The organism is Paraburkholderia rhizosphaerae (assembly GCF_004366595.1).
Classification (GTDB): Bacteria; Pseudomonadota; Gammaproteobacteria; order Burkholderiales; family Burkholderiaceae; genus Paraburkholderia; species Paraburkholderia rhizosphaerae.
In genome coordinates, this window is sequence record NZ_SORE01000017.1 from 57,672 (window position 1) to 113,851 (window position 56,180).

The 56,180-nt window shown below is 62.6% G+C and carries 58 protein-coding genes and 1 pseudogene (2 of these 59 cut by a window edge); 27 read left to right on the forward strand and 32 right to left on the reverse strand.

The window, feature by feature from the left end; genetic code table 11:
- The 3 genes from BX592_RS21425 to BX592_RS21435 all read left to right on the forward strand — a co-directional run.
- On the forward strand, positions 1-1,026 hold the 3' portion of the coding sequence (locus tag BX592_RS21425) for a sugar ABC transporter permease (RefSeq protein WP_134194253.1). 234 nt of this gene lie to the left of the window's left edge; 1,026 of the gene's 1,260 nt are visible here — the last part of the coding sequence; its start codon lies off the left edge, out of view; it ends in the stop codon at positions 1,024-1,026.
- Between the two features lie 24 nt (positions 1,027-1,050).
- Complete coding sequence (locus tag BX592_RS21430) at positions 1,051-1,782, forward strand: SDR family oxidoreductase (RefSeq protein ID WP_134194255.1); 732 nt, start codon at positions 1,051-1,053, stop codon at positions 1,780-1,782.
- Between the two features lie 91 nt (positions 1,783-1,873).
- Positions 1,874-3,508, forward strand: coding sequence for an FGGY-family carbohydrate kinase (locus tag BX592_RS21435; RefSeq protein ID WP_134194257.1), 1,635 nt, complete (start codon positions 1,874-1,876; stop codon positions 3,506-3,508).
- Between the two features lie 26 nt (positions 3,509-3,534).
- Here the strand turns inward: BX592_RS21435 and BX592_RS21440 are convergent, their stop codons facing one another.
- Complete coding sequence (locus BX592_RS21440; RefSeq protein ID WP_134194259.1) at positions 3,535-4,002, reverse strand: hypothetical protein; 468 nt, start codon at positions 4,000-4,002, stop codon at positions 3,535-3,537.
- Between the two features lie 475 nt (positions 4,003-4,477).
- On the opposite strand from BX592_RS21440, the gene BX592_RS21445 reads away from it, so the two are divergent.
- Positions 4,478-4,789: a hypothetical protein gene (locus BX592_RS21445; RefSeq protein ID WP_134194261.1), complete on the forward strand. Its 312-nt coding sequence runs from the start codon at positions 4,478-4,480 to the stop codon at positions 4,787-4,789.
- Between the two features lie 45 nt (positions 4,790-4,834).
- On the forward strand, positions 4,835-5,110 hold the full coding sequence (locus tag BX592_RS21450) for a hypothetical protein (protein ID WP_134194263.1): 276 nt from the start codon (positions 4,835-4,837) through the stop codon (positions 5,108-5,110).
- Between the two features lie 385 nt (positions 5,111-5,495).
- Here BX592_RS21450 and BX592_RS21455 read toward each other — a convergent pair whose 3' ends face one another.
- The 6 genes and pseudogenes from BX592_RS21455 to BX592_RS34195 all read right to left on the reverse strand — a co-directional run.
- On the reverse strand, positions 5,496-5,699 hold the full coding sequence (locus BX592_RS21455; RefSeq protein ID WP_134194265.1) for a hypothetical protein: 204 nt from the start codon (positions 5,697-5,699) through the stop codon (positions 5,496-5,498).
- Positions 5,700-5,701: 2 nt separating this feature from the next.
- On the reverse strand, positions 5,702-6,163 hold the full coding sequence (locus tag BX592_RS21460) for a type VI secretion system amidase immunity protein Tai4 (RefSeq protein ID WP_243849656.1): 462 nt from the start codon (positions 6,161-6,163) through the stop codon (positions 5,702-5,704).
- A complete protein-coding gene (locus BX592_RS21465; protein ID WP_134194269.1) occupies positions 6,160-6,660 on the reverse strand; it encodes a type VI secretion system amidase effector protein Tae4 in 501 nt (166 codons plus the stop codon). Before BX592_RS21465 ends, BX592_RS21460 begins: the two co-directional genes overlap by 4 nt.
- Complete coding sequence (locus BX592_RS21470) at positions 6,657-6,857, reverse strand: hypothetical protein (RefSeq protein ID WP_134194271.1); 201 nt, start codon at positions 6,855-6,857, stop codon at positions 6,657-6,659. The genes BX592_RS21465 and BX592_RS21470 overlap by 4 nt, the downstream gene beginning before the upstream one ends.
- The gene (locus tag BX592_RS21475) at positions 6,854-6,964 is read right to left on the reverse strand and encodes a hypothetical protein (protein WP_446687002.1); all 111 of its coding nucleotides are present in this window, start codon (positions 6,962-6,964) and stop codon (positions 6,854-6,856) included. The genes BX592_RS21470 and BX592_RS21475 overlap by 4 nt, the downstream gene beginning before the upstream one ends.
- 7 nt (positions 6,965-6,971) lie before the next feature.
- A pseudogene (locus BX592_RS34195) lies at positions 6,972-7,139 on the reverse strand (nucleotidyltransferase family protein); the annotation flags it as partial.
- Positions 7,140-7,168: 29 nt separating this feature from the next.
- On the opposite strand from BX592_RS34195, the gene BX592_RS35370 reads away from it, so the two are divergent.
- Positions 7,169-7,462, forward strand: coding sequence for a hypothetical protein (locus tag BX592_RS35370; protein ID WP_446687001.1), 294 nt, complete (start codon positions 7,169-7,171; stop codon positions 7,460-7,462).
- 81 nt (positions 7,463-7,543) lie between these two features.
- The gene (locus BX592_RS35375; RefSeq protein ID WP_446687000.1) at positions 7,544-7,780 is read left to right on the forward strand and encodes a hypothetical protein; all 237 of its coding nucleotides are present in this window, start codon (positions 7,544-7,546) and stop codon (positions 7,778-7,780) included.
- A gap of 647 nt (positions 7,781-8,427) precedes the next feature.
- On the opposite strand, the gene BX592_RS21485 is transcribed toward BX592_RS35375, so the two are convergent.
- Together BX592_RS21485 and BX592_RS34530 are read right to left on the reverse strand one after the other, a co-directional pair.
- Positions 8,428-9,000 (reverse strand): DUF488 domain-containing protein, encoded by a 573-nt coding sequence (locus tag BX592_RS21485; RefSeq protein ID WP_134194273.1) that lies wholly within the window; start codon positions 8,998-9,000, stop codon positions 8,428-8,430.
- A 22-nt stretch (positions 9,001-9,022) separates the two neighbouring features.
- Positions 9,023-9,493: a hypothetical protein gene (locus BX592_RS34530; RefSeq protein ID WP_243849657.1), complete on the reverse strand. Its 471-nt coding sequence runs from the start codon at positions 9,491-9,493 to the stop codon at positions 9,023-9,025.
- A gap of 17 nt (positions 9,494-9,510) precedes the next feature.
- Here BX592_RS34530 and BX592_RS21495 point away from each other — a divergent pair, with 17 nt between their 5' ends.
- The gene (locus BX592_RS21495; RefSeq protein WP_134194275.1) at positions 9,511-9,753 is read left to right on the forward strand and encodes a DUF2795 domain-containing protein; all 243 of its coding nucleotides are present in this window, start codon (positions 9,511-9,513) and stop codon (positions 9,751-9,753) included.
- A gap of 145 nt (positions 9,754-9,898) precedes the next feature.
- A complete protein-coding gene (locus BX592_RS21500; protein ID WP_134194277.1) occupies positions 9,899-10,111 on the forward strand; it encodes a hypothetical protein in 213 nt (70 codons plus the stop codon).
- Between the two features lie 27 nt (positions 10,112-10,138).
- Here BX592_RS21500 and BX592_RS21505 read toward each other — a convergent pair whose 3' ends face one another.
- Entirely contained in the window at positions 10,139-10,996 is an 858-nt protein-coding gene (locus BX592_RS21505) for an SDR family oxidoreductase (protein WP_134194279.1), read from the reverse strand.
- A gap of 179 nt (positions 10,997-11,175) precedes the next feature.
- Entirely contained in the window at positions 11,176-11,670 is a 495-nt protein-coding gene (locus BX592_RS21510; RefSeq protein ID WP_134194281.1) for a YciE/YciF ferroxidase family protein, read from the reverse strand.
- 287 nt (positions 11,671-11,957) lie between these two features.
- Between BX592_RS21510 and BX592_RS21515 the strand changes: the two genes are divergently transcribed.
- On the forward strand, positions 11,958-13,127 hold the full coding sequence (locus tag BX592_RS21515) for a zinc-dependent alcohol dehydrogenase (protein ID WP_134194283.1): 1,170 nt from the start codon (positions 11,958-11,960) through the stop codon (positions 13,125-13,127).
- Positions 13,128-13,167: 40 nt separating this feature from the next.
- Here BX592_RS21515 and BX592_RS21520 read toward each other — a convergent pair whose 3' ends face one another.
- The 3 genes from BX592_RS21520 to BX592_RS21530 form a co-directional block, all read right to left on the reverse strand.
- Positions 13,168-15,471, reverse strand: a complete 2,304-nt coding sequence (locus BX592_RS21520; protein WP_134194285.1) for an FdhF/YdeP family oxidoreductase — start codon at positions 15,469-15,471, stop codon at positions 13,168-13,170.
- A gap of 46 nt (positions 15,472-15,517) precedes the next feature.
- Positions 15,518-16,045 carry a CinA family protein gene (locus tag BX592_RS21525; protein ID WP_134194287.1) on the reverse strand — a complete coding sequence of 176 codons (528 nt, stop codon included), beginning with the start codon at positions 16,043-16,045 and terminating at the stop codon, positions 15,518-15,520.
- 69 nt (positions 16,046-16,114) lie between these two features.
- Positions 16,115-18,463: a hybrid sensor histidine kinase/response regulator gene (locus BX592_RS21530; RefSeq protein ID WP_134194289.1), complete on the reverse strand. Its 2,349-nt coding sequence runs from the start codon at positions 18,461-18,463 to the stop codon at positions 16,115-16,117.
- Between the two features lie 234 nt (positions 18,464-18,697).
- Between BX592_RS21530 and BX592_RS21535 the strand changes: the two genes are divergently transcribed.
- The 4 genes from BX592_RS21535 to BX592_RS21550 all read left to right on the forward strand — a co-directional run bounded on the left by BX592_RS21535 (position 18,698) and on the right by BX592_RS21550 (position 20,237).
- Complete coding sequence (locus BX592_RS21535) at positions 18,698-18,958, forward strand: hypothetical protein (protein ID WP_134194291.1); 261 nt, start codon at positions 18,698-18,700, stop codon at positions 18,956-18,958.
- Between the two features lie 266 nt (positions 18,959-19,224).
- Positions 19,225-19,515 (forward strand): CsbD family protein, encoded by a 291-nt coding sequence (locus tag BX592_RS21540; protein ID WP_134194293.1) that lies wholly within the window; start codon positions 19,225-19,227, stop codon positions 19,513-19,515.
- Between the two features lie 54 nt (positions 19,516-19,569).
- Entirely contained in the window at positions 19,570-19,944 is a 375-nt protein-coding gene (locus BX592_RS21545) for a phage holin family protein (protein ID WP_134194295.1), read from the forward strand.
- On the forward strand, positions 19,941-20,237 hold the full coding sequence (locus BX592_RS21550) for a hypothetical protein (RefSeq protein ID WP_134194297.1): 297 nt from the start codon (positions 19,941-19,943) through the stop codon (positions 20,235-20,237). The genes BX592_RS21545 and BX592_RS21550 overlap by 4 nt, the downstream gene beginning before the upstream one ends.
- A gap of 21 nt (positions 20,238-20,258) precedes the next feature.
- Here BX592_RS21550 and BX592_RS21555 read toward each other — a convergent pair whose 3' ends face one another.
- Positions 20,259-20,462 carry a cold-shock protein gene (locus BX592_RS21555; protein ID WP_134194299.1) on the reverse strand — a complete coding sequence of 68 codons (204 nt, stop codon included), beginning with the start codon at positions 20,460-20,462 and terminating at the stop codon, positions 20,259-20,261.
- Between the two features lie 138 nt (positions 20,463-20,600).
- On the opposite strand from BX592_RS21555, the gene BX592_RS21560 reads away from it, so the two are divergent.
- The gene (locus tag BX592_RS21560) at positions 20,601-21,350 is read left to right on the forward strand and encodes a response regulator (protein WP_166676416.1); all 750 of its coding nucleotides are present in this window, start codon (positions 20,601-20,603) and stop codon (positions 21,348-21,350) included.
- Between the two features lie 44 nt (positions 21,351-21,394).
- On the opposite strand, the gene BX592_RS21565 is transcribed toward BX592_RS21560, so the two are convergent.
- From BX592_RS21565 to BX592_RS21575, 3 genes are all read right to left on the reverse strand, one after another.
- The gene (locus BX592_RS21565) at positions 21,395-21,631 is read right to left on the reverse strand and encodes a hypothetical protein (protein ID WP_134194303.1); all 237 of its coding nucleotides are present in this window, start codon (positions 21,629-21,631) and stop codon (positions 21,395-21,397) included.
- Between the two features lie 64 nt (positions 21,632-21,695).
- Positions 21,696-21,962 carry a hypothetical protein gene (locus BX592_RS21570; RefSeq protein WP_134194305.1) on the reverse strand — a complete coding sequence of 89 codons (267 nt, stop codon included), beginning with the start codon at positions 21,960-21,962 and terminating at the stop codon, positions 21,696-21,698.
- A gap of 304 nt (positions 21,963-22,266) precedes the next feature.
- Positions 22,267-22,572: a hypothetical protein gene (locus BX592_RS21575; protein WP_208327943.1), complete on the reverse strand. Its 306-nt coding sequence runs from the start codon at positions 22,570-22,572 to the stop codon at positions 22,267-22,269.
- Between the two features lie 301 nt (positions 22,573-22,873).
- On the opposite strand from BX592_RS21575, the gene BX592_RS21580 reads away from it, so the two are divergent.
- The 5 genes from BX592_RS21580 to BX592_RS21600 all read left to right on the forward strand — a co-directional run bounded on the left by BX592_RS21580 (position 22,874) and on the right by BX592_RS21600 (position 27,312).
- Positions 22,874-23,503, forward strand: coding sequence for a ParB-like protein (locus BX592_RS21580; RefSeq protein ID WP_134194306.1), 630 nt, complete (start codon positions 22,874-22,876; stop codon positions 23,501-23,503).
- A gap of 82 nt (positions 23,504-23,585) precedes the next feature.
- Positions 23,586-24,263, forward strand: coding sequence for a hypothetical protein (locus BX592_RS21585; protein WP_134194308.1), 678 nt, complete (start codon positions 23,586-23,588; stop codon positions 24,261-24,263).
- Positions 24,264-24,377: 114 nt separating this feature from the next.
- Positions 24,378-25,259, forward strand: a complete 882-nt coding sequence (locus BX592_RS21590) for a manganese catalase family protein (protein WP_134194310.1) — start codon at positions 24,378-24,380, stop codon at positions 25,257-25,259.
- A gap of 384 nt (positions 25,260-25,643) precedes the next feature.
- A complete protein-coding gene (locus BX592_RS21595) occupies positions 25,644-25,841 on the forward strand; it encodes a hypothetical protein (RefSeq protein WP_134194312.1) in 198 nt (65 codons plus the stop codon).
- 382 nt (positions 25,842-26,223) lie between these two features.
- Positions 26,224-27,312: a DNA topoisomerase IB gene (locus tag BX592_RS21600; RefSeq protein ID WP_134194314.1), complete on the forward strand. Its 1,089-nt coding sequence runs from the start codon at positions 26,224-26,226 to the stop codon at positions 27,310-27,312.
- 51 nt (positions 27,313-27,363) lie between these two features.
- On the opposite strand, the gene BX592_RS21605 is transcribed toward BX592_RS21600, so the two are convergent.
- The gene (locus tag BX592_RS21605; RefSeq protein WP_134194316.1) at positions 27,364-28,272 is read right to left on the reverse strand and encodes a YihY/virulence factor BrkB family protein; all 909 of its coding nucleotides are present in this window, start codon (positions 28,270-28,272) and stop codon (positions 27,364-27,366) included.
- A gap of 245 nt (positions 28,273-28,517) precedes the next feature.
- On the opposite strand from BX592_RS21605, the gene phaP reads away from it, so the two are divergent.
- Together phaP and BX592_RS21615 are read left to right on the forward strand one after the other, a co-directional pair.
- On the forward strand, positions 28,518-29,015 hold the full coding sequence (gene phaP / locus BX592_RS21610) for a TIGR01841 family phasin (protein ID WP_166676417.1): 498 nt from the start codon (positions 28,518-28,520) through the stop codon (positions 29,013-29,015).
- A gap of 131 nt (positions 29,016-29,146) precedes the next feature.
- The gene (locus tag BX592_RS21615) at positions 29,147-29,728 is read left to right on the forward strand and encodes a hemerythrin domain-containing protein (RefSeq protein WP_134194320.1); all 582 of its coding nucleotides are present in this window, start codon (positions 29,147-29,149) and stop codon (positions 29,726-29,728) included.
- A 20-nt stretch (positions 29,729-29,748) separates the two neighbouring features.
- Here BX592_RS21615 and BX592_RS21620 read toward each other — a convergent pair whose 3' ends face one another.
- The 5 genes from BX592_RS21620 to coxB are packed head-to-tail and all read right to left on the reverse strand — an operon-like array spanning position 29,749 to position 36,032.
- A complete protein-coding gene (locus BX592_RS21620; RefSeq protein WP_377681527.1) occupies positions 29,749-31,107 on the reverse strand; it encodes a c-type cytochrome in 1,359 nt (452 codons plus the stop codon).
- Positions 31,107-32,063, reverse strand: coding sequence for a cytochrome c oxidase assembly protein (locus tag BX592_RS21625; RefSeq protein WP_134194324.1), 957 nt, complete (start codon positions 32,061-32,063; stop codon positions 31,107-31,109). The genes BX592_RS21620 and BX592_RS21625 overlap by 1 nt, the downstream gene beginning before the upstream one ends.
- The gene (locus BX592_RS21630; RefSeq protein ID WP_134194326.1) at positions 32,060-32,389 is read right to left on the reverse strand and encodes a hypothetical protein; all 330 of its coding nucleotides are present in this window, start codon (positions 32,387-32,389) and stop codon (positions 32,060-32,062) included. Before BX592_RS21630 ends, BX592_RS21625 begins: the two co-directional genes overlap by 4 nt.
- A gap of 14 nt (positions 32,390-32,403) precedes the next feature.
- Positions 32,404-35,037, reverse strand: coding sequence for a cytochrome c oxidase subunit I (ctaD, locus tag BX592_RS21635; RefSeq protein ID WP_134194328.1), 2,634 nt, complete (start codon positions 35,035-35,037; stop codon positions 32,404-32,406).
- Entirely contained in the window at positions 35,034-36,032 is a 999-nt protein-coding gene (gene coxB, locus BX592_RS21640) for a cytochrome c oxidase subunit II (RefSeq protein WP_134194468.1), read from the reverse strand. Before coxB ends, ctaD begins: the two co-directional genes overlap by 4 nt.
- Positions 36,033-36,383: 351 nt before the next feature.
- On the opposite strand from coxB, the gene BX592_RS21645 reads away from it, so the two are divergent.
- Positions 36,384-38,780 (forward strand): membrane-bound PQQ-dependent dehydrogenase, glucose/quinate/shikimate family, encoded by a 2,397-nt coding sequence (locus BX592_RS21645; protein WP_134194330.1) that lies wholly within the window; start codon positions 36,384-36,386, stop codon positions 38,778-38,780.
- A gap of 75 nt (positions 38,781-38,855) precedes the next feature.
- Here BX592_RS21645 and BX592_RS21650 read toward each other — a convergent pair whose 3' ends face one another.
- Entirely contained in the window at positions 38,856-39,119 is a 264-nt protein-coding gene (locus BX592_RS21650) for a hypothetical protein (protein ID WP_134194332.1), read from the reverse strand.
- 378 nt (positions 39,120-39,497) lie between these two features.
- Between BX592_RS21650 and BX592_RS21655 the strand changes: the two genes are divergently transcribed.
- The gene (locus tag BX592_RS21655) at positions 39,498-39,743 is read left to right on the forward strand and encodes a hypothetical protein (protein ID WP_134194338.1); all 246 of its coding nucleotides are present in this window, start codon (positions 39,498-39,500) and stop codon (positions 39,741-39,743) included.
- A gap of 197 nt (positions 39,744-39,940) precedes the next feature.
- Here the strand turns inward: BX592_RS21655 and BX592_RS21660 are convergent, their stop codons facing one another.
- The 3 genes from BX592_RS21660 to BX592_RS21670 all read right to left on the reverse strand — a co-directional run bounded on the left by BX592_RS21660 (position 39,941) and on the right by BX592_RS21670 (position 42,443).
- On the reverse strand, positions 39,941-40,588 hold the full coding sequence (locus BX592_RS21660; RefSeq protein WP_134194340.1) for a hypothetical protein: 648 nt from the start codon (positions 40,586-40,588) through the stop codon (positions 39,941-39,943).
- 200 nt (positions 40,589-40,788) lie between these two features.
- Positions 40,789-41,433: a recombinase family protein gene (locus tag BX592_RS21665; RefSeq protein WP_134194342.1), complete on the reverse strand. Its 645-nt coding sequence runs from the start codon at positions 41,431-41,433 to the stop codon at positions 40,789-40,791.
- Positions 41,430-42,443 carry a chemotaxis protein CheB gene (locus BX592_RS21670; protein ID WP_134194344.1) on the reverse strand — a complete coding sequence of 338 codons (1,014 nt, stop codon included), beginning with the start codon at positions 42,441-42,443 and terminating at the stop codon, positions 41,430-41,432. The genes BX592_RS21665 and BX592_RS21670 overlap by 4 nt, the downstream gene beginning before the upstream one ends.
- A 194-nt stretch (positions 42,444-42,637) precedes the next feature.
- Here BX592_RS21670 and BX592_RS21675 point away from each other — a divergent pair, with 194 nt between their 5' ends.
- Complete coding sequence (locus BX592_RS21675) at positions 42,638-46,744, forward strand: CheR family methyltransferase (RefSeq protein ID WP_134194346.1); 4,107 nt, start codon at positions 42,638-42,640, stop codon at positions 46,742-46,744.
- A 55-nt stretch (positions 46,745-46,799) separates the two neighbouring features.
- Here BX592_RS21675 and BX592_RS21680 read toward each other — a convergent pair whose 3' ends face one another.
- Both BX592_RS21680 and BX592_RS21685 read right to left on the reverse strand, forming a co-directional pair.
- On the reverse strand, positions 46,800-50,969 hold the full coding sequence (locus tag BX592_RS21680) for a chemotaxis protein CheB (protein WP_134194348.1): 4,170 nt from the start codon (positions 50,967-50,969) through the stop codon (positions 46,800-46,802).
- A 254-nt stretch (positions 50,970-51,223) separates the two neighbouring features.
- Positions 51,224-52,204, reverse strand: coding sequence for an NADP-dependent oxidoreductase (locus BX592_RS21685; RefSeq protein ID WP_208327944.1), 981 nt, complete (start codon positions 52,202-52,204; stop codon positions 51,224-51,226).
- A gap of 210 nt (positions 52,205-52,414) precedes the next feature.
- Here BX592_RS21685 and BX592_RS21690 point away from each other — a divergent pair, with 210 nt between their 5' ends.
- Positions 52,415-52,648: a DUF2795 domain-containing protein gene (locus BX592_RS21690; protein WP_134194350.1), complete on the forward strand. Its 234-nt coding sequence runs from the start codon at positions 52,415-52,417 to the stop codon at positions 52,646-52,648.
- Between the two features lie 38 nt (positions 52,649-52,686).
- Here BX592_RS21690 and BX592_RS21695 read toward each other — a convergent pair whose 3' ends face one another.
- On the reverse strand, positions 52,687-53,895 hold the full coding sequence (locus BX592_RS21695; protein ID WP_134194352.1) for a zinc-dependent alcohol dehydrogenase: 1,209 nt from the start codon (positions 53,893-53,895) through the stop codon (positions 52,687-52,689).
- Positions 53,896-54,092: 197 nt separating this feature from the next.
- Between BX592_RS21695 and BX592_RS21700 the strand changes: the two genes are divergently transcribed.
- Positions 54,093-55,043, forward strand: a complete 951-nt coding sequence (locus BX592_RS21700) for a glycosyltransferase family 2 protein (RefSeq protein ID WP_134194354.1) — start codon at positions 54,093-54,095, stop codon at positions 55,041-55,043.
- 26 nt (positions 55,044-55,069) lie between these two features.
- On the opposite strand, the gene BX592_RS21705 is transcribed toward BX592_RS21700, so the two are convergent.
- A protein-coding gene (locus BX592_RS21705; RefSeq protein ID WP_134194356.1) for an ATP-binding cassette domain-containing protein crosses the window boundary here: on the reverse strand, positions 55,070-56,180 show its 3' end. 1,601 nt of this gene lie beyond the right edge of the window; the window shows 1,111 of its 2,712 coding nt (coding positions 1,602-2,712); the start codon falls outside the window, past its right edge; its stop codon occupies positions 55,070-55,072.

The window sequence follows — 56,180 nt, forward strand, 5'->3', positions numbered from 1 at the left end:
GACTGCTCGACGGTCGGCGTGATTTCGCTGGGCATCGTCTGCGTGCTGCTGGTCGGCGAAATCGACCTGTCGGTCGGCTCGATGAGCGGCTTCGCATCGGCGCTGGTCGGCACGCTATGGGTGAATGAAGGCTGGCCGGTGCTGCCGGCCATCGTGGTCGCGATCGCGGTGGGCGCGGTCATCGGCGCGATCTACGCGCTGCTGCTCAACCGCCTCGGCATGCCGAGCTTCGTATCGACGCTCGCTGGACTGCTCGCGATTCTCGGCATGCAACTGTATGTGCTGGGCACCAGCGGTTCGATCAACCTGCCATACGGGTCGACGATGGTGAACTTCGGGCAGCTGATGATCATCCCCGCGCTGGTCTCGCACATCCTCGCGCTGTTGCCCGGTGCGGCGATTCTGCTGATCGGCCTGCGCACACGCGAACGCCGCCGCGCCGCGCGTCTGTCCGCGCCTTCGGTGACCAGCCTGCTGATGCGCAGCGCGGCAATCACCGTGTTTCTCGAGATCGTGGTCGCCTATCTGAACCAGGGCCGCGGCGTGCCGCTGATGTTCGGTGTGTTCCTCGGTCTCGCGGTCGCGATGGACTATGCGCTGACGCGCACCCGCTGGGGCCGCTCGATGAACGCGGTCGGCGGCAACCGGGAAGCGGCGCGACGCGCCGGCATCAAGGTCGGCGCGATCTATACGAGCGCATTCGTGCTGTGCGCGAGTCTTGCCGCGCTGGGCGGCGTGCTGACCGCCGCGCGGCTCGCATCGGCCAGCCAGCAGGCCGGCTCCGGCGACGTGAACCTGAATGCGATCGCGGCGGCGGTGATCGGCGGCACGAGCCTGTTCGGCGGCCGCGGCAGCGCATATTCCGCGGTGCTCGGCATTATCGTGATCCAGTCGATCGCAAGCGGCCTGACGCTGCTGAATCTGTCGTCGTCGCTGCGCTTCATGATCACCGGCGCGGTGCTCGCGATCGCGGTCATCGTCGACTCGCTGGCGCGGCAGTCCCGGGTCTCGCATGGTCGCGCGTAATTCAAGCCAACAACGGAGTCGTCAATGTCAGAATCGATCAAAGGAAAAGTGGCCGCCATTACGGGGGCGGCGTCGGGCATCGGCTTCGCGTGTGCGCGCGCGCTGGTCGCACAGGGCGCGAAGGTCGTGCTGGTCGACCGTGCGCAAGACCGGCTCGAGAAATGCTGCGCGGAACTCGGGCCGAACGCACTGCCGTTGCAGCTTGATCTGCTAAAGCCATCGGACATTTCCACATTGATGCTGCCAAAAATTCTCGCGCTCGCCGGCCGCCTCGATATCTTTCATGCGAACGCCGGTGCATATATTGGCGGCGACGTGGTGAACGGCAATCCGGACGACTGGGACCGTATGCTGAATCTGAACATCAACGCCGCGTTCCGTTCGGTGCAGGCGGTGCTGCCGCATATGGTCGCGCAGAAGACCGGCGACATCGTGTTCACCAGTTCGATCGCGGGTATCGTGCCGGTGGTATGGGAGCCGATCTACACCGCGTCGAAATTCGCAGTGCAGGCGTTCGTTCACACGACGCGGCGCCAGGTGGCAAAACACGGCGTGCGGGTCGGCGCAGTGGCGCCCGGCCCGGTTGTCACCGCATTGCTCGACGACTGGCCAAAGGCAAAGATGGACGAAGCGCTCGCGTCGGGCAGCCTGATGCAGCCCGAGGAAGTCGCCGACGCCGTGCTGTTCATGTTGACGCGGTCGCGCAATGTGACGATCCGCGACATTGTGATTCTGCCCAATAGCGTCGATCTCTAATCGCTCAAGTGCAGCCGGCGCGGAGGTCCTGTTCAGATCGCTCGCGAACCGCTTGCAAACACCCTCTATCTTTTTCGACCCGTAGCGAGCTATGACTTCAGCCAACGAGACTATCCGCGCGACGCCCGGCGCGCGCTATGTGATCGGCGTCGACGTGGGCACCGGCAGTGCGCGCGCCGGCCTCTTCGATGCGGCCGGCGTGATGGTCGCGTCGGCGAAGCACGACATCACGGTTTTCCATGAAAGCGGCGCGATCGTTGAGCAGTCGAGCGGCGAAATCTGGAGCGCGATCTGTCATTCGGTGAAGGAAGCGCTGGCGCTGGCCGCGATACCGCCTGAACAGATCGCAGGCATCGGGTTCGACGCGACCTGCTCGCTCGTCGTGCTGGGCGCTGGCGGACAACCGCTACCGGTCGGTCCGTCCGAAAAGGCCGAACGCGACATCATCGTGTGGATGGATCACCGCGCGGTCGAACAGGCGCAACGGATCAACGATACCGGTCACGATGTGCTGAAGTTCGTCGGCGGCAAGATCTCGCCCGAAATGGAGACGCCGAAACTGCTCTGGCTGCTGGAGAATCGCCCTGAAGTGTTCGCGGCAGCGTGGCAGTTTTTCGATCTGGCCGACTTTTTGACCTGGCGCGCGTCCGGCGATCTGGCGCGGTCGACCTGCACAGTCACCTGCAAATGGACCTATCTCGCGCACGAGCGGCGCTGGGACGAAAGCTACTTCCGCACCGTCGGCCTGTCCGTGCTCGCCGATGAAAGCTTTGCGCGCATTGGCCGGCGGATCGTCGAGCCGGGCACGCCGCTGGGCAACGGGCTGACCGCGAACGCGGCCGCCGAACTCGGTTTGCGCGCGGGAACACCGGTCGCTTCCGGCGTAATCGATGCGCACGCCGGCGGGATCGGCACGGTCGGCGCCGAAGGCAACCCGGAATCGTGTCTCGCTTACGTGTTTGGTACGTCGTCGTGCACGATGACGACCACGCGCGAGCCGGTGTTCGTACCCGGCGTATGGGGACCGTATTACTCGGCGATGGTGCCCGAAGCGTGGCTCAATGAAGGCGGACAATCGGTGGCCGGCGCGGCCATCGAACGACTGCTTACGATGCACCCGGAGACCCCACGTGCGGAAATCAACGCGGAGCGCTCCGGCGAGTCGTTACCGGCGATGCTTGCCAGGCTCGCCGCACAGCGATCAAGTAGCCTGTCAGACGCGGTAAAGCTCGCTGAAGGCTTGCATGTAGTTCCGGAGTTCCTCGGCAATCGCGCGCCGTTTGCCGATCCGCATGCGCGAGCGGTGATCGCGGGCGTCGGGATGGAAACCGGCCTGGAGAGTCTGATCGCGCTGTACATTGCCGGTGTTTGTAGCATCGGTTATGGGCTGCGGCAGATCATCGAGACGCAGGCTCAAGCCGGCGCGCCGATCGAGCAGGTGGTGATTAGCGGCGGCGCTGGACGGCTCGATCTGGTTCGTCAACTGCTTGCCGACGCCACCGGTAAGCCGGTGCTCGCGACTCAGGCGCAAGAGCCGGTGCTGCTGGGTGCGGCGATGCTGGGCAGTGTCGCGGGCGGGCTGTTCGGCGATGTGCGCTCGGCGATGACCGGGATGTCGCGCATCAGCAAGACGTATGCACCGGCCACGGGCGACATCGCGGCGTTGCATGATGCGCGGTATCGCGCGTTTACGAAGCTACAGCGTGTCGCGAAAGAAATCCGTTAGTTTGTCGCGACGATAAGGCTTCCCGCTTATTGCCCCGTCACATGCGAGTTCAAGAACGCGACGTAGCCGTTCTGCGTCTTGATGATCTTCTCCGCGCATTCGTCATAGTCCGAACCTTTCTCATCGTTGGCGCCGTACATCGCGCGGCATTGCGCGAACAGCGTCAAGGTTGCGCCGCCGCTCGTTCCTTTGGCGACACGCGTTGCCGAGAAAGCCACGTCGCCTGAACTGGACGGCACGTCGGTGTCGATCGCGAATGCGTCGGCGCGCGTGATGGATGTGTTCGAATGCAGTTCGATATACCGCTTGGTTTGCACCCACGCGGCATCGCACTGCGCAGTGCCGCTGCAATCGACCGCGGCGTTGCGCTGCGCGGTGACGAGGTCGGCTTCGTGACGCGCGTAGCGCGCGGCCTGCGCTTCCTTGTCGGTGGAGCAGGCGGTGAGTGCAAGCGAAACGACAGCGACAAGCGCCAGGGCAGCATTCTTTTTCACGGGTCGGGTCTCGGGCTCGGGTTGAGCGGGATTATAGCTGTGCGCTTCGAGTGGTCGACGATTGCGGCGGCGAAGGGATCCAAGTGCAATGGTGGATACGGCGAGGTGAAGCGTAGGCAACGTAAAAATGCCGCTGGATTATCCAAAGGGATTTTGCGTTGGACATCGTAGCCGTCGTACGACGAACCTAGCTTGCACGGTTGATCCTGGCTCAGATGGGTCGCCCTATACTTCGGATACCGTCATGATTTTGACGGTTCGGGCTTGGCAGCCTGATAGCGTCGAGACCAGCACGCCTGTATATGCGGGCCGTGCATTGCCTCTGTACGTTCATTGACAATGGGCGGGCCGTGGCAGGGAGACCTTCGGGGTCTGCCGGTTTGGTCTCGGCGCCGGTCTGCCAACCCTGTCATCGTGCCCGCTCACCGACTTCTTCGGTTAGTCGCGGGCTTACTCTGACAGAGGAGGACGCACAGTGACCAACACACCTCAAGCAGTCTTGTTTTCGAAACAGCACAGAAAGCGCTATGCGCATCTTGAGCGGTTTAGCCTCACCGCCGTTACCCATGCCGTTCGAACCAGCAATCAACTGAAGCAAATTAGCGCGATGTTGAGTGCCATTGCGCGCGACGCCGCGTCGCCGGACGAACGGAAAGCATTGCTCCAGGGAGTGACGACGCTAGCGCAAAGCTACGCGTCCGACGCGCGTATGGACATGGAGCACATGTCGATTGCCCAGATGAGGTACACGCCGCGCTGGAAAGCGTTCAAGAAGCGCGGGCGGTAAGGTTGAAATGGCTTGTCGGTGAAGTGAAGGGAGAAGGAACGAATCATGAGCACAAAAGCAAGCATCAAATGGCGCGACAAAACGGCGGATCAGCCCGGATTTCATCGTTATCACGATGTACTCGAAGAGCTTTTCGGTGGTGAGGACGAAACGGCGATTTATCTGCAGCTCGATGGCGTGCAGCTGCAACTTGAGACTATATGCGACGGCCATGTTTCCGTGACCATGGAGCTGCCACGGGAGACCGCACGCGTGCTCGGACTTCTTTCCGATGCAGCCGTCGAGAGTGGAAATATAGGTAGTCTGCGGCGGTCGAAGTAGCTTCAACCTGGAGTTACCGCAGCGTGTGAGACCTGAGGTCGCACAACGCAGACTCGCTATCGAGGCGGATCGCGAATTCCGTTTTCCGCCTCGGTCGTCGTGAGACGGCAAAAGTCTCAGATAACGCGTCCCGGGATATTGAAGGCAAGTAGACAACCTGAAGGTACATAGCGGTGAGCAAAATCGACGCCCCCACCAAACCCAGCTTAATGTCTGGGTTTGGCGTTATTAGAAACGATCTCCTAACCTGATGTAATGTACAACAGCGAATGCGGAGAAGACTAAACCCATAAACAATCCACTAATCACAACAAACGTTACGTCCTTTATTCCCCAAGGATCGCTACCACCATAGACTGCAATCGCCATTAAAACGGAAGTCGCCTTAATTGCGGCGAAACACAGCAATGACAGCGTAAACGCCAGAATTACTACAAGCAACAGCCTGATCATTTATTTTGCCCAAACTGATTCTTAACTCCATTACTGGCTCGATGCGCCTCGTACCGTCGTACTCGGTGGGAAATTCGGCTTCTTCGGCGATCCGTGCACATGCGCTGGCCAGTGCCTCAATGCTGTAAGCGCTCATATTCACTTCGGCTTTGCTGGTGGCGGATTGTCCTGACGGTAAGTCCGCTTGGGATTGATGACCATGCGCTTGGTAAGCACGTCCAATTCCTTGCTGTGGTACATGTCCAGGCACTTCAGGAAGTCGAATCGGACCCCCTTCATTTCGGATTCGACCAGTGGATTGTGATAGTCGCGTGCCAAATAAACGTCCACTAGAGACTTGATCGCGTCCGGGCTCTTTTCCAAGTCGTAGTAAGTCCAGTCCCGCAACGCGCTGACACTGCTGCCGGCATCAATGGCCGCATTCTTGTCGTTCGTATAAGCGTTCGCTATGCAGGTTGCCAGAACCATGTCCTTGTAATTCTGAGCATAGGTACGTGTTCCGGCCTGAGGAGACGAATGCCGATCGTCTGCTGCACTGCCAACTAGAGGCAAGAGCGTGAGGGCCAAAGCAGCCAGAATACGGAGCCCAATCTTCTTCACGGCAAACTCCAGAAGTTGGCACGGTCGGTTCGGTAGTTCACGCCGGGCTCGTTGAAATAGCAGTGGTCATAGCAGTCGCTGCCGTTGAACAACGTTGCATGGCCGCGCGCGTCAGACCAACCCGAAATTTCAAACAGGATCAAGCCTTTCTTTCCGATGAGAGATCCACCACCCGACGGTGGATACTCCACGATTTCGGGTTGCCCCCATCGCAGTTTCAGGAAGGCTATGAGGTTATCGACGCGGAAGAAATACTGCCGCTTGTCGGCGCCGGATACGGTCTGACCAGGAATGCCTGGAATAAGCAGGCCAGACTGATTCAGGATATAGCTCATGCGGACTGCGCAAGTATTGCCCCACTTCTGTTTTGGATCGGGATTGTTGATGTTTTTCTCAACGTAGCCACCAATTACCTTCGCCACCTTGGCCGCTGAGTTCGCAGGGTCATAGATTCGCATGGAAGCCACCCAGGCGGCAGTAAAAGACGGTCGAGTCATTTGTCATCCTTGTTCTTGGAGCTCAGAAAAATGGTCGTGGTGCAGTTGCCGATGATCGTTTCGGCCACGGTCGTTTTGCCTGCCAGTTCGGTCATCATCTGGTTCATCAGCGCTGACTTGCCAGAACGCGGCTCATGGTTCGCTGGGTTGATCACGAAGGAAGCGCCGATCATTGGCGGCTCGTTGTCGTCAGTCATGGTTCCATCCCATAGTCGTTGCGGTCTTCGTCGTCGGCATCCTGACGTACTGCGGGCAGTTGCTTGAGCAATTCCGGTTGCGCCGTCTGCACGGTGTCCCACACCATATCGAGGTTAATGTCGAAGTAGCCGTGGGCGATGCGGCTGCGCCTCCGCGAGCACCTTGGCCCGGAACTTCGGCGGCAGGTCGCCGGGTGTCAGCAGATCGACGTGGAGGCCGAGAAACGATTCCAGCTCGACTTGCAGACCACCCAGGTCGAGCAGCGTCGCACCAGGCAGCGCCCGACAGGTCGAGGTCGCCGCGGCTCGCCGTGAGCGCTAGCGCGTCGTTCGCCGTGGTATGGCTACCGGCAAGGTTCAGCGCGGTGCCGGCAATCGCGATCTCGCCGCCGCCTGAATTGCGCCCGGTTGCCGTGACTGCGCCGCTCGCGGATACGGAAAGGTTGCCGCGATCGGCAATCGTGCCATCGCCGTTCACACCCGCGCCGAGCGTGCCCGACGAAGCGACGCTCCCCGCGCTGATGCTCGCGTCGTGCTGTGCCGCGAGCACGCCGCTGTGGATCAGCGCACCTGACGTGCGCGCACTGACATTCTGCTGCGCGTAAATCGTCCCGCTGCTATCGATGCCCTCGCGTGCATTCAGCGCAACGTTGCCGCTGGCCACGCTCTGACCTGCCAGCAGCAGCTTGCCTTCGGAGGTCGGCACGAGGTCACCGGCCTGCGCGGCCAGCACACCGCGGCTCGACACGCCCACACCGTTCTCATTGCCGACCAGCACGATGCGGCTCGCGTACATGCTGCCCAGATTGCTGACGTCGATTGAGACGCCAGGCACCGCGCCAACGCCCGCGATTGGCGTCGCATCGAGCGTGTCATGGCCGATCGCGTTCGCACCCGCCACGACGTTCAGGTTCTTTGCGTAGATCGCTGCATTGACCTGCGTCGGGATCACTGTCGGAGCGTTCGGACCTGCCGGAACAATCGCTTCAGGCGTCTGCGCGAAGGCCGATGACGGCGCGCCGCCGAACAGCACAAGCGTGGCGAAGGTGATCTCTTCTCTCAGCCGGCTGTCCAGCAGCCGGTATTTGTTCTTGTTCATCGATTTCGTTCTGGAATGCTAATTTGTGACGCCACGTAAACTAGCTTCAGAAGACAGGTCGCGTCGCGCCCGCCTGACCTGTGGTGAACCAGATACAACGGTTTCTGTTAAATCGGAGTTTTCCTATCGAGCGCGCGCATCAGACGCAGTAGCTCGTTCGCGCGAAGATTTTTCGCCGTCGCGATCTGCGACAGCGAGACGTGCCAGAACCGCTCCGATATCCAGATCACGCACGCGGCGACGATCGACAGCGCACCCGCGGCGCAAAGGTCTGAACGACCTGAAAAAGCTGCAAAAGCGCTTTGGGGCGCTGAATGATGTGGTCGCCAGTCGCGAACTGCTGTGCAGCCACCGGAACTCGCTTCCGCAGCCGGCATCGCGACGCTTCGCGATTGAGCTCGAGAAAGAACAGAAGCGTCGCCTCAAGTCAGCCGCAAAACTGCTGTGATCAGCAAACCTTGGTTGCCGCGATCAATCTGAATTTGCGCCGCCGGACCGCGTCTTAGTTCGCGCTGAAGGAGAGTCGCCATCCGGATACGCGACTGTGCCGTCCGGCTGCGGACATGCACCGGGCGTGAGCGTCGCGGCGCCGATCTCGTCGGCATCGATGATATGCACCACCGTCTCGCCACGCGCGATCAGGTAATCGGTAATGATCCTGCGGTGACAGCGCCACCATAGCGTCTCGGCGCACATGATCGCGCAATGGCCGTCGCGGCCCAGTTCGAGCAGCTGCGAAAAGCCCGCGGCAAACTCGCTACCCATCGCGTAGTCCGCGTAGTTATGGAACGACTGGTTTTTCCAGAACGCGTTTGTTGCGGGAGAAACATCTTTGCGCCGGCTGCGCCGCCCGCCGAGTTCGGCAATATGCAGGTATCCGATTGACGGGGCGATCGCGTCCGGTAGCGTGTCGATATTGAACTGCGGGTTCGTACCGGAACGGGGAATTCGACGGACGTCCGCGAGCCTGACGATCTGCGCGCTGTGCAGCAGCGACAGAAATCCGTCCAGGGTCCGGTTCGAATGGCCGATCGTAAAGAACATGCGAACATGCGCGCGAATGCGCCTACCGCGCGTCCGCCAGTTGCGCTCCGTCGGTCGGCCGAAGCGACGCCATCGCGCGCAACAACGAAAGGCCTACCGGTGTAAGCGCCGGCATTGCAATGCCATTTACCGTCTGTTCAAGCGCAATCAGTTGCTGCTCCAGCAGCGTCTGAAGTTCGCCGCGGTCGAGATCGGTCAGTTCGGGCGCATTCCTGATGAGCAACAAAGTTGCGAACTCGTGAGCACTTAACATTTGCGCCTCCCGTTGTTGCATCACCTGGCTAAACGTTTCGAATTTAAATGCGGCGCCTATGAATGTTAAGCGCATCGCGATGTCCGTAACGCCCTCTTTGCGTACGATCCTGAAAATCGGGGCTTTCCGAAGGTTTCCGCTACCTGTCAAGGCGATCGCCAATGGGCAAGGCGCTGCCGCCGTGCGAGCGACCGGGGTGGGGAACAAGCCATGCTCAGGTCCGATGGCCAACTTCGGCATCGTCCCGGGAGCACACCATGTCATCGAACCCATCGAACCCATCGAACCCATCGAACACGAAGAACCCGCAAATCCGCAAGTTCATCGATGTGCAAAAGGCACTGAAGGGCGCGTCCTACCCCGCGCGCAAGCAGTCGTTACTGGAAACGGCAAAACGCAATGATGCCGATGAAGAGGTGATGGAGGCGCTGGCCGCGCTTGACGACAGCGAGTTCGAAAGTCCCGCTGCGATTTCGAAGGCGGTCGGCAACGAAGAGTAGACACAGGCGCCGCTGTCCGCGCAGCTGTCGCGGCGTTTACGAGCGGCGCGCGACAACCTGCGTGGCCGCGTACGTGGTTGCCTTAGCGGTTTGCGTCGCGCATTGAAGTGCAATGGACGACGCATCCATCAGGAGGAAATGTTTAATGGAATTCGATTACCGGCACTATCACATCGACGCGTCGCCGCTCGCGGAAGGCGGGCGGTACTTCGCACGTGCGCGCATTTTCACCGCCGCGGGGAACGGCGCGCGCGACGAGGTCAAGTGGAGCGGCGACGTCGGTCAGTTCAGTTCTCAAGAGGACGCCGCCGAATGCGGCCGGAACTGGGCAATCGATTGGTGCGATAGCCAATCGTGACACGGTCCGGCCGCCTCGCGGCAGCGACTACAGCATCGGCGCGCCACCCGTGACCGCGACCGTCGCACCGGAGATATAGCTGGCTTCATCCGAGGCAAGCATCACATACGGAGGCGCGACTTCGGCCGGCTGACCCGGCCGCTTCATCGGCACTTGTTTGCCGAATTCGGCCACCTTGCCGGGAGGCATCGTCGACGGAATCAACGGCGTCCAGATGGGCCCAGGCGCGACGCAGTTGACCCGGATTCCACGCTCCGCGAGCGACTGTGCGAGCCCGGCGGTGAAGTTCTGGATCGCGCCCTTCGTCGTCGCGTACGGAAGTAAAGCTGGGTTCGGCTTGTCCGCGTTGATCGACGCCGTATTGACGATCGACGCACCGGCCTTCATATGCTTCACCGCGGCACGCGCCAGCCTGAACATCGCACCGATATTCGTATCGAATGTGCGGTCCCACTCTTCGTCGCTGATCTGATCGAGCGACGGGTAAGTCATCTGGTATGCCGCGTTGTTCACCAGCACATCCAGCCGGCCGAATTCGCGCATTGCACGCTCGACGATCTCGTCGCAATGACTGCTCTGCGCGATATCGCCGCTTACGAGCACCGCCTTGCGGCCGGCCTGTTCGACCCAGCGCGCGGTTTCCTGGGCATCGTCGTGTTCGTTCAGGTAGGCGATCAGCACGTCCGCGCCTTCGCGCGCGAAAGCGATGGCTACTGCGCGCCCAATACCGCTGTCACCGCCGGTAATGATCGCGGCTTTGCCCGTGAGGCGACCCGCGCCGCGGTAACTTTGCTCCCCATGGTCCGGTTTCGGCTGCATTGGCGCGGTGCGGCCGGGCGTCTGTTGCTGCTGTTGTGCGGGAATGGACGGTTGCGTGTCAGTCATCGGTAGCTCCCTGTTGCCGACCCTGTCCGGGGCCGTGATCCGCCATGACGCAGCAAACCGCGAACCCGCGTGCCGACCGGGCGACGGTGATGCACGCCGCCCGCCCGACGCGAAACGACACGCGGACTACCCCGGATTTCCAAAGAAACGGAAGCAGCCCGCGATGCACGCGACGCATGTCAGGCCGCTTTTGCCTGCGGATTGCCGACCTTCTCTGCAAACTCGGTCAGCTTCTTGTCGGTGGCCTTTTCTTCTTCGAGCGTCTGCTTGAGCAGCGTGACGCCGTCGTCGAAGCCGAGCGCCTTGCCCAGTGCGCACAGCGTGCCGTATGCGGCGATCTCGTAGTGCTCCACCTTTTGCGCGGCGCCGATCAGACCCGCGTCGAGCACGGCTCCTTTCTCGATCTCTTCAATCAGTTCGTCGCCCTCTTCAATCAGCCCTTCCATCGCGACGCATTTGATCCGCTTCAGCTTCAGGCCGGATTTTTCGACTACCTGATCGATTCGCTCGATCTGGCCGTGCGTTTCCTGCAGGTGACGCTGGAACGCCTGCGACAGCTGCTCGTTGGTGGCCGCGCGCGACAGTTTCGCGAGCGCCCGCGTCAGCTGCTTTTCAGCGCTGTAAATGTCGGATAGCGAATGAACAAAAAGATCGTTGAGTGTTTTGCGGCTCATGGGACTCTCCTTTGACAAGTGTCGATCAACCACGTCGAGTGGCCAGTGTCCATGCGCAATGCACATGCCAAAAGCGGTTCGTGGTCCCAATGTGCGTACACGATTGCGCGCGCAACGACATATGCAGCGCCAGATCGGCGGCGCTCATACTGCACGCGTTACGCATGACACCCGCCGACCCGCCCGCCATCCGGAACGGAAGATGCTCGGACAAACGTGAGCGCGTCCGCTCGCGGCTCCGATCATCATGTTCCCGCGTTGACCAACCCCGCACCCTGGAGGCAAATATGAAGGCTCTCAGATGGCACGGCAAAAAAGACATCCGGTGCGATACCGCGCCGGACCCGATCATCGAGCACCCGCGGGACGCGATCATCAAGGTCACGACCTGCGCGATCTGCGGCTCCGATCTGCATCTGTTCGACGGCTTCATGCCCGGCATGAAGCATGGCGACATCATGGGCCACGAATTCATGGGCGAAGTGGTCGAGGTCGGCAAAGACAATGCCGCGCTAAAAGTCGGCGACCGGGTCGTCGTGCCGTTCACGATCATTTGCGGCGAGTGCGATCAGTGCAAGCGCGGAAATTTCTCCGTGTGTGAGCGCTCCAATCGCAGCAGCGAGGCGGCCAATAAACTATTCGGACACACGACAGCCGGCCTGTTCGGCTATACGCACCTGACGGGCGGCTATCCGGGCGGGCAGGCCGAGTACGTCCGGGTGCCGTATGCCGATAAAACCCACATCAGGATTCCGGATGGACTGACCGATGAACAGGTGCTGTTTCTCGGCGATATTTTTCCAACCGGATGGCAGGCAGCCGCGCAATGCGACATTGAACCGACCGACACCGTCGCGATATGGGGAGCCGGCCCGGTCGGACAGATGACGATTCGCAGCGCGGTATTACTAGGGGCGCGTCAGGTCGTCGCGATCGACTGCGTGCCCGAGCGTCTCGAGATGGCGCGCGCGGGCGGCGCGACGACCATCGACTTTAAAAACGAAAGCGTGCTCGAGCGGCTGCGCGATCTGACCGCCGGCAAAGGACCTGAAAAGTGCATCGACGCAGTCGGCATGGAATCGCATGCAACCCGCTCGCTAGACTCGATGTACGACCGCGCGAAACAGGCAGTCATGCTCGAAACCGACCGGCCGCATGTCTTGCGCGAGATGATTTACGTGTGCCGTCCGGCCGGCACACTATCGGTGCCGGGCGTTTATGGAGGCGTGATCGACAAACTGCCGATGGGCGCATCGATGAACAAGGGTTTGACCTGGCGCATGGGACAAACCCATGTGAACCGCTGGACCGATGACCTGCTGCGCCGCATTCAGGAAGGGCAGATCGATCCGTCGTTCGTTATTACGCATTCGGTGGCGCTCGCCAATGGACCGGAAATGTACAAGACGTTTCGCGACAAGGAGGACGGTTGCATCAAGGTCATATTGAAACCGTGAATGCCCGTCCGCGCCCGGCCGCGATCAATGCGCGATCCGGCTAACCGGCATGCGCAGCCATCGTTCTGATCACCCGTACCGGAATCGACTTCGCACCGGGCACCTTGCTCTCTTTTGCGTGATGCCAAAGCGGCAATAACGGATTGCATTCCGGGTAATACCCGCCAATACAGCCTTGCGGCACATCGAACGGCACCACGGTCAGCCCAGCGACGCAACGCTCGACGTCGTCGCCCGCAATGGTCTGCAACGTGATGCGGTCGCCGTGTTCGAGCCCGTGCTTCGCCATATCGGACGGATTCATCAGAATGACCATCCGGTTGCCCTTGATGCCGCGAAACCGGTCGTCATGGTTATAAATGGTCGTGTTGAACTGGCTGTCGCTGCGTAACGTCATCAGCCGCAGCGAGTCGGGCTCGCGCTCCGGCATGTCGGGGTCTTCGCCAATCGAGTCCGGCACCATGAATTCGGCCTTGCCGCTCTTCGTTTTCCACTGGCGCTCGCGCGCAGGCAGTGGCCGCGGAAATCCGCCGGGCGTCCACATACGCCGCTCGATATCGTGAAACATCTCGGGCCACGTCGTTGCCATTTCGCTGCGCACGCGTGCGTAATCGTTGCGCCACGCATCCCAATCGACGCTCGAGCGTTCCGCGAGCGTCGCCTTCGCGATACCCGCGATGATAAATGGCTCGGAACGTATCGTTTGCGCGGCCGGCTCGGCGACGCCGCGCGATCCGTGAAAACATGCGGTGCTGTCTTCCATCGATACGGCCTGCACACCGCTCGCCTGCCTGTCGATCTCGATGCGCGACAGGCATGGCAGTACAAAAGACGTTTTCCCATGCACCAGATGGCTGCGATTGAGCTTGGTCGCAATATTGACCGTGAGGTCGAGGTGCGCCCAGGCCGGCTCGGTGCGCAGCCGGTCCGGCACCGAGCGGACCAGATTGCCGCCCAGATTGACGACCGCCTTCACCTTGCCGTCCAGCATCGCTTCGAACGCCTCGACGATATTCATGCCCTTGTCGCGTGGCGGCTCGAACGAAAACTGTCTGGCCAGCTGGTCGAGCGGCGCGAGTTCCGGTTTTTCGGTGATGCCGACCGTGCGCTGCCCCTGCACGTTCGAGTGCCCGCGCACCGGCGACGGACCCGCGCCCGGCTTGCCGACATTGCCGCGCAGCATTAACAGATTGCACAACATGCGTACGTTCTGCACGCCCATCCGGTGCTGCGTCAGCCCCATCCCATAGTGGGCGATCACCGCATTCGCCTTCATATACTCGCGTGCGGCCGCTTCGATTGCATCGCGTTCGAGTCCGCTCACCCGCACAATGTCGTCCCAGTTCGCGTCGCGCACGTATTGCGCGAACGTGTCGTAACCGTTCGTATGGTCGCGGATGAAATCCACGTCGATCACTGGCGGTTCGCCTGCGCTGACCGCGCGGTCATCCGCATCGATGACAACCTTGCACATGCCGAGGATGGCCGCCGTATCGCCACCGGTCTTCACCTGGTGATATTGCGTGCTGATCTGCGTATCGCCCGGTCTCAGCATGTCCGCCGGCGACTGCGGATTCGCGAAATCCAGCAGACCGGGCTCGCGCAGCGGATTGAACGTGATGATCGGCACGCCGCGCTTGCGCGCATCCTGCAACTGATGCAGCATGCGCGGGCTATTCGTGCCGACGTTCTGGCCAAAGAAGAACATCAGATCGGTCTTCTCGAAATCGTCAAGCGTGATCGTGCCGACGCCGACGCCAATCGCTTCCTTGAGCCCGACGCTACTGCTTTCGTGACACATGTTCGAACTGTCCGGCAGATTGTTCGTGCCATACATCCGCGCGAACAGCTGCAGCATGTATGACGTCTCGAGCGATGCACGGCCGGACGTATAGAACACCACGCTGTTCGGGTTCATCCTGCGAAGCTCGGCGCCGATTGCGTCGAAAGCCTGCTGCCAGGAAACGGGCACATACCGGTCGGTCGCCGTGTCATAGCGCAACGGCTCGGTGAGCCTGCCTGCTTCCTCGAGATCATGGTCATGCCACGTCAACAACTCGCGAACCGGGTGCACGCGAAAGAATTCCGGCGTCACGCGTTTGGCGGTGATATCCCACGCGGTGGCTTTCGCACCGCTCTCACAGAACTCGAAGGGATGCGGCGACGCGGGCTTCGCCCATGAGCAGCTGACGCACATGAAGCCATCGGGCTTGTTCTGATGTATCAGCACCCGGCTGTCCGTCAACGGCGCTTTCTCCTGCAACAGGATTTTCGCCACCGCCTTGACGGAACCCCATCCACCCGACGCGTACGGATACGCGCTGCTCTTTCTGCCGTTACCCATGATTGTCACCCGTGCCGAAGTATCACGTTGTGAGGTTCAGCAAACGCTATTCCTCAGGCATCGCTGGCGCCAAGCGATCCGCGGATTGCGCGGCATTGAAGTAATGTTCGACTCGGGTCAACACGTAATGCGCGGCAAGGCGCCGGATTTCGTTTCTGCTTCCGCTAAATCGCCTTGTTTCGCTAAACGTGCGCAGGCCACCATTGCGCAGCCGGTACGACCACGCAAAGCATTGCGTACCCTCAGGCGGGCCCGACGGCGTGCTATCCGCTACACCGGTATTGGAGATCGCGACAGTTGCGCAGCAGCCTGGCTGCTGCAGCGCGCCCTCGGCCATTTCGCGAGCGACGGGCTCGCTCGTCAAGCCGAACTGTTCCATGGTCGTCGGCTGAACACCGAGAAAGCCGGCCTTGCCTGAAGGCGAATACGTGACGAAGCCGACGTCCAGGCACGCACCGCTTCCCGGCATCTCGGCGAGGCTCGATGCGATCAGGCCCGCAGTGCACGATTCGGCGGTCGCCAATTTAAGACCGCGAGCACTCAGAAACGCGATCACCTGCCTCGCTACGTTCATTTCCGTTACCTCAACGGCGCTTGATCTGATGGGCCGGTGCGCAAGCGGCGTGCCGCGACGACAGCGGCATCAATCGTCAAAGCCGCGTAGCACGGCATTGAGTTCCTCGATCGTAAAGGGCTTGCGCAACGCGGCCCAGCGGAATGGCAGTGCCGGCAGCATCGGCATCTCATAGCCGGAGGTAAAGATCACGCATATCGATGGCCGTTGCGCGGCGGCTTCTCTCGCGAGCGCAATGCCATCGATACCCGGCATCTTCAGATCGGTGAGCAACACGTCGAATGGCGCTTCGCCCAGCCAGTCGATCGCTTCGTGCGGCGATGTGGTTCGTTTCCGTTGGTGGCCCAACAGACCGAGCTGCTCGTCGATCGCTTCTGCGAGGTTCGCGTCGTCGTCGACGAGCAGGATACGCAACGGCTCCGCGTCGACCGGCCTCGCTGTCGCAGGCAGCGCTTGCGCCCGTGCGGCGTCCTCGCCGTCGAGGATCTGCCGGATCTTGGCCGCAAGCTGGTCGCGGCTGTAGGGTTTGCTGAGCAATTGCACGCCCGGGTCGAGCCGGCCACCATGGACGATTGCGTTTTGTGTATAGCCGGACGTGAACAGCACTTTCAGTTGCGGCAGCAGATGCCTCGCCTGGGCAGCCATTTCCGTGCTGCGCACCGGCCCGGGCATCACGACGTCGGAGAACAGCAGATGCACCTCGATGCCGCTGCGCAGCACCGTCAACGCCTGCTGTGCGTCATCCGCCTTCAGCACGCGATAGCCGAGGCCCGACAGCGTATCGATCGCGGTCGACTGCACTTTCAGATCGTCTTCGACCACCAGGATGGTTTCGCTTCCACCCTTCACAGCCGCCCGCACGCGCGGCGGCGGTTCGACTGCCGGATTGGTCGAGCGCGGCAGATACACCTTGACGGTCGTGCCGTGATCGGGCTCGCTGTAAATCTTGATGTGTCCACCGCTTTGCTTGACGAACCCATACGCGGTGCTGAGCCCGAGCCCGGTACCCAGCCCTTCTGGCTTGGTGGTGAAAAATGGATCGAAGGCCCGCTCGATCACATGTTGCGGCATGCCGGTGCCCGTGTCCGTCACCGATAACTGCACATACTGGCCGGCCGTCACGTCCGGCACCGCCGCGACGTATTCGTCGTCGAGCATTGCGTTCGATAGTTCCATCGTCAGCTTGCCGCCCTGCGGCATCGCGTCCCGCGCATTGATCGCAAGATTGAGGATCACATTCTCGAGCTGATGAACATCGACGAGCGTATTCCATAGCCCGCCGGCGACCACTGTCTCGACGTCGATCGTTTCGTCGAGCGCGCGGCGCAACAGATCGTCCATGCCGCGCAACACTGCGGCGAGGTTCACGACCACCGGCTGCAACGGCTGCTGGCGGCCGAACGCGAGCAGTTGCGATGCGAGCTTTGAGCCGCGCTCGACCGCGTCGATGGCCTTGGAAACCCGGTCGCGGGTCCAGGCGTCGCGACGATGACGGCTGTCCAGCAACTCGAGATTGCCGCGCAGCACCTGCAGCACATTGTTGAAGTCGTGCGCGACGCCGCCCGTCAGCTTGCCGACCGCTTCCATCTTCTGCGCCTGGAAAAGCGCAGTACGGGTTTGCTCGAGCACGCGGCTCGCCTCCATGCGCTCGGTAATGTCGCGCGTAATCTTCGCGAAGCCGGCGAGTTCGCCCGCTTCGTCGCGAATCGCGTCGATGATTACATGCGCCCAGAAGCGCCGGCCATCCTTGCGCACCCGCCAGCCTTCCGCTTCGAAGCGGCCTTCGGCGGCGGCGACCGACAGACCGCGCTGCGGCAATCCGCTCGCCGCGTCTTCACGTGTGTAAAAACGGGAGAAATGCGAGCCAATAATTTCCTCGGCGCTGTATCCCTTGATCCGGCGCGCTCCAGCATTCCAGTTTGTGACGATGCCGTCGGGCGACAACATGAAGACCGCGTAATCGGTGACGCCATTCACGAGCATGCGGAAGCGCTGTTCGCTTTCGACGACGGCCTCGTGCGCCCTTTTCTTGTCAGTCATGTCGCGCACGATCTTGCCAAAACCAAGCAGGTGGCCTTCACCGTCCCTTAGCGCGGTGATCACCACGTTCGCCCAGAAACGCGAGCCGTCCTTGCGGATGCGCCAGCCCTCGGACTCCGAACGCCCGGTGCGCTGCGCCAGTTCGAGTGCAGCGTCGCCGCTGCGCTTTTCGCGGTCTTCAGGCGTATGGAAAATCTGGAAAGACCGGCCTATCACTTCTTCGCGGCGAAAGCCATGGATATGCTCGGCACCCGTGTTCCATGTTTCGATCATGCCGTCGGGCGACAACCCGATCACGGCGTAGTCGGCGACTGAATTCACCCATCGCCGGCACCAGTCGTCAGGTATTGAGAAGTCGCTTTTCCCATCGCCTGCCATCGCCTGTCCCCACTTCTCGATAAGGTTTTCGCGTGATTGCGTACGGTGCCGTATCGGCTGCTGTTAGCACACTGCGTGCCCGACGCCGCCACGCCGTCCGACGGGCCGACAAGCCAACAAGCGAGCGGATACGACGAGCCGGTCTTTATCGATGGCCACGATGCAGATTGCATCACTGGCACAGCGCATGCATAGACCGCGTCAGCGCAGATGCCTTTCGAACGGAGGAGTGCCATGCGTCAGTCCTGCAAACCATACCGCGGCTATGTGATCGAAGTGCAAATCGAGAGCGTGGCCCGACATGCGGTCTCGTTCAGCGGCATGCAACGTCGCTACGCCGTCTCGTGGTCGATTTATCCGGACGATGACGCGGTCGCCGCCGTCGCCAGTTTCCCAGAGAGCGTCGACTTTATTTCGGAGGACGGCGCGTTCCGCTACGGTGAAAAACGGGCACAAGCGTTTATCGATTGCACACTAGCGTGCGAGTCGAAATAGCGCGGCGCGGTGCGGCACCGGCGTTTTCCCGTACCCGTGCAGGTTAGCTGTACATAAATACGTAAGGCTTACAAACGCCGCGCGTCAAACAGGGGCCGTTACCCCGGCGTGATCGTTCGACGCCGATAGGTGCGGAACTTGCGCGGCACGCAGACACACCGGTGAGTTGTCAAAGAGGCGGTTACGAGATCCGGGCTTCACCAGCGAAGTATCAGCGGAGTCATCAGCGCACCACCAACGCATCACTAACGACACGGAGCAGCAACATGGAAACCACGAAGCTTGAAGGCACCCTTCGCGAGGCGGCGGGAAACGTTAAGGATACCTTGGGTGACCTGACCGGCGACGTCGGCATGCAGGTTTCGGGCAAGGCGAAAGCGTTGTGCGGCAGCGCGCAGCAGGCCTGCGCCGACGCGGCCACGCTCGCCCGCGATTCGGTTGTCGACAGACCGCTCACGACGCTAGCGGTAGTCGCGACAACCGGCTTCCTGCTGGGGATCTTGTGGAAGTCGAACCGGGCCGACGCAGCAAACGGCGGCGGCATGCGGCGCCGCTAGCCGCCCCGTACGCGCGGCGCGGTCTGGCGTGAATGGCAATAATGGAGCATCGCGATGTCGATCCACTCGAAAGTGACGCAATGGGGTAACGTGAGCCGCTTTTGCGTCGAGCGCCTCGCCGATTACAGCGAACTGCTGTCGATCGAAATCGCGCACATGCGTACGCAGCTCGTGCGCGACGTCATCGCGCTGGTGGCGCTCGCGGTAGCGGGGCTTTTCACGCTGTCATTCGTGTGCATCGCGATCATTGCAAGCTTCTGGGCGACGCCCTGGTTCATTCCAGTCGTATGGGCGGTCGCCGGGGGCTGGCTGATCCTGTCGATCGTGGCGCTGCTCGTGCTGCGCATGCAGCGGCCTGTCTGGTCGCTCGACTTGCTGCGCGGCGAAATCCACCAGGATCTGACTACCGTTAAAGAGGCGCTCAAATGACCTCCGCACCCGCCGACGCCACGCGCACGGCGCTACTCGCGAAAATGGCGGCTTCGCGTAGCGCGCTGCTCGAAGCGCGCAACGCCGCCATGCTGACCGATGCGCGCCGCAAATCGTCGTTCTCGCCAGCTAACCTGTCCGCACTGGCGGCGAGCGCGCCCCATGTGACGCTGCTCGCCGCTATCCTCGCGGGCGCGCTGATACTTGGACCACGCCGCATCGCGGCGGTGGTCGTGCGCAACGGACTGACTGCATGGATTGCACGGACCGTCCGGCGGCTTGCGGGCCGTTAGCCCGGGGCGCCCCGCGTGCGCTCATATCGGCCGGATGTTGGACGCCTGCTTGCCCTTCGGCCCCTGCTTGATGTCGAACTCGACCCGCTGTCCGTCCTGTAGCGATTTGAAGCCCGCCGCCTGCACTTCCGAGAAGTGCGCGAACAGGTCATCGCCGCCGTCATCCGGCGTGATAAAGCCAAACCCTTTCGCGTCGTTGAACCACTTCACCGTTCCGGTCGCCATTAAAGCCTCCTTCTTCCAGGTGCGTCCATCAAGGGATTCGCAAAACTCGTGCCGAGCAACGTCTGCGTGCGTAGCGAAATTGGACGCAGACGGGAATGGCCAATGCTGACAGATAGCTATCTCACACGGAAGGGCAGAATGATGACCCGCGTTCTTCTGGTCGACGACGACGTCAGCTTGCGCGAGGCACTCGAATCGGTGATGACGGCGGCCGGGCATACGGTGACGGTCGCGAATAACGGCCTCGAAGCCCTCGCAACGGCGGTTACCGCGCCCCCGCAAGTGATCGTATCGGACGTGAACATACCGATTCTGGAAGGACCCGACATGGTTCGCATGCTCAAGGCTGTGCCACGCCTGTCCGGCGTTCCGGTCATTCTGATGACAGGCGTGGATACCGACGCCGGCGTATCCGTCAACCGCCTGGTAAGGAAGCCCTTCGATCCGCGAGCGATTCTTACGTCAGTGTCCGAAGTTGCCGAATACGCGAGCGGCGCGCCTGCGCAAGCGTCCGCTTGCCGGCCACAGCAGCCGGTCGCACGCACACTCGGTCCGCGGGCACGCCGGTCTGCCGACACAGAGCGGTATGCGGCGCGGATTCGTCGTGGCCTGCAGCTTGTCAGCGAGCAGGATACGCGCATCCATATGTTGGGAAGGCTAGGTCGCGACGTGAAACTGGCCGAGCAGCTCTATGACGCATTAGTCGCGAGTGTCGCCGCGCTATTCAACCTTGAAGCAACGTCATTGGCGATGGACGCGCGCTGCCCGCCAGCGCCCGACGCGAGACCTGATTGTGACCGGTTGGAGTTGTGCGTACGCCGGTGCGTGCGCTCGCAACATCCGCGTGATGGCAGCGAACCACCGCGGCGTGCACCGCCGGCGGGCTGACATGCACACTGACGCTGCGGCCTTCGCCCCATGGCGCGCGTCCGCTAGCGTTCCGCGAGCCGCAGCATTTCGATCGTTTCCTGGATCACGGCGCGATGCTCGACCATGGCTTCCAGCGAACGACGCAGTTCCTGCAACAGCCGGATAGCCGATCCTGTGTCGTGTCCGTCACGGGCGAGTTCGTGCACCGTTCGCAGTTGCCGTTCGATCAGGTTCCGCCGTCTTGCGATATGGGCATCGGCGACACGAAGCCTGTCGAGTTCGCGTTCCAGTTCCGTCACGTGTGCCTCGCAGTATCGGGAAATCGCCACGAACCACAACACGGGTGCTACCGTGAGCACCGTCTCAGGAAAGCCTTATCCGGGAGTACGTATCGACGACTTGCGCGGCATTGACGCATCGACGTTTTTTCAGCTCCTGGATCAGCAGCGTACGAAAGTCTTCCAGCCCGTCAGGACCCCGATCGACCACAAACGACTCCAACACTTCGGCGACCGCGGCCGCGGTACTTTCGGGTGATAGTGTGCTGGCAATAAAGGAAGCGCCGCGCGCAAGCTCAACCTTGAACGCGAACCTCAGGATGTCGGTGTGTATCTTGTCGGCCCTGCTCATGCAGCCCTCGCTGGTCTTTGGCAGCTTCGTTTGCCCGCGTCGAATGATCGACGCACCTATCGTACGAACAAAATTGCGCTTGATGCGACGAAGTCGCCACGACGCCTGAACACGGCGGTCATTGCTTTCTATTTTTTACGGTGTCCAGCAGATATATCTTAGCGTGCCGCACAACTCGTGCGCATGTCGGAAGCTGTCCGAAAACCGCAGTTATCGAACGGCACAAGAGTGGCCGCGTTTAGCTTTACCTTGTGACACATGGTCACTTCACGGCCAGGCTCGGCCCCGCGCAGCCGGTGCCCGCCTATTGCTGACTGCCGTTGCGTTGACCGTCGTTCTGCGAATCGCCGCCTTGCTGATAGTTACTGCTATTCGAGTGCCCGAGGCGGGTCCCGTTGGGCGGCCCGCTGCCGACCCCGGCGCTGGTCGACGGCGCGTTGATCGAGTCATGACTGCCACCGCTCATGCGCGGCTTGCCCGACTGATTTGAGCCGTTCGGCACGGCAGCCGCACCTGAGCCGCCGCCAGTGCCGCCCGCCTGCGCGATCGCGCTGCCCGAGCACACCGCAAGCAGCACACCTAGTAGCGCTTTTTTGCGTGATACGTTCATTCGAGGTGCCTCCATAACGTTGGGACGTCTCCGGTCGATGCGAGACTTGGCTATGCCTTCGCGCAAACCTCATACCGCGTGCGCTGTCGCTGCAAACGTCTGCCGCAGCGAAGCGGACGTATGTTGCGAACGCGAGAGTTGCGTCGGCGGTCGTGGCACGCGCAATGCGCAATGGCAAGCAGGGATTCCGGCCGGTGCATGAAGCGTGGTGGGGGCGCTGGCCGTTTCGCGCCGGCCTGACTCGCGCAAGGCCCGCCGCTGTGACGGGCCGTTTTCCTGTTTTTTGTGAGCCGTATCCGCCATGGTCATTAAGCCGCCAAACAGTCCCGCAAGCGCCTTGCAGTGGCTTGCGCTCGCATCGCTAAGGCCGACGCAGATTACCGTCGGTATGCAATACGTCGCGCTCAAAGCCTTCGTTACACGCCGTCTGTACGACGCCGCCCGTCGTCAGCTACTCGAGCGGCATCCTTTACTGTGCGTACGGGCGCCGGACGGCAGCGTCTTCGTTATCGATCACCACCACTGGGCGATGGCATGGCATCTATGCAACATCGAACTGGTCCCGGTCCGCTTCGCATGCGACCTTCGCGCCCGCTCGATGCCATCGTTCTGGCGAAAGATGGCGCGCGAGAACCTGCTTCATCCGTTCGATTCGCAAGGACGTCGGCGCGACCCGCACGAACTGCCGGCAACGATCGCGTTGATGCAGGACGACCCGTATCAAAGTCTCGCTGCGCTGACGAGACGGTGCGGCGCATACCGGAAGACAAGCTCGCGCTACAGCGCGTTTGTATGGGCGGATTTTCTGCGCGCGGAGGTACCGCTCGACGGCACCGATAACGCGTCGATGCTTGCGGCGCTTATCGCGTCGACGAGAATCGCGCGCAGCAAGAAGGCACGCGGACTGCCGGGCTACGCCGGCAAAGCGTGATAACCGCGCGAGGCGGCACGACGCTTGCGGACCGCTGCGTGCCAATCCCCAATCATCCACTTGCTGGTCAATGGAGGCTGTCATGCGCTATCTGCAAACTCAGGAGGGGCTACCCCGTGTGTCGTGGGGCGCCGTCTTCACAGGCGTCACCATCGCACTCATTGCGTACGTGTTTATGAGCGTGCTCGGCGCGGCCATCGGAGCGTCGCTGCTCAGTCCGCTGGCTCACGAGGATTCCGCGCGCGCATTCGGCTTTGGGTCCGGCGTATGGTTGATCGTCACAACCATCATCGCCGTCTTTCTAGGCGGCTATTTCGCGGGACGCTGCGCACCGCTGCTCGGCTGGCTGCATGGCCTGCTGAGCTGGGCTTTGATGGTGCTGTTCGTCATCGTTGCAATGACATCCATTGTCACCGGCGCAGCTGCGCTAGTCGGCAATGTGGCGAACGCGGGCCTCGCGGCAACCGCGTCGGGCAGCGGCGCGAGCGCGGTCAACGCTCTTTCGCAGGAAGCGGGAAACGCGATCGCGTCAATGGCGAATGCCGCGTCCGCGCCGCTCTCGCAAACCGATACGCGTCAGGCAGCCGACACCGCCGCGCGCGCCGTGGCTCGCGCGAGCTGGTTCTCCGTCGCGGCGCTGTTCGTCGGACTGGTCATCTCGGTCGGTGCCGGCAGCCTCGGGTTCCGCCAACAGCCTGCCGTGGAGAAAGGAACGATCGCGCCGCCGATCCATCCGGACCGCGCCACCGGCCGGGTGTGAGCGATCGCGCGTTGCCGGACGCTCGCTTCGGGAACGCGCGATGCGCATCGTGATGCGCCACTCCGGCAGCAACTGAGGATTATCCGACCAACCGTTTCGAGGAGGAGCGTTGCCATGTTCATGCACAACAAGCGTCTGCAATACACCGTTCGGGTCGGCACGACTGATCCCGGTCTCGCGAATCTGCTGCTCGAGCAGTTTGGCGGACCGCAAGGCGAACTCGCGGCCGCGATGCGTTACTTCACGCAGGCGGTGGGCGAGGAAGATCCCGGCCGCAAGGACATGCTGTATGACATCGCGACCGAAGAGCTGAGTCACCTGGAGATCATCGGATCGATTGTCGCGATGCTCAATCGCGGCGCCAAAGGCGAGCTCGCGGAAGCGGTGGACGCACAGGCGGACTTGTATCGCAAGCTCAACGGAAAGGGCAACGATAGTCACGTCACGCAGCTTCTGTACGGCGGCGGGCCCGCACTGACCAACTCCGGTGGTGTGCCTTGGACCGCGGCCTACATCGATACGATCGGCGAGCCGACCGCGGACCTGCGGTCGAACATCGCAGCGGAAGCACGCGCGAAGATTATCTATGAGCGGCTGATCAACGTAACCGACGATCCCGGCATCCGCGACGCGCTCGGTTTTCTGATGACGCGTGAGGTCTCGCACCAGAAGTCGTTCGAAAAAGCGCTGTATTCGATCACCGCCAACTTCCCGCCGGGCAAGCTGCCGCCGGTACCCGAATTCGCGGACACGTATCTGAAGATGTCGCAGGGCGGGCCGACGCAACGGGGACCCTGGAATCAGGGCCGTGGGCTGAAGCTGGTCGATCAACCGGAGCCTGCTGTCGATGGTGGAGACGGTACGGCCTCGGTCAAGCTCGACAAAAATCAGCAGACAGCGATCGAAGCGTTGAAACAGCGCCTGACATCGGATCCTTCGTCCGACCCGGAGACGGGGGCCGAACTCGGGATGTCGAAAACGCGCGCGAAGCGATAGCACGTGAATACGCCCGACGGCGCATGCTGAACGCGCTACGCGGTCGTTGCGGCCGCGGGCGCGGCACTTGCCCCGTGCGCCCGCGATCGCGAATACCGCATAAGCGGTAAGACCTGTTTAAAACCTGTTTAAAGCAGTTCGAATGTAAAGCGAATAAATCCACTGACAAAAACGCTCTATTAACATGTTGCGTCAATGCATTAATTTCATGCCGCACGCGGCTGACTTCCGATTAATATCTGGACTCCCGGCCGGAAGGAAGCGGATTCCTCAGGCCAAATAATAAAAAAGACTGGAATAGTTACCGAATCGAAAAACGGTCAGACGATTTATCCGCAATTACTACCGTCAGTTATTTAATCCAGATAAATGCGGAGAGACGCAATGCTGAGCCCTCACGAATTCGCCACTCTGATGCTCATCAAGAATTCGCCCGAGCAGATCGACCTGAACCGCGAGGAACTGGACACACTGCTTGAACGCCAGCTCGTCGCGTTCGAGCAGATGCCGTCCGGAATCCATCTGCCGCAACTCACCGGCAACGGTGACTCCCTTTTACGCGCGATTGCCCGTGAACGCTGATTCGTCGTGTTGACATAGCAACGAGTTTCGACGACCCGGTATTGACGAGGTGACAATGGACGCAAGCGCAGCTGTAATGGCAATCGGTTCGGTTGTTCTGCTTTTTGCAGCCCTTTTTATGGTCGGCCACTATCGACGCGAAAATAGACGCGCTCGGGCACTGCGGCAGATGGCCGACTGGCATTGGCGGGCGCACCGCCACTGACCGGCGCGTCAGCTTCAATTATCTGCTAGCGGCTTCAGCCAGCTTTACATCAGGGTCTACACATCACGCGCAGACTGCTGACCGCTCGCGGTCGGCGTTCCAGGCATATCGTTTGCACGGCGATTTTCGCTGCCCGTTTTCGCCGCTGATGCGGCGTCTAACCGCCAGGCGAACGCCATGAAAACGATGACGAGTGATACCGCCCGCGCGATCACCGAAGCGGTGCGTGATGAACTGCCCGCCGGATTGCGCTACACCGACGATACCCGGCCGGGCATCACGCGCAAGCGGCTCAGGCAGGCATTCGCGTATTTCGACGCGAACAGCAAACGCATCGAAGACGAACGCGATATCGCGCGCATCAACGCGCTGGCCATTCCACCCGCGTATACCGATGTGTGGATCTGCCCAGACCCACGCGGCCATATTCAGGCGACCGGTCGCGACGCGCGCGGACGAAAGCAATATCGCTATCATCCGCAATGGCGCGAAACGCGAGACGCCGACAAGTTCGGCCGAATGGTCGCATTCGGGCACGCACTACCGAAAATACGCGCACGCGTCGAGCGGGACCTTGCACGCCGCGGCATGCCACGTGAAAAAGTCATCGCGGCGGTCGTACAGTTGCTCGACACGACGCTGATCCGCGTCGGTAGTGTCGAATATGCGCGGGAAAATCATTCATACGGTCTCACCACGCTGCGCAAAAAACACGTGACCATTCGCTCCGGCGAAGTGCGGTTCCGATTCGCAGGTAAAGGCGGCGCCGAGCATGATGTTTCGATCAGCAATCCGCGCGTCAAACGGATCGTGCGTATGTGCGCCGAGTTGCCCGGTCATGATCTCTTCCAGTACATCGATGACGACGGCACGCGCCGCACGGTCGGCTCCGCGGACGTCAACGATTATTTGCGCACGGTTAGCGGTGCGGACTTCACGGCGAAGGACTATCGAACCTGGGCAGGCAGCGTCTTTGCGATGGCCGCGTTGCGTCAACTGGTTTGCGAGAACGCAGCGGACACGAAGCGCCATGTCGTCGCAACGGTGAAGGAAGTTGCGACGCTATTGCGAAATACGCCAGCGGTGTGCAAGCGGTGCTATATCCATCCGGGCGTCATCACTGCATTCGATGCGGGTGAATTGACAAGCTTGCCGCCGCAAGCGGCGAGGCGTCGCATGAAAGCGGATGAACTCGCGTTTATCGCGCTGCTCGCGCGTGTCGACAGACGCGTGCGGTTTGCGAACCGGAAGCCGCGAAAAACGTGAAGCGATAAGCAACCTGCACGTGCGTGCAAAGGCAATACGACATTAATCCTGTCAGCCCGCTTGCCGTTGCGCATCGCCCGGTACCGGCTTGCGTTCAGCCGGTCCCCGCATCGCCGCGGATACCTCGGCGCCGAACAGGAAAACGGCCGCACAGAAGTAAAGCCACATCATCAGTACCGCTAGCGAGCCGGCCGCGCCGAACGAACCGGCCGTGCCCGCATGCGCGAGGTACAAGCCGAACAGATGCCGTCCGATGGTGAAAAAAATCGCAGCGATAAAGCCACCGGCCAGCGCGTGCCTGACCGCGACACGCACATCTGGAAGCCATTTGATCAGCGCACTCAGACCCAGCGTCAGCACGATCAGACCGAACACCGACTGTGCGGCCAACGCGATGGCGGTTGCCGCCGCGTTGCCGAATACGGACTTGCCTAGCGCCTCGAGTGCCGCATCGAGCACCAGCGACACGACCAGCAGAAAGCCGATTCCCAGCACAAGGGCCAGCGAAACGAGCCTCGTGCGCACCAAAAGCGCCAGCCCCGCGATGCCTCGACCTGGCTTCGCGTGGAATACCACATCGAGCGCGGTGTTCAGCGACGAAAATATTGCCGACGCGCCAACCACCAGCAAGACCAACGATAGCGCGGCCGCGATGCCGCCGCCCTTCGAGCGGTGCGCATGCTCGACCAGCGTGCGCATCGCGCCGGCGGCGTCGGCGCCCATGATTTGCTGCACCTGGGCAAAAAAACGGCCCTGCCCGACCTCTTCGCCGACGAACCAGCCAACGATCGCCAGGACGATCAACAGCGTAGGCGCCAGCGAAAACGCGGAATAGAAACCGACGCTTGCCGCCATCATCGGACAGCGGTCCGACAGGAAGTGTTCAAAACTGTCGCGCGCGACACGCAGCGCAGCGTGCCATCGGCCACGTCGCGAATGGTTGATTGCTGGGACTGTCATCGGATGCTCCAGGCTACGACACGCTGCACGCGCGCCTGCGTCTGCAAGTGGGGCAAGCCGCGTGCCATTCGCGAAGCACATTTGGGAAAGCGCCAGCTAAGCGGTTCCCCGCCGCACCGCACGCGCGCGCAAGCGCTGCCAGAGATCAATCGGGAATATCGCTTGCAGGCTAGTGGAGCGCAGTAGCCCATGGTCCCATTGGCCGGTGCGAGCCGCCGGCCGTACAACGTTTCGAGGAGTCGATCGTGAGTGATCCTGTGATTCTGGCATCGGGCGAAGCCCGGGAAGCAACCGCTAGCAGTACCGCGTCGGCCGTCAACGATCTGACCGGATGGAGTGGAGTTTATGTATCGGCCGTCGAGCGGCTCGCGGAGTTGAACAGTCGCGCAATTCATACGTCGCTCGAGGAGCAACGCGCCATCGCGCTGCAAGCCGCCGAAGAGCGCTCGCTGTTAGGCGCATGGCGGCTGCAGGCCAGCTATTCGCTCGCCGGCACCGCAAAGGCGGCGGCCTACCTGCGGCATGTCGGCGACATTCTGCTCGGCGCGTACGCGGATGCCGTGAACGAAGTGGAGACGTCGTTCAACCGGAGTTTTATGTCGATGACCGGTGCCGTCGACCGTGCAGCGTCCGCTGCCGGCTCCTCGATACTGAAGCTCGACGAACAGCTCGCGACTATCCCGGGCGAAACCGCGCGGATCGTCGATCAGCAGGGCAAGGCAGTGGCGCCGCAGCGCAGATAGCCTTGGGGCCGCGTTGAGCGCGCGTGGCCCGCAATCGACCGTGCCGGGCGACATACTCGAGCGTTCCATAACGTATGTCGCCAGGAACGACGCATGCTGGTTTGTTCGCGCCACCGACGTGCGAGACTGTCATGAGTGAATTCAACGCAGCATCACCCGCCATCACCACGATGATCCGGATGGATCATACGCATGCGCTGTGCGCATTTCATCGCTACCGATTGACGAGCCCATGGTGGCGCAAACGCGCGATCGTCAATTCGGTATGCACCGCGCTGGAGATTCACGCGACGCTGGAAGAGGAAATCTTCTATCCGGCGCTCGCGCGCGTTGCACCGGACAACGATACGGTGAAAAAGAGCGAGCCCGAGCACCGCGAAATGCGCGAAATCATCGCGAAACTGCGCGCGATGGGCCCGCAAAACGCCGCCTACGATGGGCTCTTCATGGAATTGATGCGCGTGACGATTCATCATGTCGCCGACGAGGAGACCATCCTGATTCCGATCGCCGAGCGGGCGCTGAAAAGCGAACTGTCGTCGCTCGGCGCGGCAATGACGCGACGCCGTATCGAACTGCTGCGCGAACGCCCAGTGGACGTCGCGGTTAACACCGCGGGCACGTTTCCGATTGCGACTTTCGTGGTTGCGGGCCTGCTGGTGTGCGGTCTGAACAGCCTGTTCCGGCCATCTTCAACGCGCCAGAGGGTATGAAGGCGGCGGCGCAACCATCGTTATTTATGAAGCAGCTGGCGCAGCGAACTGACGTCGTTCGCGGTCACGCCTTGCGCATTGTTGCCCCATGCGCCGCGCAGATAGGTCAGCACTTGCGCGATCTGCACATCGGCAAGCGTATCGGCGAACGCCGGCATCTGCTGACGCGGCGGACCGGTCAAGGTGGACGGACTGTTACCGCCTTCGACCAGCAGCCGGATCAGCGACGTCGTATCTTCGGCGAGCACGGAAGGATTGCCCGCCAGCGCCGGAAACACATGCGGCACGCCGGCGCCATCGGCACGGTGACAGCGCGCGCAGAACGACTGATAGACGTTATATCCCGCGGATAAAGAATCGGGCACGCGGCTGCCGTTTTGCGGTGATCGTGCAACGTCGGCATGCGGCGCGTAGGTGCCATACGGCTGTTGCGGTGGCAACGACTTCAGATACCGCGCGATCGCGGCCAGATCGTCGTCGGTCAGATACTGCGAACTGTCCTCGATCTGCTCGACCATGCTGCCGTATGCAACCACGCCGGCGCCATGTCCGGTCTTCAGGAATGCAGCAACGTCCGGCGCGGACAGTCGGCCCAGGCCCGCGCCCGCGTCGCCGGTCAGGTTGGGCGCAAACCAGTGGTCGTTGACGCCGCCAGTCAGGTACTTCGGCGAAGACTCGTCATAGCCACGCTCCTGATAAGCGGCGCCGCGCGGCGTATGACAGGCGCCGCAGTGGCCGAGCGACTGCACCAGATAGGCACCACGGTTCCATTGCGCATCGCGGTCGGCGCGCGGCTTGAACGTGCCGCGTGGCACGAAAATACGCTGCCAGACGATCAACGCCCAGCGCTGGTCGAACGGAAACGCGACGTCCGACGGCGGCGACGGTTTCGCGACCGGCGCGACCGAATGCATCAGATACGCGTAAAGCGCGCGCATGTCGTCGTCGGAAATCTTTGCAAAGGACGCGTAAGGCATAGCCGGGTAAAGCCGCTTGCCACCTCGCGCGACACCTGTTCGTAACGCGCGCGCAAACTCTTCGTACGTATAGCGTCCAATTCCATAGCGTGGATCAGGCGTGATGTTGGTCGAAACGATGGTGCCGAACGGTGAGCCCATCCGGAGCCCGCCCGCGTACGGCGCGCCGCCTTGGGGCGCAGTGTGGCATCCGGCGCAATCGCCGGCCTTCGCCACATAAGCGCCGCGCGCGAGCGTCTGCGCGTCGGCGGACTGCGGCGCCGCTGCCGCCCGGCTAGCCGGCGACGCTTCCTGTTGCTGCGCAATGCTCGTGAGTGCAACGCCCGTCAGCACGGCCGCAAACAGCATGAACGCCAGGCCGGGCGTCAGCGCGCGCTTCACGACCGTGATTCGACGTCGCATCATCGCGGTTCGTCCCGCGGCACAATGACCGCCTGTCCGGTTGCCAGCATCGGCGTCGACGGCGGTTGGCTCAACCACCGGGCGGCTATCACGAGCCCGCCAATCAGATACGCGGCTGCCGCCGGCACCCACATGATGAGCCCGCCCAATTGCTGGTCGTGCAACGGGTCGATGCCGAGTACGCTGCAAGGCTCGACATAGGACGGATACCAGAGCCCCGGTGCGAGCGTAATCAATGCGCCGAGCGCTGTCGTATGGACCATCGTCGTAAACACCGACAGTAACGCGCCGCCTCCCGACTGGCGGCGCGCGCCGTCGCCGAATACGGTCCACCAGAACACGAGCGCGGTCAGCAGGAAACTCGTGTGCTGTAGCGAATGGACTACCGGATGGGCGAGCGCGGCTTCAAACGCCGCGGGCGCATGCCACCCCCACAACGCGGCTGCATGCAACAGCCAGGCGGTGAGCGGCGCGGTCAGAAATCGCCAGACCCGAACCACCTGCCGCCGGCGTATTGCGTGGCCCACGCGTAGCCGCCCGCCGCGCGGCAGCGCCCAGATCCATATGGCAAGGGGCCGACCCAGCACCAGCAGCGGCGCAGCAATCAGCATCATCGATTCGTGCTGAACCATATGCGCGGAAAACAACCAGTTGCTCAACGTATCGAGCGGCGAAATCAGAGCGAGCGCCAGCACACACGAACCGCCCGCAAAGGCGACGCCGTGCAGCGCGCGCATTGCGCGACCGCGCGCGCGGCTGCGCCTGCGCAATCGTAAATAGCCCACGGCGTATGCGAGAACGCTCGCGCACATCAACGCGACCGGCCACGCGTCGAAGCTCCAGCCGAACGATGGCGCGGAGCGAGCGGAGTCCGTCAGCACGTGGGCGTGCGCGAGCGGCGCCGTCAGCAGCGCGGCGGCCGCAAGCAAGGCGAACCATCTCGAACCTGCTTTCATTGGCAAGGCGACAGCAACCATTGTGGAAAATACATAGCCAACTGAACCACCGCGCACAGCGCGGCGACGATGGCCGCCATTAGTGACAAAAATGCGGAGCGCGCGCCGCGCGGCACGTAGCTCGCGCGGTAGCGCGGCGACGACTCGCGCCAGCATCGGTACGCGAGCAGCGCGGCCGCGACCGAAAACAGAATCGCGGCAATGCTGACCACATGCAGCGTTGCCATGCTTTGGCGCCGGCACGCGAGTTGCAAAAGCGCGTAGTTCGCGCTTTGCGTGCCCAAAACGACCGCCGGGGCGGCGAGCAGTCCAAGCCAGATTCTCATGTTGTCCGTTCGCGTCAAAAATGAATGCGCGGCGCCAGATAAATAACCGCATAGATCGGCAGCCAGCTGAGCACGACGAAATTCCAATAAATGGCGTTCTCGCTGGTATCGAGAAGCCGCTTGCCTTCGAACGGCCCGGTGAACAGCAGTAACGCAAGCACCGCCGTGTCGATCGTGTCGGTGATCAGGTGCGTCGTATGCAGTCCGAGCAGAAGCCAGACGATCGACCCGTACGCGTTCGCATACCACATCACGTTCAGCGACGCGAACTCGAAGCCGCGCACCACCAGAAACACAAGCGCGAATACCAGGCACACCGCAAGCCAGAGTCGCGCACGCTCGCGGCTGTCGCGTTCGGCCGCGCGCTTCGCAAGCGCGTTCGGCCACATGCTGACAAGCAGCACAAGCGTGTTCAACGATCCCCACAGCAGCGCCGGCGCAGGCGCATTCATCGGCCACGATGCGTTGACTGCGCGCAGATAGAAATACATTCCGACTGCAACCGCGAATACGCTGCCTTCGATCAGCATCAATCCGGCCGTCGCCCACCACATCAGGCTGCGATGACCGAACCCGAAGCTTGGCAAGCCACGCACATCGAGCGAACTGGGCCTCGCTACCCAGGGCTCGGCACGCATCGCTGGGTGAGGCTGCGCGCGCCGCGCCGCACGCTGCGCCGTGCGCTCGCGCCCATCGCCCGGCCAGCGCTCCAGTGCGCGTGCGATGCGGTTGGACCGGCGGGTCGGCCAGAACCACGCAATCATCGCGGCCGCGACCGGCACAGTGCCCCACCAGACGGCGGTCGGCGTGTAAATCGAGCCGATGAAGAACACGGTGGTCGCCACGGCACTCAAAAACGGCCAAGGCGATGGCGACGGGAATAGCGGTCGCGTGTCCGGTGCGGCAGCCAGCACGCCGGTGGTCAGCACTTCGCGCGCATGCACCGCCAGCCCCGAAACCGAACCGGGCTCGCGCTTGCGCTCCCACAACGGATCGCGGCCGTGCACGACCGGCAGCACGTCGAAGTTATGCGGCGGCGGCGGGCTCGGCACGCTCCATTCGAGCGTGCCGCCGCCCCACGGATCGGCTGGCGCCTGTTCACCGCGGCGGCGGCTGCGCACGACGTTGAAAAGAAAAAGCAGCACCGCGACGGCCATCAGGTACGCGCCAGCCGTGGCGAGCGCATTCATGCCGGACCAGCCCATTCCCGGCGGATAGGTCCACACGCGCCTCGGCATGCCTTGCAGACCGAGCAGGTGCATCGGGAAGAACGTCAGGTTGAAGCCGATAAAAAACAGCCAGAAATGCCAGTGCCCGAGCGTCTCGCCAAGCATCCGACCGGTGATTTTCGGAAACCAGTAGTAGAACGCACCGAACAGCGGAAAAACGGCGCCGCCGATCAGCACATAGTGCAGATGCGCAACGACAAAATACGTGTCATGCACCTGCAGATCGAGCGACACGGAACCGAGCATCACGCCGCTGAGCCCGCCGAGCACGAGAATGAAAAAGAACGCCATCACGAACAGCATCGGCGTCTTCAACGACAGCTTGCCGGTCAGCAGTGTCGCGAGCCAGCAGAAAATCTGGATGCCGGACGGCGCCGCGATCAGCACGCTTGCGGCGGTAAAAAAGCTCTTGCCGAGTTCCGGCACCGCGGTCGCAAACATATGGTGGACCCACAGCCCGAACGCGAAAAACGCGATTGCGATTAGCGCGAGCACCATCGCCGAGTAGCCGAAAATCGGCCGGCGCGAAAACGTCGGAATAATCGACGACATAAAACCGAGCGCCGGAATAAAGATCAGATAGACCTCCGGGTGCCCGAAAAACCAGAATAGGTGCTGCCAGAGCAACACATCGCCGCCAAGCGCCGGGTTATAGAACTGCGTGCCAACGAGCCGGTCCAGAATCAGCGCGGTGCTCGCCAGCATGATCGCCGGCATCGCGAACAGCACCATGAACTGCGTGACGAGCGTCGCCCACGCAAACAGCGGTAAGCGGTTCAGCGACATGCCCGGCGCCCGCATCTTCAGAATCGTGGTGATCAGCACCACCGCTTCGAGCAGCGCCGGCAGTTCGGTAAACGTGATCATCTGCGCCCAGACGTCGGAACCCTTGCCGGTTGCATAGTCGGGCCCGGCAAGCGGCACATAGCTGAACCAGCCGGAACGCGGGCCGGCACCGAGCGCGAACGCGACATACAGCAGCAGTCCGCCGAACACGAACACCCAGTACGCGTACGCATTCATGCGCGGAAACGCGACGCTGCGCGCGCCGAGCATCAACGGGATCAGGTACATCGCGACGGCCTGCATGACCGGCACCGCAAACAGAAACATCATCGTCGTGCCGTGGATCGTAAACAGCTGGTCATACAGATCGGGGCCGACGAGCCGGTTACCGGGCCGCGCGAGTTGCGTGCGCATCACTAGCGCAAGCACGCCCGCGAGCAGGAAAAACGAAAACGTCGTGACGATAAAGCGCCGTGCGATCGTTTTATGGTTAACCGCTGAGAACCAGCCGATCAAACCAGGCGGATCGCGCCATGTGTCGGCCAATGCGACGCGCGCATCGGGCGGTGCATCGGGCCCGTCTTTCAGCGTCAGGTCGGGCTCGAGCGAGCGAGGACGGTCGGCGGTGCTCATTGGAGTGTCGCAAGCCATGTGACGACCGCGTGCAGGTCGCTGTCGGAAAGCCGGACAGCCGGCATGGTGACACCCGCTTTCCACGCGTGTGGATTGCGAATCCATGCAGCGAGGTTGTCCGGCGTGTTGGCGAGCGCGCCGGCCGCGATGGTCTGGCGGCTCATCAGATGCGTGAGGTCTGGCGCGAGGGTGCCGTTCGCCGACGTGCCGCGCACTGTGTGACATCCTGCGCAGGTCGACTTCTCGAACACGTCGCGGCCGCGTTGCGCGATCGCGTCGGAAGTTTGCCGGGCCGGCTGCGCCTGCTGCTGCACCCACGCAGCATAGCGGTCATCCGGTTCGGCAATGACAAGCATTGCCATCAACGCGTGCTGCGCGCCGCAAAATTCGGCGCACTGACCGCGATAGACGCCCGGCTTATCCGCACGAAAAGCGATCGACGTGTCGATGCCGGGCAACATGTCTTTTTTGCCGTGCAGGTCGGGCACCCAGAAGCTATGGATTACGTCGCCCGCTTTCAGCGACACGATAACGGTACGGCCCACCGGGATATGCAGCTCGTTGGCGGTCGTCAATTCCGGCAGACCGCGCGCGGCCGGATACCTGACTTGCCACCACCACTGCAGACCTGTCATTTCGATCTTTACCGGTTGATCGACGGGCAGCTTCGATAGCGCGCGGTCGGTCAATATATCCGCGACGATAAGGCCGCACAGCAGTACGACGGACAGCACACTCGCCGCTACCACGACACGGCGCGTGCGTCGCTCAGGATGCGTGACTGGGTCGAGGTTTGGAGCCGCGCTGGCGTGACTGCGCCGGCTGCGAACCAGTGCCAGCAACGTCGCAAGCAACACGGCCGCGAAAACGAATGCACAGACAGCCAGCGTCAGGTTCCACAGTTGCGCGATATGCGCGGCCTGCACGCCCGCGGGCCGCAGTGCGTTCTGCTGCGGTCCGCCATCGGCCGCCTGCGTCGCACACGCGATCAGCATCAGAGCGCATGCGCAAGCACAGCGCTCGCATAGCGGCTCGCGGTGCGAATGACTGTCGCGCGTCATCACGGTCTCGGGAACGAACGTGCAGACGGTCAGCATTTTTCATGCCGCGCGGAAACTGGCCGCAATACTGCGAAGACGCGCGCTATTGCGCAAGGGATCCGGTCCACCCTGTACGTCCGTTTGCAACGGCGCGTCATAAAAGTTGTCGGAGGGAGTATTCGCCATACGGCTACCACGCACACAAACGCGCGTGACGGTTCGGCAATGCGCGGCAAATCGGAATACCGAACGGCACATGGAATGCTAATCGCGCAGCAGTAACGACCTTCAATCCGGGCGGCAAACATGAACCCAACACGCATTGCACGATGGTTGACCCTCATCTTCGGCGGCCTCTCCGGTTTGTATCTGCTGACCGGCGGCATCTGGCTGATCGCGCTACATGGCTCGCCGTACTACGTGATCGCGGGCATTGCGATGCTGGCTGTGACATGGCTTGTCTATCTGCGTAACCGATGGGCGCTCGCGTTATATGCATTGCTACTGGTCGGCACACTCGTATGGGCCGTGGTCGAGTCGGGGATGGACTTCTGGGCACTGACGCCGCGCGTCGATGTACTCGTGATATTCGGCATCTGGCTGCTGCTGCCATTTATCTCGCGCACCTTCTCCGCTCCGGCGGCGCCTGCGGTCGCGGCGCTCGTCGTCGGGCTGGTCGCTAACGCGGCGGTGCTGACCTACGCGGCATTCAACGATCCGCAGCAAATCAACGGCACCGTTTCCATGCAGTCCGCCGCGGCGCCGGCTTCCAATGCTTCGGATGCTGCCGATGCTCAAGCCGCGAATTGGCCCGCTTATGGACGCACGCAAGGCGGCACGCGTTATTCGCCGCTCGCGCAGATCAACGAACAGAACGTGAAGAATCTGCAAGTCGCGTGGACATTCGAAACCGGCGACCATAAAGGACCCACCGACCCAACTGAAATCACCGACGAGGTCACGCCGATCAAAATCGGCGACACGCTTTTCCTATGCTCGCCGCACCAGATCCTGTTCGCACTCGACGCGGCCAGCGGCAAGGAAAAATGGCGCTTCGATCCGGGCCTGAAGACCGACCGGAGCTTTCAGCACGTAACCTGCCGCGGCGTGTCGTATCACGAGAGCGACGCCGCGCGCGCGGCCACGACCGCGCAAGCGCAGTCCGCGCTGCCGGTGTGCTCGCGCCGTGTGTTCCTGCCGGTCAACAACGGTCATCTATTCGCACTCGACGCGGCAACCGGCCAACGCTGTACAGGCTTCGGCAATAACGGCGACCTCGATCTCCAGAAACTCGAGCCCGTCAAAATCACCGGCGAATACGAGCCCACGTCGCCGCCCGTGGTCACCGATAAAGTGATCGTGGTCGCCGGTTCAGTCACGGACAACTACTCGGTTAGCGAACCATCCGGCGCGATTCGCGGCTTCGACATCGACACCGGCAAACTGCTGTGGGCGTTCGATCCGGGCTCCGATACGCCCAATGCAATACCCGACGACCAGCACAGCTTTGCGCCGAATTCGCCGAACTCATGGGCGCCTGCCGCATACGATCCGAAGCTCGATCTCGTCTATTTGCCGATGGGCGTCAGCACACCCGACATCTGGGGCGGGCGCCGCACGCCGCAGCAGGAACGCTATGCGAGCGGACTGCTGGCGCTGAATGCGTCGACCGGCAAGCTCGCATGGTTCTATCAGACCGTGCATCACGATCTGTGGGATATGGACCTGCCCGCGCAGCCGACCATAGCCGATCTGACCGACGCGCACGGCAATGTGGTCCCGGCCATCTACGCGCCCGCGAAAACCGGCAACATCTTCGTGCTCGATCGCCGCACCGGCACGCCGCTTGTGCCCGCTCCCGAGCAAGCCGTGCCGCAAGGGCCGGCGAACGGCGACTGGGTGTCCGCGACCCAGCCGTTCTCGCAACTGACTTTCCGTCCGGCAAAGAACCTGAGCGGCGCGGACATGTGGGGCACGACGATGTACGACCAGCTCGCATGCCGTGTGATGTTCCACCGGCTGCGTTATGACGGGCCGTTTACGCCGCCTTCCGAGCAAGGCACGCTCGTGTTCCCCGGCAACCTCGGCATGTTCGAGTGGGGAGGCATCGCAATCGACACCGACCGGCATCTTGCGATCGCGAATCCGATCGCGCTACCCTTCGTCTCGAGGCTCGTTCCGCGCGGCCCGCATAATCCGGCCGAACCGCCCGAAGCCGGCCAGAGCGGCACCGGCAGTGAAGCCGGCATCCAGCCTCAATACGGCGTGCCGTTCGCGGTCACGCTGAACGCGTTCATGTCGCCGGTCGGGTTGCCCTGCAAAGAACCCGCGTGGGGATATGTCGCGGCGCTCGACCTCAATACGAATCAGGTGGTCTGGAAAAAGCGCATCGGCACCGTGCGCGACAGCTCGCCGCTGCCTCTGCCGTTCCGCATGGGCATGCCGATGCTCGGCGGTCCGGTCACAACCGCGGGCCATGTGTTTTTTATCGGTGCGACCGCGGACAACTACCTGCGCGCCTACAGCACCGATACCGGCCAGGAGCTATGGCGCGCGCGTCTGCCCGCCGGCGGCCAGGCGACGCCGATGACCTATCAGGCAAACGGCAAGCAATACGTGGTGATCGCGGCCGGTGGACACGGCTCGTTCGGCACGAAGCTCGGCGACTATGTGATCGCGTACGCGCTGCCGGACACGAAATGAGCGGGTCAGTGCGACAAGACAATAAGCATGGCCGTCACATCGCGTTCCGCATCGCCGTGACACTTACGCGTACTGTCACCGGGGCGCGCGCAGTAATGCTTCAACGAGCCTTTGCCCGGCCGCATATCCGCCCATCAGCGCGTCGGCCTCGGTATGGAACGCTTCGCCGGTTCTGCCGGCGAGGTGCAACGGAGCCGTCAACGGCACCGCCTCGCGTTTGCTCGCGACCTGCACTGTCGCGAGAAAACCTGACCCGCCCGGCACGCTGCGTTGGATAAGTACGCTCGCTTCCACCGCGATGCTAACGGCAAATCCCTTGTACTCGTAGATGCGAAACATGGTGGTTCTGTTCGATAACATCCGATACAGGCAGGCTATGCCAGCCTGGACACGCGGTGTTTGTTCGAATCGCGAGGTTTTCGGACAATACTCGCCGACGTGCTAACCGCGCTCGCTACCCGTGCAGCAGAACGCCCGCGACGAGCATGCTACGTTCGCCGGCAACGGCACTGCACATACGGCGGCCCCGACCAGCATTATCGATTGACGGCGGGCAAGCAAACCACGTACCGTAGGCTTGCGGATCGAAACCACCGTCCGATGCCCAAACTGGGCACACCGCGTGCGTGCCGTCAGAAACGATAGCAGCACGATAGCAACGCTTGACTCAACACGCTTGCCACACCCCAGGCGAAAGCCGCCCAATCAAGGACCTTCATGACTAATAGCGCGCTCTATCTGCAGGGCAATTATTTCTTCCTGATCGACGCGCACTGCGCGGAGTCAGGCCGTTGGGAAGTGGACGTCACGTTCTCGCTGTGTGCGGATTACAAGCAGACAACTGGAGATATCAGGAAGTCCATGCAGCATATGTCCGCCACGTTCCCGAGTGAAGCGATTGCTCATGTGCAGGGGTGCGCATGGGCGAGAAACGAAGCAAGCCGTGGCATTGCGGGGCTTTAGTCAGGCGACCGTGTAAAACGTACACAAGATCGGTTCACAGGTACCGTCGCGCAAAAAAGAGCGGCCACGAAGGCCGCCTCATGCCGTACCGGGAAGGCCGCTCAAAGGCCACGCCGCAAGGCGAGGAGTGCAAGCGGACGGTGCCATGCCCTTCACGGAACCGGACAATTGAACGGGTTGGCCGATGCCTGCGGCCGTTAGTTAACAGGTTGCAGCGCCTCCATCAAAATTCGCAGCGGTGCGGGCTTACGCAGCGTGACATCCAGCAGCCTGTTCTGCGAGACCATCCGCGGCCGCGAGGCAAGACCGACGACTCGCGCGCCGCGCATCCTTTGCCGGACCCTCACCGCGTATGCAATCTTCCTGCCGAAGCGCGTATCCAGATCGAGCAGCACAGCCTCCGGCGCGAAACGCGTCAACATCGCGTCGAGTTCGGTGCGGCCCTGCGCGGACATCACCCGATAGCCTTTCAAACGCAGCAGCAATGCGTATGACGCAGCGATCGGTTCGCACGCGCTTACCACGATCAGTACACGCCGCGGCGGTAGCGCGCGGGCCCGGGTGCACACTGCGTCGCTGCGCAATTGCATTTCATTGGACAGCCACACCAGTCTTGCACGGCGATAGGTATCGAGCGCCTGCGCGAATTCGATCGAATCCACGCCGCTTGAATCTTCGACCCGATGCATCTTCTCCGTGACGGACTGCAGCGTCGCAAGCGACGCTTCAAATTCACGACACGCACGCTCGCTGATGCCCGCCGGCACCGGTACCGCATCGCTGCCGCGCTTGAACTGACTCCGTCCGATTGTTTCGCGTGAATGCTTCGATGGCCATCTACGCATGACTGTGACCATAGTCCGTCCCTCGTACCGGTTGGCCATCGCGGCTACTGCGTTCGTTCACGGCATCACCGGCGCAATTCATGTTACGCAAACCGCAGCGCGACGTGGTGTCCGAAACCATCGGTCTGCGGGCATGCGCGTGGGCGCGGCCCGCATGCGCGAATGCCCGGATCAAAGCAGACGTTTTGCATCGTCGACGTTTAAGTAGCGGCCGCGTTTTCGCCGACCAGGCGGATGCGCAGCACGGTCTGGCGCGACGTGCCGAACCTGCGTGCGACTTCACTGACGGACTGGCCTTTGTCCAGCGATTGCAGCACGCGCTGACGCTGCTGAACCGTCAGCGACGGCGGTCTGCCCGTCGGTTTGCCCTCGGCGCGCAACGCCGCGAGACCGTCCTTGCTGCGCAGGCTCCGGCACGCGACATCGAGCCGCGCCAGCGCACGCAGCGCCTTCACCACAGGTGCCTCCGGCAGCGCGGCCAGATCGGCGCGTCCGACTTCGACGCAGCGGATCGATACCTTCGCTTTGCGGGCTTGCATCAACGTGTCGAGAATATCGCGCGCGCTACAGCCAAGCGCCGCGAATTCGAGCACGGCGAGGGTATGGCGAGGCATAAGGCGCCGCAACAGGCTTTGCAGTTCCGGCCGCTCGCGCGCCGGTGTATAAGCCGGCACATCTTCGGTTGTGAGCCGGCCAAGCGCGACCGTATAGCCGGCCTTGTCGAGTTCGATCAACTCATGCTCGCGCTCGAACGGATCCGCCGCGCCCAGCAGATAGATATGAACTTTCCCGACGCTCGCGTCGCGGGCGATCGGCCCGCCCGCACTGCGCACGCTTCGTCTCATTCAGCCTCCCGTCCTCGCAGCGCACCGGCACGCTCGACCGCCGCGCGCAACAGATCGGACAACGCCTGCGCGTCGTTGATCCGCAGGTCCTCGGCGGATGCGGCGGTCGCGTCGCCCGCGCGCGTGGCGGATTGCCGCCGCTCGCGCGCCAGCACGACGCATTCGTTGACCGCGCGAATCGCCATCCAGATCGACTGTTCGGTCCGCTGCACGATCGCCTCGTCGAGCGAGCGTATCGAATATGCGTGACCCGTGTGACACCGGTAGCGCGGCGGATGGATGTCGCGCAGGCGCCAGAGCACGCCGCCGCAATCCGGACACGTCAACGCGGACCGTACCGCAATGCCGTCCAGTTCGTCCAGTCCTACCCGCTCGCCTGATGCGATCTGCGCCTCGGTGCGCAGCGCAGCATGATCGATATCGTCGGGGTCCGGCGCAATGCGCGGCGCGCCCTGCACGGCCGCGACGATTGCGTCCGCGAGCGCGTCGGCCAGCGCGATTGCATCGGCGCCCGCCGCTTTCAATGCGGCGCGCGGCATCGATGACACCTCGCAGTCGGCGGGGTCCTGCACGATGCCGTAACCGCCGTGCGCGCGGACCATCGCGAGCCCGGCCGCGCCGTCGTCGAGATCGCCGCTCAGCACGACGCCCACCACCCGTTCGCCGTATTGCATCGCCGCCGAACGGAACAGCGGATCGGCCGCCGGCCGCGCGAAGTTTTCCGCCGCCGCGCCGCTCAACTGAAACCGGCCTTTGTTCATTAACAAATGACGGTCAGGCGGCGCAAGGTAGATGTGCCCGGGCTGCGGCACGTCGCCGTGAGAAGCATGGCAGGCCGGCAATGGCCCCCAGCACGACAATAGTTCGGGCAGCCGGCTCGCGTGCCGCCCTATGTGAACTACGATAGAAATGATAGCGGGCAGGTCGGCCGGCAAACGGGCGACGAGCGTTCGCAGCACATGAAATGCACCGCTGGACGCGGCTATTACGACGACGTCACGGCGCTTCATGAAGACCTCCAGAGCACGTTGTGCAGCAAACGGCGGACCTGACCTGCGCTGCACATCTTGCTCTGCCTTTGGCGCGATATTTGCGAATAACGGCTGTCGACGGATAATAGGGTCCCGCCATATCAGGCCTGCCCGCTTTCCCCCGTAGGGCGGTCGATGAGAAGGCGCCCGATCCACTTCAGGGACATGTAGCCATGCCTAAACCACGCGGGCAATCGCTGCCTAGCCAGGCGCGGCATTCGATCGTCGGGATCGGTGCGTCGGCCGGCGGATTGAATGCGCTCCTGCAATTCTTCGAGGCGCTGCCTGCCCATACGTCGATGTCGTTCGTTGTGATCGTGCATCTGTCGCCCGATCACGAAAGCAACTTGCCGGCGCTTTTGCAAAAAGCGACCGACATGCCGGTCATTCAGGTGACGACCGAGACGCCGATCGAACCGAACCATGTGTATCTGATCGCGCCATCGCTTGAATTGACAATGGTCGACGACATGCTGCGCATTGAACGCCAGACGCCCGAAGAAGGCCGCCGTGCGGCAATCGACCTGTTTTTCCGCACACTTGCCGAAGCGCACCGCGAACGTTCGATCGGCATCGTGCTGTCGGGTGCGGGTTCAGACGGCTCGGTCGGCCTGTCGCGCGTGAAGGAAATGGGCGGCATCACGTTCGCACAGGACCCGGCCGAAGCCGAATACGACAGCATGCCACGCAGCGCGATCGCGACCGGCATGGTCGACTTCGTGCTAGCGGCGGCCGAAATGCCACAGCGCCTGATGGACCTATGGAACACCACGAAGCAGATCCAGTTGCCCGATGCGGCAGAAATCGACGAACGCAACGCGGAAGTCAGCGAAAGCACCGAGCGCGCACTGCGCGAGATCATGGTGATTCTGCGCACCCGCACCGCGCACGACTTCCGCCATTACAAGCGGGCGACCGTGTTGCGCCGGATCGAGCGGCGCCTTCAGGTGAACGGGCTAACCGATCTGCAGGCGTATCGGGATTTCCTCCATCTGCATCCGGACGAGACCCAGGCGCTGCTGCAGGACATGCTGATCAGCGTGACGAATTTCTTCCGCGACCGCGAGGCCTTCGACGTCCTCGAAAAAGACGTGCTACCGAAAATTTTCGAAGGCCGCAACGAGCAGGACCGCATTCGCGTGTGGTCGGTCGGCTGCGCGACCGGCGAAGAGGCGTATTCGCTTGCGATCCTGCTGCAGGAACGTTCGCTGAAGTCCACCGATGGCCTGACCTTCCAGGTCTTCGCGACCGACATCGACGAACGCGCGATTTCTTTCGCGCGCAATGGCCTGTATCCGGACTCGATCCTCGCGGACGTGTCGCCGGTGCGCGTGCGGCAGTTCTTCACAAAAGACGCCGCACACTATCGCGTGAAAAAGGAATTGCGCGAGCACATGCTGTTCGCGCACCACAACGTGCTGAGCGATCCGCCGTTTTCGCGGCTCGATCTGATCTGCTGCCGCAACCTGCTCATTTATCTCGACCGCGAAGCGCAGATCGACATCCTGAAGATGTTCCACTTCGCGCTGCGTCCGGGCGGCATCCTGTTTCTCGGCAGTTCCGAATCGGCGGACAGCGTCAGTTCGATGTTCACGGTCATCGATAAACGCAACCGGATCTACCGCGCGAACAGGGCTGTGCGAGGTGATACGCCGATGCCGGTGTCGATCGCGGGCACGATCGGTTCGCGGCCGATGGTCGCGACCGTGCAGCCGCCGGGGCGCCGCCGCTTCTCGTTTGGCGATTTGCACCAGCGCCTCGTCGAGCAATATGCGCCGCCCAGCGTGCTCGTGAGCCGCGAATCGGAAATCGTCCATCTGTCGGACCGCGCGGGCCGCTTCCTGCAGTACTCGGGTGGCGAGCCGTCGCACAATATCGTGGCCGCGGTACGACCGGAACTGCGCCTCGAACTGCGCACGGCAATCTACCAGGCGCTGCACACGAACCGCAGCGTCGAAGCGCGTCGCGTGCGGATCGAGCGCGACGGACGCTCGTATTTCGTCAATATGACCGCGCGCCCGGTGCACGATCCGGAAACCAATGCGGACTTTGTGCTTGTGCTGTTCGATGAGGTCGAGGACAGCATGGGTGGCGCGGAAACCGTGACGTCGAGCGATCCGCAGAAAGACCCGCTTATCAGCCAGCTCGAGCGCGAATTGCAACGCACGAAGGAGCAGTTGCAATCGACGATCGAGCAATCCGAAACCTCGACCGAGGAATTGAAAGCGTCAAACGAGGAATTGCAGGCGATCAACGAGGAACTGCGTTCCGCGACCGAAGAGCTCGAAACCAGCAAGGAAGAACTGCAGTCGATCAACGAGGAACTGACCACCGTCAATGCGGAGTTGAAGTCGAAGGTCGAAGAAACCGGCAAGATTAACGACGACTTGCAGAATCTGATCGCCGCGAACGATATCGGCACGATCTTCGTGGACCGCAATATCTGCATCAAGCGCTATACGCCGCGTGCGACCGACGTGTTCAGCATTATCCCGTCGGATATCGGCCGCTCGCTGCTCGACATCACGCACCGGCTCGAATACGCGAAGCTCGCGGACGACGCCGCCGAAGCGTTCGATTCGCTACGGCTGATCGAACGCGAACTGCGCAGCAACGACGGGCGCTGGTACCTCGCGCGCTTCGTCCCGTACCGCACGACCGAAGACCGCATCGACGGCGCGGTGCTGTCGTTTATCGACATCACCGAGCGGCGCAATGCGGAAGACCGGCTGCGCGACGGCGAGCGGCGCATGCGTATCGTCGCGGAAAGCACGAAGGACTACGCGATCATCACGTTCGACGACGAAGGCCTGATTACCAGCTGGAACGCGGGCGCGCAGCGCATTTTCGGCTATACGGAAGAGGAAATGCTCGGCCAGCCGGCCGACGTGCTGTCGACCGACGAAGACCGCGCGAGCGCCGTCGCGCAACGCGAGTTCGACGAGGCGCGCCGCTTCGGCCGCACTGAAGAGGAACGCTGGCACCGCCGCAAGGACGGTTCGCGCTTCTTCGCGGGCGGCGTGCTGTCGCGCCTGAACGAAGACGGCCTGCGCGGCTTTGCGAAAATCACCCGCGACCTCGGCGAGCTGGTGCGCAGCGGCGAGGCGGTCACGCTACGCACACCCGGCGATGCCGCGCACAATGCCGGCGAACGCGACGCACAGTTGCGCCGCGACGAATTCCTCGCAGTCGTGTCGCACGAGCTGAAGCACCCGCTCAATCTGATTGCCGCGAGCGCCGAGCTGATCGCGCGCGCGCCGCAGACGAGCGGCAATCTGAACCTGTCGCGCGCAAGCGATACGATCCGGCGCACCGTGATGAGCCAGGCGCAGATCATCGACGATCTGCTCGACATTTCGCGCGTCCGTACCGGCAAGCTATCGATCGTCCGCACCGCGGTCGATATGCGCGAAATCGTGCAACGTGTCGCAAGCGCGGTGAAGAACGATGTCGCGCAACGCAATATTGGGCTGAACCTGGTGGTGACGGACCAACCCGTGATCATTCACGCAGACATCACGCGTATCGAACAGATCGTCTGGAACCTGGTCAGCAACGCAATGAAATTCACGAGCCATGGCGCAATCGACATTGCGCTGCAACTGGACAACGGCAATGCAGTGCTGCGCGTTACCGATACCGGTAGCGGCATCGATCCCGAACAGATTCCGCATATCTTCGATATGTACCGGCAAAGCCGTCATTCGGTCGGACGGCGCAGCGGTCTCGGCATCGGGCTTACGCTGGTGCGCGAGCTGGTGAACGTGCATAACGGCACCGTGAAAGCAGAATCGGAAGGACTGGGCCGCGGCGCATCGTTTACGGTCGAGTTGCCGACGCACCGGCCATTGTTCCATGTCAGCTCGGCGGACCAGGCCGCGCCGGCGTCGCTCAGAAGCATGCGCGTGCTGATGGTCGACGACGACGCGGCGACCGTCGAAACCTTCAAGCTGCTGCTCGAAAGCGAGGGCGCGACGGTGCAGACCGCGACCAGCGGCACGCAAGCGCTGGCGCTGCTCGATAGCGAAGCGCCGGACGTCGTGCTGTCCGATCTCGGGATGCCCGATATGGACGGCTTCCAGCTGATCGACCAGATTCGCAAACGGCCCGGCTTCGAGCGCGTGATCTGCATCGCGCTGAGCGGTTTCGGCCAGGACGCGGATGTCGCGCGCGCGAAGGATGCGGGGTTCGACGCGCATCTTAAGAAGCCGGTGATGCTCGAAGATCTGCTTGCGGCGTTCTCCCGCTTGCGCGGCACGCGGCCACAACAGACCGCGTAAGCGCGCGCAATCCGCAGCCCCCGCACCTCACGCGAGTCGCGCGCGAGGTGCGGGTTCAACTAACGTCCCGCCCGGTCAAGCGCATCAGCGCATGGAGCAGCTCGTCGAAATCGAGCGGCTTCACCAATTGCAGGTCGACGCCTTCCCTCGGCTTTGCATTTGCATTCTGCTCGCGACTGCCTGCGGACAGCACAATCATCTTCAGTTGTTCCGGTGTGCACACGGCCCGCACATTGCGCACGAACTCGCCGCCGTCCCGGTCGCGCAACGGAAATGCGGCGAGCAGCACATCGACCGGTTCGCGCGTCAACGCCGCGAGCGCTTCCGAGGCGCCGAGCACGATCCGCACCGACGCGTGCTCCAGTTCGAGCAGCTTCGATAGCGTCGCCGCCGTTTCCCGATCGTCTTCGACAATCAGCACGCGCAGCGCGTCGATGCTTCCCGGCTGCTGCGTCGCGGCCGCGCCGATGCCGCCGCGTTCTTCCGCGACCGGCAACCAGACGGTCATCGCGGTGCCCTTGCCGTGGCCGTCGGAACGTGCGGCAACGCGGCCGCCATGCATCTGCGCGAGCTGCTTGACGAGCGCAAGACCGATTCCCAAACCGCCTTTCGACGCGTCCCGCATCCCGCGGCCCTGCCGGAACATTTCGAACACGTACGGAAGCATCGCACCGTCGATGCCCTGACCGTCGTCGATCACATCGATACGCCATAGCGTCTGTTCGCGCCTGAGCCTGATGCTGATATGGCCACGCGCATCGGTGAACTTCAGCGCATTGCTGACCAGGTTCCACAGAATCTGCTCGCAGCGCACCGGATCGGCCGTCGCATGCGCAGGCGCTTGCACGTCGCCGAAATCGACAGACAGCGAAATGCCGCGCGCACACGCGTCTTCTTCCACCGCGTCCGCGACGCTGGCGATCAACGCGACCAGATCGACCCGCGCGAGCTCGAGCGCGAGCTTGCCGGTGCGGATTCTCGACAGGTCGAGCAGATCGTCGATGATTTGCGCCTGCGTACGCACCGCGCGCCGGATCGAGTCGGCCGTTTCCCGCACCGATACGAGACCGCGTGCTTCGGGCAGCCTCGGCAACATTTCGGCTTTCACGCCGATCAGGTTCAGCGGATGTTTGAGCTCATGCGACAGCACCGCGATGAAATCGTCCTTCAGCTGATTCGACAGCACTTCCTTTTCGCGCTGCTGCCGCTCGTGTTCGAGCGCCTGCTGCTTCGAGTCTTCGCGGCGCTTGCGCTCGGTCAGATCGCGCGCGATCTTCGCGAAGCCGGTGAACGCCGCGTCGGAGATCGGCGTCACGACGCCGCTGCAATAGACGCGTCGCTCATCCTTCGTCACGTGCCAGCGTTCGTCGTCCGCACGGCCGTCGCGCAGCGCGGTCTCCCGCTCGCGCGCGGCCGCCTGCTGTTCGTCGTCGCCCGGTCCATAAATGAGCGATACATTGCGGCCGACCACTTCGCTTTCCGTATAGCCGAAAATGCGTTCGGCGCCCGCGTTCCATGTCACGATCGCGCCTTGCGGGTCCTGCACGATGATCGCGTAGTCCGCGGTCGATTGCGCGACGAGCCGCAAGCGCTCCTCGCCACGTCGCGCCGCCTCTTCGGCTTCATGCCGTGCGGTGATGTCGATCAGCGTCAGCACCGTGCCGTCGATGCGGTCGTCGGCAGTGCGGTACGGCAACAGGCGCACCAGATACCAGCGGCCTTCGCTGCTCTGAATTTCGCGCTCGATCAGCTTTAACGTTTCGAACGACTGTTTGACGTCTTCCGCGAGCGTCGGATACTGCAGCGCATGCGTAATGTCGAACAGCGAGCGGCCGATATCGGTATCGATCAGCTTGAAAATACGCGTCGCGTTTGCGGTGAAACGCTTCACCAGAAATTTCTTGTCGACGAATACGGTTGCGATATCGGTCGACACGATGATGTTCTGCAGGTCGTCGTTTGCTTTCGCGGTGTCTTCAATCCGGTTCTGAAGTTCGGTGTTGACCGTGGTCAATTCTTCGTTGACCGATTGCAATTCTTCCTTGCTGCTTTCGAGTTCTTCGGTCGCCGAGCGCAACTCTTCGTTGATCGCCTGCAATTCCTCGTTCGATGCCTTCAGCTCTTCAACTGACGTCTCGTACTGTTCGATGGTCGTCGCCAGCTGTTCGCGGCTCAGTTGCAATTCGTGATCGAGCTGGATCAGCACCGGGTCACGGCCGCCGTCCTGCTCTTCGCCTTCGTCGGTCATCCGCTCCTGCACTTCGTCGAACAGCACGAGGAAGAAGTCGGCATCGAGACCGGCATCGTGAAACGGACGCACGGTCATATTGATCCATGACGCCTGCTCGCCGCGCACCAGCCTGACGCGCCGCGCTTCGACGCTCGCGCCGGTTTGCAGCGCGCGGAACAGCGTGGTGCGCAAGTCGAGCCGCAATTCCGGCAGCACCAGTTCCATGATGTTGTTCGACGGTTCGCCACCCGCGTGATGCAGGAAACGCCCTGCGGTATCGGACAGATGCACGATGGTCGATTCGCGATCGATGATCACGCTCGGCGGCGCATATTCTTCAAGCACCCGCTGATGCAGCGCGGAGAATGAAAAGCTGCGCCGATCCGCCGGCGGCTGCGCGGTGCTGGCGACGGGCAGCGTGATTGGCTTTTCGTCACGCGCCGCCTGATCGCTGACGCTCAACAGCGGAAAGCCGACCGCGGTCTTCACGCGACCAAGCGCCGGACGCGCGCGATAGATGCGGTTTTTCTTGTCGACGACGACAAACAGGTCGTCCGCCGAATCGGCCGATTCGGCCGTGCCGAGAAACAGATAGCCGTCCGGCCGCAACGCGAAATGAAACAGCTCGAGAATCTGGCGCTGCACCGACCGGTCCAGATAGATCAGCACATTGCGGCATGAAATCAGATGCAGCTGTGAAAACGGCGGATCGCGCAACAGGCTATGCACCGCGAACAGCATCTTTTCGCGTATCGGCTTCACGATCCGGAAATTCACGCCGTCGCGAACAAAGAATTTCGCCAGCATCGGGCCGGGAATATCGGCGCTCACCGACCCGGGGTACACGCCCGCACGGGCGCGCGCAATCGCCGCTTCGTCGATGTCGGTTGCGAACACCTGCACGGCGGTCGCCGAGTTCGCCGCGTCGCGCTCCTGCGCGAGCAACACCGCGATGGAATACGCTTCCTCGCCGGTCGAGCAGCCGGCCACCCAGACGCGCACTTGCGGGTCGGCAACCGACGGACGGAACAGCCCGTGCACGACATCGCGCCGCAGCGCCTCGAACGCGTCGCGGTCGCGGAAGAACTGCGTGACGCCGATTAACATGTCCGCGAGCAGCGCGCTGGTTTCCGCCGGTGTCGTGCGCAGCAGGTTCCGGTAAGTCATCAGGTCGTGCACGCCGTTCACCTGCATGCGCCGTTCGATGCGACGCAGCACCGTCGCGCGCTTGTAGTGCCGGAAATCATGGCCGGTGCGCACGCGCAGATGCATCAGGACGTCATGCAACGCCTTTTCCGACTCTTCGCGCGCCGGCTCAGCCGGTCCCTCGGCCTCTTCCTCGGCTTCGAGGTTGATCGGCTGGATGCTCTGCACGTTGCGCCAGAGTTCGACCAGTTTGCGCGGCATCGCGGCCACCGGCAGCACAAAATCGACATGCCCGGTCGCGATCGCATGGTGCGGCATCTCCGGATAGGCGGCATCGGTCGGTTCCTGGGCAATCGTCATACCGCCCGCTTCCTTGATGCGGCTCAAGCCGACCGCGCCGTCCGAACCGGTGCCGGACAGCACGATGCCCATTGCGCGCGTGCCATGCGCGTCGGCGAGCGTGCGGAAAAAGACATCGATCGCAACCGGCGCGCCGCCGTGCTGCGTGCGCTCGGTCACGCGTAGATACCCGTTCGCGGCCGACAGATATTTGCCCGGCGGAATGATATAGACGTGGTCCTTTTCGATCTTTGTCGCGCCTGTCACCTGACTGACCGGCAGCCGGGATACGCGCCGCAGCACTTCGTCGATATGACTGACCGGCTCGGCCGGCAGATGCAGGATCACGACGAACGCAAGGTCCATCGACGCGGGCGCATGGTTGAAAAAAGTCAGCAGCGCTTCGACCCCGCCCGCCGACGCGCCGATACCGACGACGGGAAAATCCAGGATCGCGGCAGCGTCCCGGTTCGGCATATCCTGCCCGGGTGTCGAGGGCTCGCTCGGCATTGACTTCTCCTGTTTTGTCGCGATCGTTGGGGGTTCCGGCTGGCGGGCGGTGGCATGTACCGCTGCGGCGCGCGCGACTGGGCTGCGCAACCGAAGCATACACTCGCGTGCGCGTGATGTGCCTCCGGAGTCGCCTGTAGAGGCGCGAAGCCGCGGCACCCGGTTGCGTGCGCAGGCCCGCGCCGCGCACGTCGTGCGGGCGCGGGGCGCACAGGCTGTGCGGCGCGTGAGAGGTTAGGCGCCTGAACGCACGTTCAGCGGCCGGTCTCGGTGCGGCCGGCCTCGGCAACCAGCTTGCCGTGCACATGGCCGGCTTCGATCCGCGCGAACGCCTGCTTCAGGTCACGGACGCCGAATCGCTGCGCAACGCGCACCTTGACGCGTCCCGCGTCGATCAGTGCGGCAATCGTATTCAGCTGCGAGCCGTCCGGCCGCGCGGTGTAGCGCGCGCCTCGCGCGCCGCGTTTGGCGGCTTCGGTCTGCGATGGCTCGGTCAGCGTCGATATCAGCGCGCCGCCGCGCTTGACGACTGCCCACGAACGCGACTGCGTGTCGCCGCCAACCAGATCGAACACGAGGTCCATGTCGCGGGCAATATCTTCGAAGCGCTGGGTTCGATAATCGATCACATTGTCGACGCCCAGCGAGCGGACGAAATCGACACCGTCACCGGAAGCCGTCGCGAATACCTCGGCGCCTTTCTCGCGCGCGAATTGCACGGCCAGATGACCGACGCCGCCCGCCGCCGCATGCACGAGCACGCGCTCGCCGCGTTCCAGCAGACCGTGCTCGAACAGCCCCTGCCATGCGGTCAGCGCGGCGAGCGGCACGGCGCCCGCGGTCGCGATATCGACGGTATGAGGCGGTTCGGCCAGCGCCGTCGCATCGACGACAACAAAGTCCGCGAACGCGCCCTGCCCCTGGCCGACGAAGCCGAACACCTGCTGACCGGTGCGCCATTGCAGCGCGTGCTTGCCGCCCGCGCGCACGACCTTTCCGGCAAAATCGCGCCCGAGCGTATAAGGCAGCGCGTCGTCGCGAATCATCGGGTAGTGGCCTTCGCGGGTCTTGACGTCGACCGGATTCACGCCCGCTGCGAGGACTTGCACGAGCACTTCGTCCGGACCCGGTTCGGGGATCGCGATCGAATCGAATTCAAGCGCGTCCGGTCCGCCAAAATGGTGAATCCGGTACGCATGCATCGTGGATGTAGAGGGTGATTGCGTGTCGCTCATCGGCGTTCTCCTGTGTGATGTGTCGACCGGCATCGATATGCGCCGGCCGGCGCCTCACTACGCGTGCAAGCCCTATTCCTTTGCAGACTTGCCGCTAGCGAACCGGCGTCGGCGACGAAGCAATAAGTTCGCGGCACGCGCGATGCGCGCATCTCGATGTCCTTGCCATCAAGGCGAGGAGCACCCCTTGTCAATTGTCAGGAGAGAATCATGGCTCAACATCCCGCGCACGCTCAGGACCATCGTCATCCCGGTCAGCCAAACCCGACCGATATTCAGAAGGCATTGGCCGGCGTCAACTATCCAACCACGCGCGAGAAGCTGATCGAGCAGTCGCGCCGTAATCGCGCGAACAGCGATATCGTCGATATCATCAGCCGTCTGCCGGATCACGACTACGACAGCCCGGCCGCCGTCGCGAAAGAAATCGCCCATGTTCAATGAACGCTTTGCACGCGCATTGGAAACGGGCGAACGCCAGACTACGGTTCAAGCTTCACTTTTAGCCAGCCGGGCTCGCGTGCATCGAATGCGTGGTACGCATCGATCGCGTTCATGATCGGCTCGCGCTGGGTCAGCACGCTGATCGGATCGAACGACCCGTTGCGGACCAGTTCGACCAGCCGCGGCGTGATCGAGCGGTGATTACAGTTGCCCATTCTGATGGCCAGGTTCCGGTTCATCGCTTCGCCGATCGGGAAAAACCGGTCGCCTTCCGGATAGACGCCGATCACCGACACCGTGCCCGCTTTCGCGACCGACTGCACCGCCCAGCGCAAGACCTGGGATGGTCCGCTACCGGGTTGCCAATGCCCGTCGTGCTGGCTTTGCCGCGGCGCGATCTCGCTCAGTTCCTCGTCGAACTCGTGCTGCTTGTCCTGCTGGCTTTGCGCAGCCGCGCCTTTGTCCGCGCGCACCGCGTCGACGCCGACCGCATCGATCGCGCGGTCGACCCCGATGCCGCCGGTTAGTTCGAGGATGGTCTGTACCGGATCCTCCTGATCGAAATTCACCCCTTCGGCACCCTGCTGCCGCGCAATCTCGAGACGCGACTCGATGCGATCGACCACGATTATGCGGCCCGCGCCCATCAGCTTCGCGCTTGCAACGGCGAACTGGCCAACGGGCCCGGCCCCGAACACCGCCACGGTATCGCCGACGCGCACGCCCGCAAGCTGCGCGCCGAAGTAGCCGGTTGGGAAAATATCCGACAACAGGATCGCGCGGTCGTCATCGATATTTTCCGGCAGGCGGATCAGGCTCGCATGCGCGAGCGGCGTGCGCGCGTATTGCGCTTGCAGGCCGTTGAACGGGCCCGATGCCTTCGGGCCGCCGTAAAAAGCGGTGCCGGCACGTACGCCGTTCGGGTTCGCGGTATCGCATTGCGCGGTATAGCCCGCGCGGCAATACGAGCAAAAGCCGCAGGAAATGGTCGACGGCACCAGTATGCGATCGCCGCGCGCCAGATTGCGCACATCGCGCCCGATATCTTCGACGATGCCGATCGCTTCGTGACCGAGAATCGTGCCGGGCACCATGCCGGGCATCGTACCGCGCACCATATGCAGATCGGTGCCGCAAATCGCACTCGACGTGATGCGCACGATCGCGTCGGTCGGTTGCTGGATCGATGGATCGGGCACCGTATCGAGACAGATTTCGCCGATACCGTGAAATACGACTGCTTTCATCGTGAGTTCTCCATGAAGGGTTGACGCCTGTCTTCAAGACAGCGGCTGCTATCGACCAGCAAGCCGAAGTCCTGCCGCGCAAAGCGCTTCCTCGTCACGCAGGCACTGCGTTTGCACTGGTGTCCATGCCCCGCGTGCGCGCCGACAGAACGCTCGCGGAAAACTCAACCCGATACCCTGCAAGGCGATTCGTCACCATGTCCGATCCGCGCATTACCGTGGTCGTCCTGACCCATAACCGCATCGCCCAGTTGATCGATACGTTGATGCATCTGCGCGCACTTGCCGAACATCCGCCGATCATCGTCGCGGACAACGCATCGAGCGATGGCACCGCGACAATGATCGAGCTGCTGTTTCCGGACGTACTGCTGGTGCGTTGCGGGTCCAATATGGGCGCGGCCGGCCGCAATCGCGCAGTCGCATTTGTGCAAACCCCGTATGTCGCGTTCTGCGACGACGACACATGGTGGACGCCGGGTTCGCTCGACCACGCGGTCGCCGTGCTCGACGCCTATCCGCGAGTCGGCATTCTGAATGCGCGCATCGAAGTGGGCGAACGACGCGATACGGACCCGGTATGCGCGAGCATGCAGAATAGTCCGCTCGACTCGGACGGCTTGCCTGGACCGTCGCTGATCGGCTATATGGCGGGAGCCTGCGTGATGCGCACATCCGTGTTTCGCAGCACACGCGGTTACGATCCCCGCTTTTTTATTGGCGGAGAAGAGGAACGGGTCGCACTCGATGTACTCGCTGCCGGGCACGCGATTGTGTACTGCGCCGCGTTGGGGATTGCGCATCATCCTTCGCCGATGCGCGATAGCGCACTGAGGCGGCGGCTGCTGGCGCGCAATGCGGCGTGGACCGCATGGCAGAGGTTGCCGCCCGGCGAAGCGTTGCGGACAACCGCGCGTGCATTCAACTGCTTTCGCCGCGAGAAACGATTCTGGCGCGACAGCATCGCGCTCTTGCGCGGACTCGCATGGGCCATTCGCGAACGACGGCGCGTGCCGGACCACGTGCTCGAATCGCGCGATATCGTCAAACGCGCTGCGCTGCGTAATCCGGCACATGTGGTTGCGCAACAGCCGGGAACGAATGCCGCGTCGCATCGCGCGCATACGCCCGAGATCGCGGAGAAATGACGCGTGCGCTTCGCACTGCCATTGCTCTACACCCGCTTCGCCACATGGCGGATGGTGTCGATCAGGACTTCCGCGGCGACCGGCTTGGTCAGGTGAACGGCAAAGTCCTCGAGCGGGGGGGCATGCAACGCCTGCGGCGGCAGTTCCGTGTAGCCGGTCAACGCAATTGCCGTCATCCGCTCGCTCACCGCGATCGATTGCCGCGCTTCCAGCTCGCGCACGCGCCGCAGCACGTCGTAGCCACTTTCAGCCGCGAGCACGATATCGGACAACAACACCTGGGGCCACGCATCGCGACGCGCATCGGCAAGACGCTGCACCGCCTCGTCACCCGATGACGCGAGCAGCACGCGCGCACCGCTCGCGGTCAACACCGCCTCGAGTGCGTCGCGAGCTTCCTCCTGGTCGTCGATTGCCAACACTGTCACGCCAGTCAGCGGTTCGGCCGTCGCCCGCGCGGACGGCAGCGCGGAGTCTTGGGCAGGTATAGCATCGACGCCTTCGGCAGGTTGTGCGCGGGCCGTTTCCGCAATACCCGCATCGACGACCGGCCGCAGCGGAATCACCGCGACATAAGCAACACGGTCGCCGACCTGCGTCGCAGTCAACCCGCCGCCCCACGCCGACAGCGTCGACTCGATTCGTCGCGCGGTTTGCTGCGGCAATTCCTCGGGTCGCGCGTGGTCGCCGCACACGCTCACCCATGCGTGATTCGCGTGACGCTCGGCGCGCAGCGCAACCGTTTCACCCGCGCCTGCGTGTTCGATCTCGTTGCGGCACAGGTCCGCGACAATCTGTTTGAGCTCGGCCGGGTCGCCGGTTGCACATAGCGGACTATCGGCTATCGATACCTGCCAGCGAACCCTGCGCCGTGCGATTTCACCGCGCAGGTCCGCGGATACCTGTGCGATAAGCGGCCCCAGCTCGACCGCCCGCGCGGTGACCTTGCGTTGCATGTGCTCGAGTTCCCCCTGCTGCCATTGCAACGCCCACATCTTCGCGTAGACGCCATCGCGCGCGAGCAGATCGGCATGCGCGCCCTGCTCGACGATGCGCCCATGCTCCATCACGAGGATCCAGTCGGAATCGACGACCGTCGACAGCCGGTGCGCGATCGCGATCGACGTGCGGCCTCGT

Coding starts and splice junctions, on each gene's coding strand:
- BX592_RS21430 (WP_134194255.1), top strand. CDS start 1,051: ATGTCAGAATCGATCAAAGGAAAAGTGGCCGCCATTACGGGGGCGGCG.
- BX592_RS21435 (WP_134194257.1), top strand. CDS start 1,874: ATGACTTCAGCCAACGAGACTATCCGCGCGACGCCCGGCGCGCGCTAT.
- BX592_RS21450 (WP_134194263.1), top strand. CDS start 4,835: ATGAGCACAAAAGCAAGCATCAAATGGCGCGACAAAACGGCGGATCAG.
- BX592_RS21455 (WP_134194265.1), bottom strand. CDS start 5,699: ATGAGCGCTTACAGCATTGAGGCACTGGCCAGCGCATGTGCACGGATC.
- BX592_RS21465 (WP_134194269.1), bottom strand. CDS start 6,660: ATGACTCGACCGTCTTTTACTGCCGCCTGGGTGGCTTCCATGCGAATC.
- BX592_RS21470 (WP_134194271.1), bottom strand. CDS start 6,857: ATGACTGACGACAACGAGCCGCCAATGATCGGCGCTTCCTTCGTGATC.
- BX592_RS21475 (WP_446687002.1), bottom strand. CDS start 6,964: ATGGTGTGGGACACCGTGCAGACGGCGCAACCGGAATTGCTCAAGCAA.
- BX592_RS21485 (WP_134194273.1), bottom strand. CDS start 9,000: ATGTTCTTTACGATCGGCCATTCGAACCGGACCCTGGACGGATTTCTG.
- BX592_RS34530 (WP_243849657.1), bottom strand. CDS start 9,493: ATGCCGAAGTTGGCCATCGGACCTGAGCATGGCTTGTTCCCCACCCCG.
- BX592_RS21495 (WP_134194275.1), top strand. CDS start 9,511: ATGTCATCGAACCCATCGAACCCATCGAACCCATCGAACACGAAGAAC.
- BX592_RS21500 (WP_134194277.1), top strand. CDS start 9,899: ATGGAATTCGATTACCGGCACTATCACATCGACGCGTCGCCGCTCGCG.
- BX592_RS21505 (WP_134194279.1), bottom strand. CDS start 10,996: ATGACTGACACGCAACCGTCCATTCCCGCACAACAGCAGCAACAGACG.
- BX592_RS21510 (WP_134194281.1), bottom strand. CDS start 11,670: ATGAGCCGCAAAACACTCAACGATCTTTTTGTTCATTCGCTATCCGAC.
- BX592_RS21515 (WP_134194283.1), top strand. CDS start 11,958: ATGAAGGCTCTCAGATGGCACGGCAAAAAAGACATCCGGTGCGATACC.
- BX592_RS21520 (WP_134194285.1), bottom strand. CDS start 15,471: ATGGGTAACGGCAGAAAGAGCAGCGCGTATCCGTACGCGTCGGGTGGA.
- BX592_RS21525 (WP_134194287.1), bottom strand. CDS start 16,045: ATGAACGTAGCGAGGCAGGTGATCGCGTTTCTGAGTGCTCGCGGTCTT.
- BX592_RS21530 (WP_134194289.1), bottom strand. CDS start 18,463: ATGGCAGGCGATGGGAAAAGCGACTTCTCAATACCTGACGACTGGTGC.
- BX592_RS21535 (WP_134194291.1), top strand. CDS start 18,698: ATGCGTCAGTCCTGCAAACCATACCGCGGCTATGTGATCGAAGTGCAA.
- BX592_RS21540 (WP_134194293.1), top strand. CDS start 19,225: ATGGAAACCACGAAGCTTGAAGGCACCCTTCGCGAGGCGGCGGGAAAC.
- BX592_RS21545 (WP_134194295.1), top strand. CDS start 19,570: ATGTCGATCCACTCGAAAGTGACGCAATGGGGTAACGTGAGCCGCTTT.
- BX592_RS21550 (WP_134194297.1), top strand. CDS start 19,941: ATGACCTCCGCACCCGCCGACGCCACGCGCACGGCGCTACTCGCGAAA.
- BX592_RS21555 (WP_134194299.1), bottom strand. CDS start 20,462: ATGGCGACCGGAACGGTGAAGTGGTTCAACGACGCGAAAGGGTTTGGC.
- BX592_RS21560 (WP_166676416.1), top strand. CDS start 20,601: ATGATGACCCGCGTTCTTCTGGTCGACGACGACGTCAGCTTGCGCGAG.
- BX592_RS21570 (WP_134194305.1), bottom strand. CDS start 21,962: ATGAGCAGGGCCGACAAGATACACACCGACATCCTGAGGTTCGCGTTC.
- BX592_RS21575 (WP_208327943.1), bottom strand. CDS start 22,572: ATGAACGTATCACGCAAAAAAGCGCTACTAGGTGTGCTGCTTGCGGTG.
- BX592_RS21580 (WP_134194306.1), top strand. CDS start 22,874: ATGGTCATTAAGCCGCCAAACAGTCCCGCAAGCGCCTTGCAGTGGCTT.
- BX592_RS21585 (WP_134194308.1), top strand. CDS start 23,586: ATGCGCTATCTGCAAACTCAGGAGGGGCTACCCCGTGTGTCGTGGGGC.
- BX592_RS21590 (WP_134194310.1), top strand. CDS start 24,378: ATGTTCATGCACAACAAGCGTCTGCAATACACCGTTCGGGTCGGCACG.
- BX592_RS21595 (WP_134194312.1), top strand. CDS start 25,644: ATGCTGAGCCCTCACGAATTCGCCACTCTGATGCTCATCAAGAATTCG.
- BX592_RS21600 (WP_134194314.1), top strand. CDS start 26,224: ATGAAAACGATGACGAGTGATACCGCCCGCGCGATCACCGAAGCGGTG.
- BX592_RS21605 (WP_134194316.1), bottom strand. CDS start 28,272: ATGACAGTCCCAGCAATCAACCATTCGCGACGTGGCCGATGGCACGCT.
- BX592_RS21615 (WP_134194320.1), top strand. CDS start 29,147: ATGAGTGAATTCAACGCAGCATCACCCGCCATCACCACGATGATCCGG.
- BX592_RS21620 (WP_377681527.1), bottom strand. CDS start 31,107: ATGCGACGTCGAATCACGGTCGTGAAGCGCGCGCTGACGCCCGGCCTG.
- BX592_RS21625 (WP_134194324.1), bottom strand. CDS start 32,063: ATGAAAGCAGGTTCGAGATGGTTCGCCTTGCTTGCGGCCGCCGCGCTG.
- BX592_RS21630 (WP_134194326.1), bottom strand. CDS start 32,389: ATGAGAATCTGGCTTGGACTGCTCGCCGCCCCGGCGGTCGTTTTGGGC.
- ctaD (WP_134194328.1), bottom strand. CDS start 35,037: ATGAGCACCGCCGACCGTCCTCGCTCGCTCGAGCCCGACCTGACGCTG.
- coxB (WP_134194468.1), bottom strand. CDS start 36,032: ATGCTGATCGCGTGTGCGACGCAGGCGGCCGATGGCGGACCGCAGCAG.
- BX592_RS21645 (WP_134194330.1), top strand. CDS start 36,384: ATGAACCCAACACGCATTGCACGATGGTTGACCCTCATCTTCGGCGGC.
- BX592_RS21650 (WP_134194332.1), bottom strand. CDS start 39,119: ATGTTTCGCATCTACGAGTACAAGGGATTTGCCGTTAGCATCGCGGTG.
- BX592_RS21655 (WP_134194338.1), top strand. CDS start 39,498: ATGACTAATAGCGCGCTCTATCTGCAGGGCAATTATTTCTTCCTGATC.
- BX592_RS21660 (WP_134194340.1), bottom strand. CDS start 40,588: ATGCGTAGATGGCCATCGAAGCATTCACGCGAAACAATCGGACGGAGT.
- BX592_RS21665 (WP_134194342.1), bottom strand. CDS start 41,433: ATGAGACGAAGCGTGCGCAGTGCGGGCGGGCCGATCGCCCGCGACGCG.
- BX592_RS21670 (WP_134194344.1), bottom strand. CDS start 42,443: ATGAAGCGCCGTGACGTCGTCGTAATAGCCGCGTCCAGCGGTGCATTT.
- BX592_RS21675 (WP_134194346.1), top strand. CDS start 42,638: ATGCCTAAACCACGCGGGCAATCGCTGCCTAGCCAGGCGCGGCATTCG.
- BX592_RS21680 (WP_134194348.1), bottom strand. CDS start 50,969: ATGCCGAGCGAGCCCTCGACACCCGGGCAGGATATGCCGAACCGGGAC.
- BX592_RS21685 (WP_208327944.1), bottom strand. CDS start 52,204: ATGAGCGACACGCAATCACCCTCTACATCCACGATGCATGCGTACCGG.
- BX592_RS21690 (WP_134194350.1), top strand. CDS start 52,415: ATGGCTCAACATCCCGCGCACGCTCAGGACCATCGTCATCCCGGTCAG.
- BX592_RS21695 (WP_134194352.1), bottom strand. CDS start 53,895: ATGAAAGCAGTCGTATTTCACGGTATCGGCGAAATCTGTCTCGATACG.
- BX592_RS21700 (WP_134194354.1), top strand. CDS start 54,093: ATGTCCGATCCGCGCATTACCGTGGTCGTCCTGACCCATAACCGCATC.